The sequence below is a fragment of the Pelagivirga sediminicola genome (assembly GCF_003072125.1).
GTDB classification, from domain to species: Bacteria; Pseudomonadota; Alphaproteobacteria; order Rhodobacterales; family Rhodobacteraceae; genus Roseovarius; species Roseovarius sediminicola.
Map to the genome: position 1 here is coordinate 113,278 of NZ_QCYH01000002.1, position 57,519 is coordinate 170,796.

A 57,519-nucleotide genomic window follows, 5' to 3' on the forward strand; every position below is an offset into this window, starting at 1 on the left:
GGCGAGGTACAGGGCGCGTTCCGCAAGGGGGGCCTGCGCCTGTGGGATGCCTCCATCGCCGGGCGCCGCAAGGGTCTGGCCCAAAGCAACGTGCCCTCCATCGCGGGCGATCCGGTAATCTACGGCGACCGCGTCTATGTCGGCAACCAGTCGGGCCGCATGTCGGCCCTGAAGATCGCCAATGGCGAGCGGATCTGGACGGCGAATGAAGGCCCGATGAACCCGGTCTGGATCACTGATGATTCGGTCTTCCTGATCTCGGACAAGAACGAGCTGGTGCGCCTGCGTGCCGGGGATGGCAGCCGCGTCTGGGGCACGAAACTGCCCCTGTTCGTGAAAGCCAAGCCCAAGCGCCAGGCCGAGGTTTTCGCCCATTACGGTCCCATCATGGCGGGCGGGCAGCTGGTGACGGCGTCCAATGACGGCTATCTGCGGTTCTTCGATCCGGCCAGCGGTGCGCTGCGCCGCAGTGTCGCGGTGCCCGGCGGCGCGACGACCAACCCCGTTGTCGCGGGCGGCGTTCTTTACGTGGTGGGCACCAACGGGCAACTGCACGCTTTCCGCTGACCGCGTAATGCCCTAGAAGGACGGCTTGATCCGTCTCGGAGCGCTTACATGACTTTCAGCCTCGCCATCGTGGGGCGCCCCAATGTGGGCAAATCCACGCTGTTCAATCGCCTTGTGGGCAAGCGCCTTGCGCTGGTCGACGACCAGCCCGGCGTCACGCGCGATCTGCGCGAGGGCGCGGCGCGGCTGGGCGATCTGCGCTTTACCGTGATCGACACCGCGGGGCTGGAGGAAGCGACCGACGAATCGCTGCAGGGGCGCATGCGCAAACTGACCGAACGGGCGGTCGACATGGCCGATATCTGCCTCTTCATGATCGACGCGCGGACGGGCGTCACGCCCACTGACGAGGTCTTCGCCGACATCCTGCGCAAGCGGTCCAGGCATGTCATTCTGGCCGCGAACAAGGCCGAAGGCTCGGCCGCCGATGCCGGAGTGATCGAGGCGTATGGTCTGGGCCTGGGCGAGCCGATCCGCCTGTCGGCGGAACATGGCGAGGGGCTGAACGATCTTTATTCCGTGCTGATGCCGCTATCGGACGGGTTTGCCGAACGCGCCGCCGCCGATGCGCCCGATGTGGATGTCGCCGTTGACGAGGATGATCCCGACGCACCCCGCGTGCCGACCGCGTCAAAGCCGCTTCAGATTGCGGTGGTGGGGCGGCCCAATGCCGGAAAATCGACCCTTATCAACAAGATACTGGGCGAAGATCGCCTTCTGACCGGGCCCGAGGCCGGGATCACGCGCGATGCGATATCGCTGCAGATCGAATGGGACGGGCTGCACACGCGCATCTTTGACACCGCCGGCATGCGCAAGAAGGCCCGCGTTCAGGAAAAGCTGGAAAAGCTCAGCGTCGGCGACGGCCTGCGCGCGGTGAAATTCGCCGAGGTGGTGATCGTGCTTCTGGACGCCGCCATCCCGTTCGAGCAGCAGGACCTGCGCATCGCCGATCTGGCCGAGCGCGAGGGGCGCGCGGTGGTGATCGCGATCAACAAATGGGATCTGGAGCCTGAAAAGCAGCAGAAACTGCGCGACCTGCGCGAGGCGTTCGAGCGGCTTTTGCCGCAGCTGCGCGGCGCGCCGATGGTCACGGTTTCCGCAGTGACGGGCAAGGGGCTGGACCGGCTGCGCGCCGCGGTCGAGCAGGCGCATGACGTCTGGAACCGGCGCATCACGACCGCGCAGCTCAACCGCTGGCTGACCGGCATGCTGGAGCAGCATCCGCCCCCCGCCCCCGGCGGCAAGCGTATCAAGCTGCGCTACATGACGCAGGCGAAAACGCGCCCGCCCGGTTTCGTGGTGATGTGCAGCCATCCCGACAAGCTGCCCGAAAGCTATACGCGTTATCTGGTCAACGGCCTGCGCGTCGATTTCGACATGCCCGGCACGCCGATCCGCCTGCACATGCGCAGCCAGAACGACAAGAACCCCTACAAGGCCAGGAAAAAATCCGGCCCCTCCAGCCTGCGCAAGCATCTGGGCAAGGGATCGAAATAGCCGCTGGCGTCAGGGCATGGGCGGCGTCCGGCGCAGGTTCAGCACGGCCTGGGCGGCCAGCAGCGCGGCGCCCACGGCGGCCAGGATCAGCACCGAGGTTGCGCCGCTTTGCGCGTTCTGCACGCAGACCCCGATCAGCGCCCAGATGACGCCGATCGGATAGGCGATGGCGTCCGGCCGGATCCGCGCGATGGCGGCCGTCAGCGCCAGCGCGATCAGCAGCGCCAGCATCGCCGCCACGACGGGGTCCATCCCGCCATACCCTGCGGCCATCAGGCCCAGCGACACCGATGAGGCCGCCGTCAGCCACCCCGCGTAAAGCGCGACAGGCGCGCGGCCCAGCCACGCGTCGCTGCCGCCGCCGCGAGGCGCGCGGACAAGCGCCCAGATGGCAAAGCCCCACATTATCCAGATCAGCACCGTCGCCCAGACCGCGCTCGATTGCGCGACCGGCAGCCAGACGGCCCCGACCGCCAGCGTCAGGACCTGCGGCAGGCGCATCGCGGCCCAATTGGCATCATCGCGGCGCTTCCACAGCCCGTAGGCGGCTCCGAGGATGAGCCACAGATAGATCAGGCCCCAGATCGAAAAGGCATAGCCGGCCGGCTGAACCGGCGGCTCGATCTGCGGGATGGGGAACTGGTTGGCGTCGAACCCGCCAAATCCGGGCGCGAGCAGCGGCGACAGGGCAAAGGCGATGGCGGCGATCAGCACGAGGATGGGCATGGGGGCGTCTTTCACGTTTGGCAGGCTATGCCAAAGGGAAATAGCGCCCCCGCGCCGCAGTCAAGCGCGCGGCAGTCAGACCAGCTTGCCCTCGGCGCTCAGCAGGGATTTGCCGCCCAGATAGGGCTGCAGCGCCTCGGGCAAGCGCACGGCGCCATCCGCCTGCTGGCCGTTCTCCAGCACCGCGATCAGGCAGCGCCCGACCGCAAGGCCCGAGCCGTTCAGCGTGTGCACGAATTGCGGCTTGCCGCCGTCTGCCGGCTTGAACCGCGCATTCATGCGCCGGGCCTGAAAATCGCCGCAGACCGATACGGAGCTGATCTCGCGATAGGTATCCTGCCCGGGCAGCCACACCTCGATGTCATGGGTGCGCCGCGCGCCGAACCCCATGTCGCCGGTGCACAGCACGACCGTGCGGTAAGGCAGGCCCAGCTTTTCAAGGATGCCTTCGGCGCAGGCGGTCATGCGGTCCAGCTCGTCCCGGCTGGTGTCCGGGTGGGTGATGCTGACCATCTCGACCTTTTCGAACTGGTGCTGGCGCAGCATGCCCGACGTGTCGCGCCCCGCGCTGCCCGCTTCGGAGCGGAAGCACTGGGTATGCGCCACGTGACGGCGGGGCAGGGAGGATTGCTCGACCACCTCGCCGTTGACGAGGTTCGTCACCGGCACCTCGGCGGTCGGCACCAGCCACCAGCCATCGGTGGTCCGGTAGCTGTCCTCGCCGAATTTGGGCAGCTGCCCGGTGCCGATCATCATCTCCTCGCGCACCAGAACGGGCGTCCATGTCTCCAGCAGGCCGTTCTCATCGACGTGGGTGTCCAGCATGAACTGCGCCAGCGCGCGGTGGATGCGCGCGACCGCGCCCGACAGCACGACGAAGCGCGTGCCGCTCAGCTTGGCGCCCGCCTCGAAATCCATGCCGGGGATGACGCCCTCCAGCTGGTAATGTTCCTTGGGGGTGAAATCATGGGTGGCGGGCGTGCCCCAGCGGCGGATTTCCACGTTATCCGCCTCATCGGCGCCGTCCGGCACATCGTCCATCGGCAGGTTCGGCAGCTCCAGCAGCATGGCCGTCAGCTCGGCGTCCAGTGTCTTGGCCTCGGCGCTCATGGCCGCGATCTCGGCCTTCTTTTCGCTGACAAGGACGCGCAGGCGCTCGAATTCGGCGTCGTTCCCGGCGGCCTTGGCGGCGCCCACATCCTTGGAGGCCTTGTTCTGCTCGGCCTGCGCCGTCTCGGCGGCGGAGATGCGGGCGCGGCGCGCCTCGTCGAGGGCCAGGATGGCATCGGCTGCGGGCGCGCCGCCGCGCCGTGTCAGCGCGGCATCGAAGGCGGCAGGATTTTCGCGGATGGCGCGGATGTCATGCATGGGTCGGGTCCTCAGGGCGCAAGTGAATCGGATCTTCCTGCGCGTTATGCACCAGATTGCGCGCCGGGTGTAGAGCGCTCGCGCTCCGCCCAGCCGACCACAAGGCGCGCGGCCAATCCAAGACAGCCGAAACCCAGCACCAGCGGCACCACGGTGCCGTCGAACTGATGCCCGATGACAAAGGCAATCGGCAGCGCAATGAAGTTCGAGAGTGATCCGATCAGTGCCGCGCCCAGCCCGGCGATATGGCCCAAAGGCTCCATCGCGATCGCGTTCAGGTTGCCGAACAGGATGCCGGTGCAGAAGAACGCGGCCATCAGCCACAGCATGAACAGCGCCAGCGGCGGCGTGCCGTCCCAGGCGAAAACCGGGATCAGGAACGCAAAGGACAGCCCCGCCAGCCCCAGCAGCGCCAGCCGCGTCAGGTGCCGCATCCCCAGCCGCATCACCAGCAGCGAGTTGACCACCGACGCGCCGCCGATCGACAGCGCCGCCATGCCGAAATAAAGCGCAAAGAGCGCGCCGGTATCATAGGCGCCCTGAAAGATCTGCTGCGCGGTGCTCAGATAGCTGAGGAACACGCCGAAGATCAGCCCCAGCGCAATGGTGTTGCCCACGGCCACGCGGCTGGCCATGATCTCGCGCAGGCCCGCGCCGATGCTGCGCGCCGAGAAGGGGCGCCGCTCGTGCCGGGCGAGGGTTTCGGGCTGGCGCGCGGCGAACCATGCGCTTGCGCCGACCCCCAGCGCGATAAGCACCACGAAGGTGCCGCGCCAGTCGCTGGCCCAGATCACCAGCTGTCCCAGCGCCGGGGCGATGGTGGGCACAAGGATGAAAACGGCCATGACGATCGACATGATCCGCGCCATGGCCCGCCCCTCATAGCCGTCGCGCACCAGTGCCAGCGTCACGATGCGCGGCGCGGCGGCGCCAAAGCCCTGCAGCACGCGGCCCGCGATCATCACCTCCCAGCTGGACGCGAAAAGCGACATCAGGCAGCCGATGATAAAGACGACATAGCCCGCATAGATCACCGGCTTGCGCCCGAAGCTGTCCGACAGCGGCCCGGCCAGCGCCTGACCCACCGCAAAGCCCAGAAACAGCGACGAGACGATCAGCTGCACCGAGTTGGGATCATCCACGCCCAGATCATGACCCATGACATCGAGCGCGGGCAGCATGATGTCCGTGGCCAGCGCCGTGGTCGAGACCATGAGCGCCAGCAGGATGACGAATTCCGGGATCGGCAGGGTGGCGATGGGTTTGCGCATGATCGGGCCTTTCGCGGCAAGGCGCCGCCGTCCGGGCGCGGGTGCGTAGGGGAATGAAGGCCGCGCCATTGGGGTCTTGATCTGCGGCCTTACGCCTGCGCGCCGCTCAGGTCCAGCGCAATTCGGCGGGGCGGATTTCAAAGGCGACATGGTGATCGCCCCCCTTCAGCCCGCTGCGCGTGTGGTTGTGCAGCCTGCGCCAATAGGGCTGCACCGTCACCGCATCCTGCAGCACCAGCGCCTCCAGCCGGGCCATCAGCGCGCGGCGCGCGTCGATGTCGAGCGTGGCCAGCGCCTCGGCCAGCAGGGCGTCGAACTCGGAGTTGGACCAGCCGAATTCGTTCCAGGGCTCGCCGCTGCGATAGGCCAGCGCGTAGGTCTGCACGCCCAAGGGCCGGTGGCCCCAGTCGGTAGTGCTGAAGGGAAAGCTGTTCCAGCCCTCCCAATACCGCACGCCGGGCAGGATGGTGCGGCGCACACGAAGACCGGCATCCAGCATCAGTGCGGCGGCCGTGTCGGCGGTATTGCGGCGCCAGCTGTCGTCGATCGAGATCAGCTCGTGCTCGAACTCCAGCATGCCCGCCTGAATCATCAGCTGCCGGGCCTGCGCCGGGTCATAAAGCGGCGCGGGCATCGGCGCATATCCGGGGTTGAGCGGCGAGATGTGATGGTTCTGCGCCACCTCGCCGCGCCCGCCATGGCCTAGCTCCAGCAGGATGTCGTTGCTCATGGCCAGTTGCAGGGCGCGGCGAACGCGCGGATCGGCGTAGGGGCGGCGGCCCGCCACCTCGGCCTGCTGATTGGCGCGGATGGTGACCGTCGCGGCGGTGCCGATGCTGTGCGCGCTCCAGCCCTCCAGCGTGTCAAAAATGCCGATATAGCTGCCCTCGACCGAGTGGGTCATGTCGATCTCATCGGCCAGCGCGGCGGCATAGGCGCTGGCGGGATCGGTGCCCGTGTCGATGAACTCGATCCGCTCGATCCAGGCGCCGTTGCCGGCGTTCCACCATTCATGCGCCTCGTTGCGCACCAGCACGGCGCGCGCGCCCGGAATGAACGTCTCGGGCAGGTAGGGGCCGGTGCCGACCGGGTTTTCCAGCATCGTATCGGGATCAAAGCCGGACGGGACGATGGCGGCGGGATAATCGGCCATTCCCGCGATCAGCGAGATGTCCGGGCGCGGCAGGCGCAACGTGACGGTATGCGCGTCGGGCACCTCGATCGCGCCCTGCACGGCGCGCCCCGTCTCGGGGTCGATCAGCACGGCAAAGCGGGCGGCCATCGAATTGCCCGGCGCGGTGCGGTCGCACCACCGCTCGATATTGCGCGCCACATCGGCGGCGGTGAAGGGCGTGCCGTCATTCCACGTCACGCCGCGTCGCACGTTCAGCGTGTAATGCGCCGCATCCTCGCTGATCCGCCAGCCCTCCAGCAGCTGGGGCCGGAACGTGCCGTCATTTTCATAGCTGACCAGATATTCCAGCCAGCCGCGCGTGACATTCGCGGCCTGAAACCAGTCATAGCTGCGCGGATCGCCCAGCGCGCGCACCAGCATCTGGATGCGCACCGTGTCCGAGCGCATGGTGCCGGAGTGGCGGGTCAGTGCCTGATCGACCGGCCCGTCCGGCTCGGCCGCGCGGGCCGGGCGGGGCAGCCCCAGCAGGGCATAGGCCGCGGCGGCACTGACGCCGAACGCGCTGGCCTGCGCCAAAAATTCGCGGCGCGCGGGATCCTCGGCACCGCCCGGCGCCCCGCGCAATCGCGCCGCCTGTGCGCGCAGCCAGCGCGGCAGGGGGGCGCGGTCGGGGATGCGTCGGGTCATGGCGATCTCTCCGGCGGTGACGCTTGGGGCGCGTCGGGATTCGCGCCGTGCCTCATTTGTCCTGCAATGCGGCGCAGAAGGCAAATGGCGCGACGCTCAGGTCGCGCTTCCCTCGGGCGGCTCGGGCAGGCGGGGGGCGGTGAAGGGGGTATCGCCCAGCCCCTCGGCGGTTCGCGCGCGGGCGGTGCAGGCGCGGCCCTCCAGCCCGGCGCAGATCCGGGCGAGCGCGGGGGTCTGCGCCAGATCGAACCACGCGGTTTCGCCCAAAGGATAGAGCGCGCACCACCGCAGAAGCGGGCCGAGATAGAGGTCGATCGCGCCGATGTCGCCGCCCATGAACCAAGGGCCTGCCACTGCGCCGTCAAGCGACGCCAGATGGCGCGTGATCTCGCCGCGCATATGCCTGCGCAGGGCGGCGCCGTGGCCGGGGCAGTATTTCTCGGGGTAGAATGTCATCCGCAGGGCGGGATGCAGGGTGTTCGAGGTGAACATCAGCCATTTCAGGAAGGTGCCGCGGCCCTGCGCATCGGGCATTGGCGCCAGCGTTCCGGGGTGGCGGTCCGCCAGCCACAACAGGATCGCACCGGTCTCGAAAAGCGCGCCATCCGGCGTCTCCAGCGTCGGAATCAGCCCGTGAGGATTGAGCGCGCGGTAGGCCGGGCCCTCTTGCTGGCGCTGCGCGCGGTCGACCAGACGGGTGGTATAGGGCAGGCCCAGCTCCTCCAGCGCGAGGCGCACGATCAGCGAGGCGTTGTCGGGGGCGTAGTGAAAGATGAGCGTCATGGCGGGATCTTAGCGGTGCCGCCGCGCCCGGCTTGGCCGGTTGCGACGCGGCGCAGGCGAATTCCGCCTCTGCGCGCTCGCCCCCGCGCCTGCGGCGGCACCGCGCGACGGATCGCTGCCATTGCCTCTCGCACCTTGGCGCCATCTTGCCTATAAGGGCGCCAAACATCACGGAGTCGCTGCCATGACCGGAGAATTGTCACCCATCGACAAGGCCAAATTCGTCGCCGCCAAGCGTGCGGTCGATTATGTCGAGGACGGCATGCGCGTCGGCCTTGGCACGGGCAGCACCGCCGCCTGGATGGTCCGTTGCCTGGGCGAATTGGTGCGCGAGGACGGGCTGAAGATCCGCGGTGTGCCCACCTCCACCCGCACCGCCGATCTGGCGCGCGAGGTCGGCATCGAGGTCATCAGCCTTGACGAGGCGAAATGGCTGGACCTGACAATCGACGGCGCGGACGAATTCGACAGCGAGCTGAACCTGATCAAGGGGGGCGGCGGCGCTCTGCTGCAGGAGAAAATCGTCGCGACCGCCAGCGACCAGATGATCGTGATCGCGGACGCGGCCAAGGAAGTGGGCACGCTGGGCGCGTTTCCCCTGCCGGTGGAGGTGATCCCGTTCGGCTGGCAGACCACCCGCGCGCTGATCGAGGAAATGCTGATTTCCGTCGACGTGCTGCGCCGCGACGTGACGCTGCGCATGAATGGCGATCACCCTTATGTGACCGACGAGGGCAACCATATCCTTGATCTGCATGTGGACCGGATCGGCAACCCGCGCCAGTTGGCCATGGTGCTGAACCAGATGCCGGGCGTGGTGGAGAACGGGCTGTTCATCGATATCTGCGATGTCGTCATCATCGGACACGGCGACGGGCGTGTCGAAATCCGGGACATCAATGAGGGAACGGTGGAACGCGACAAGCTGGATTTCGTAGAGACCGACAATCTTTTCAATGACATGACGGACTGACCCGGCAAGGGTTGGCACAAAAGGCAGACAAGAGGCAGACATGACCTTCGACTATGATCTTTTCGTGATCGGCGCCGGCTCGGGCGGGGTGCGCGCGGCGCGCGTTGCGGCCGCCACCGGCGCGCGCGTGGCACTGGCCGAGGAGAGCCGCTATGGCGGAACCTGCGTCATCCGCGGCTGCGTGCCCAAGAAGCTGATGGTCTATGCCAGCGAATTTCCCGCCGAGATGCAGAACGCGCAGGCCTACGGCTGGACCGTGCATGCCGGCGGCTTCGACTGGCCCGCCTTTCGCGGCACGCTCAATGCCGAGCTGGACCGGCTGGAGGGCGTCTATCGCACCATGCTGAAGAACAGCGGCGTCGTGACCCATGACGCCCGCGCGCGTCTGGCCGATGCGCATACTGTCGAGCTGTCCACCGGCGAGCGGGTGACGGCCAAGCATATCCTGATCGCCGCCGGCGGCGCGCCGCTGCGCCCGGAATTGCCGGGGGCCGAGCATGCGCTGGTCAGTGACGACATTTTCGGGCTGGAGACACTGCCGCGCAGTATCCTCGTGGTCGGCGGCGGCTATATCGCGTGCGAATTTGCCTGTATCCTCAAGGGTCTGGGCGTTGCCGTGACGCAGTATTACCGCGGCGCGCAGATCCTGCGCGGCTTTGACGAAGAGGCGCGCGGCCTTGTGTCCGAGGAGATGATCGAAGGCGGGATTGACCTGAAGCTGGGCACCAACATCCTGAAGATTGCCGAAGAGAGTGGCGGATTTGTCGTCAAATCGACCCATGGCGATGAAAAGAAATTCGAACAGGTGTTCTTTGCCACCGGCAGGCGCCCGAATACGGGCGGTCTGGGGCTGGAGGATGTGGGCGTGCATCTGGGCCGCAACGGCCAGGTCGAGGTGAACGAGTATTCGCAAACCGCCGTGCCCTCGATCTATGCGATCGGCGACGTGACGGACCGGGTGAACCTCACGCCCGTTGCGATCCGCGAGGCGATGGCCTTTGTCGAGACGGTGTTCAAGGGCAATCCCAAGCCGGTGGATCACGACCTGATCCCGACGGCGATCTTCACTCAGCCCGAAATCGGCACCGTCGGCCTCAGCGAGGAAGCCGCGCGCGAGATCGAGCCGGTCGAGATCTACTGCACCTCGTTCCGCCCGATGAAGGAGGCGTTCGCTGGGCGCACCGCGCGGGTGCTGATGAAGCTTGTGGTCAGCCGCGAGACCCGCAAGGTTCTGGGGTGTCACATCGTCGCGCCGGGCGCGGGCGAGTTGATCCAGATGGTCGGCATCGCGGTCAAGATGGGCGCCACCAAGGAGGATTTCGACAGGGTTTGCGCGGTGCATCCCACCATGTCCGAGGAACTGGTGACAATGAAAACGCCGGTTCGCACGGCCTGAACGGAACAAGATCGGCCGGTGTGGGTTGAATTTCCCCCCCGGCCATACAGTTTATGAGAAGTCGCCGCAGCGTGCTGCGGCGGCAGGGACATTGAGAGGAAGTATATTCATGGCGGGACAGTCGGGCGGCCCATGGGGCGGCGGCGGTAACACCGGGGGCGGCTCGGGTGGCGACAAGGGCAGCGGCCCGAATGGCGGCGACAATGGCGGCGGGCGCAGGCCCGGCCCCGGCGGCCAGATGTCCGACATCGACGAGCTGGTCAAGCGCGGTCAGGATCAGCTGCGCGTGCTCATGGGCGGGCGCGGCGGACGCACCGGCGGCAATGGCGAAGGCCCCGGCGGCAGCGGCCCCGGCCTGACGCGCGGTCCGGTCATCCTCGGCCTTCTGGTGCTGGTGGGTGTGTGGCTTTTCTCAAGCGTCTATACCGTCAAGCCCGAAGAGCGCGCGGTCGAGCTGTTCCTCGGCGAATACCACCGCACCACCGGCTCGGGCCTGCATGTCGCGCCGTGGCCTCTGGTCAGCTATGAGAAGGTCGTCGTGACCTCCGAGCGCAACGAGGATATCGGCGTGGGCGAGCGCGGCAGCGAGGCCGGGCTGATGCTGACCGGGGACGAGAATATCGTCGACATCGATTTCCAGGTGGTCTGGAATATCAACGATCCCGCGATGTACCTGTTCAACCTGCGCGATCCGCGCGCGACCATTCGCGCCGTGTCCGAATCCGCCATGCGCGAGATCATCGCGCAATCCCAGCTGGCGCCGATCCTGAACCGCGACCGTGGCTCGATCGCGCAGCGGCTGGAGGATCTGATCCAGCTGACGCTGGACAGCTATGACAGCGGCGTGAACGTGATCCGCGTCAACTTTGACAAGGCCGATCCGCCGATGCAGGTGATCGACGCCTTCCGCGAGGTCCAGGCCGCCGAGCAGCAGCGCGACCGTCTGGAAAAGGAGGCGGACGCCTATGCCGCCCGCGTTCTGGCCGAGGCGCGCGGACAAGCGGCGCAGACGCTGGAGGAGGCCGAAGGATACCGCGCGCGCGTGGTGAACGAGGCCGAAGGTCAGGCCAGCCGCTTCAGCGCCGTTCTGGGCGAGTATCAAAAGGCGCCGGATGTGACGCGCACGCGTCTGTACATCCAGGCGATCGAGGAGGTTCTGGGGGACATGGACAAGGTCATCCTGGATCAGAACCAATCCGGCGGCGCCCAGGGCGTCGTGCCCTACCTGCCGCTCAATGAGCTGCGCAAGCCTTCGGAAGGTCAGTAATCATGCGTAAAACCGCTTTCATCCTGCCCGCCATCGTTGCCATCGTCGTCGTTGCGCTGCTCTCGATCTTCATCGTGGACGAGCGCGAGAAGGTGCTGGTGCTGCAATTCTCCAAGATCATCGACGTCAAGGAAGAGCCGGGGCTTGGCTTCAAGATCCCGTTCATCCAGCAGGTCGTGCGCTATGACGACCGGATCCTCAGCCGCGACATCGACCCGCTCGAAGTCACGCCGCTGGATGACCGCCGTCTGGTGGTGGACGCCTTTGCGCGCTACCGCATCTCGGATGTGCGCCGCTTCCGCGAGGCGGTGGGCGACGGGGGAATCCCGTTCGCCGAGAACCGTCTGGACTCGATCCTGCGGTCGCGGACCCGCGAAGTGCTGGGTTCGGTCAGCTCGAACGATATCCTCAGCTCGGACCGTGCCACGCTGATGCTGCGCATCCGCAACGCCGCGATTACCGAGGCGCGCGAGCTGGGCATCGAAGTGGTCGACGTGCGGCTCAAGCGCACCGATCTGCCCAGCCAGAACCTCGACGCCACCTTTGCCCGTATGCGTGCCGAGCGCGAGCGCGAGGCCGCGGACGAGATTGCCCGTGGTAACGAGGCCGCGCAGCGCGTGCGTGCGCAGGCCAACCGGACGCAGGTGGAGCTGGAATCCGACGCGTTGCGCCAGGCGGAAATCACCCGAGGCGAGGCCGACGCGCGCAGCAACGCGATCTTCAACGATGCCTTCGGCGCGGACGAGGAATTCTTTGAATTCTATCGCTCGCTGGACGCCTACCGCGCCGCATTGCGCGGCAGCAATTCGTCGATCGTGATGTCACCCGATAGCGATTTCTTCAAGTACTTCAATGCCATGGGCGACAGTTCAGGGGCGACCCCCGCAACCGGCGCCGAGGCGCAGGATGACGCGGCTCCAGCCGATGACGCGGAAGCCGGCGCGGACCAGCCGGGCAGCGATGCGCCTGAGCAGGACGCCCAGAGCGAGGGCGAAGCGCCGGACAGCGGCGACACCGAGGGCGCCGAAACCGAAGGCGCCGAAGATGACGCATCCGAAGATGCCGCGCCCGAAGATGCCGCGCAAAGCGACGCAGGCGCCGCCGCACAGGACGAGACCGCGGCGACGGGCGCCGCGGCGCAGTAATGCTTGCGGTCGGCGCTCTTGCCTTCGGGCTGGTGCTGATCGTCGAGGGGCTGGTCTATGCGCTGGCCCCTCGCATCGTCGAGGACATGCTCGCCGCGCTGCGCGCCCTGCCGGTCGAGACGCGCCGCATGCTGGGTCTGGGGGCGCTTGGTGTGGGCGTCCTGCTGGTCTGGCTGGGCAAGACATTGGGCGCATGACGCGCGTCGTCACCATCGCGTGACAGATGCTGCAATCATTTGCACGCGCCCCGCGTTTGCGTAGATTGCTTTCAGGTGCCCGGACCTGCGCGTCGGTCCGCCACCAGTAGATTTCGTAGCGAGGAGAACCGCCAGTGAGACATGCAACCCGAACGGCAACCATCCAGCGGCCCCGCGCAGTCAAGGCGCTGGCGCTGACGCTGCTGACCGCCGCGCTGATGATCGCGCAGGTGATCGCGGCCCACGCGCGGCCCGAGAGCTTTGCCGATCTGGCGCAGAAAATCAGCCCGGCGGTGGTCAATATCACCACCTCGACCACGGTCGCACAGGGCACCGGCCCGCTGCCGATGGTTCCCGAGGGATCGCCCTTCGAGGATTTCTTTCGCCAGTTCCGGGATCGCGGCGATGGCGGCGATCGCCCGCGCCGATCCTCGGCGCTGGGGTCCGGCTTCGTGATCTCGGAGGACGGTTATATCGTCACCAACAATCACGTCATAGAATCGGCCGATGAGATCATCATCGAGTTCTACGAGGGCGGCGAGCTGGAGGCCAAGGTGATCGGCACCGACCCCAAGACCGATATCGCCCTGCTCAAGGTCGAGGCGGACGTGCCGCTGCCCTTCGTCAGCTTCGGCGACAGCGATCTGGCGCGCGTGGGCGATTGGGTGATGGCGATGGGCAACCCGCTGGGGCAGGGGTTCTCGGTCAGCGCGGGCATCGTATCGGCCCGCAATCGTGCGCTTTCGGGCACCTATGACGACTACATCCAGACCGATGCGGCCATCAACCGCGGCAATTCCGGCGGCCCGCTGTTCGACATGGACGGCCGGGTCGTGGGGGTCAACACGGCGATCCTCAGCCCCAATGGCGGCTCCATCGGGATCGGCTTTTCGATGGCATCCAACGTGGTCAAGCGCGTGGTCGATCAGCTGCAGGAATTCGGCGAGACGCGCCGCGGCTGGCTGGGCGTGCGCATCCAGGACGTGACCGAGGACGTGGCCGAGGCCATGGGGCTGGAGACGGCCACCGGCGCGCTGGTCACGGACGTGCCGACCGGGCCCGCGGCCGCCGCGGGGATGATGGCCGGCGACGTGATCACGTCCTTCGACGGGGTGAAAGTGGCCGACACCCGCGAACTGGTCCGCCAGGTGGGCGGCACCGAAGTGGGCAAATCCGTGCGCGTGATCGTCTTTCGCGATGGCGGGACCAAGACGCTGAAGGTGACGCTTGGCCGCCGCGAGGAGGCCGAGGGGCTGGAGGATGGCGGCGCGCTGCCCGGCGATGGCCCCGGACTTTCGCCCGAACCGCAGACGCTCATGGGCCTGACGCTCAGCCCGCTGGATGACGAGCTGCGCGAGCAGCTGGAGCTGCCCGGCACTTTCGAGGGGCTGGTCGTGCGCGATATCGACCCGATGTCGGAGGCCTATGAAAAGGGCCTGCGCGCGGGCGATGTCATCACCGAGGCGGGCCAGCAGAAACTGACCTCCATGGCGGATCTGGAGGACCGGATCGCCGACGCGCGCGATGCGGGGCGCAAATCCCTGTTGCTGCTGGTGCGCTCGGCGGGGCAGCCGCGCTTTGTCGCGCTGTCGCTGGCCGAGGAGTGACCTCTCTGCACGGGTAAGACCCATGCGCGCGCATCTGCAGGAAGCGGTCCGACGGGCCGCTTCCTTGCGTTTGCGCAGGTGTTTTCGGCGCCGCCATGTCGCTGAATTGGTTTAGTTGCGCGCGATTGGTTGCGAAAAGGCGCCCTGTGTTGCTACATTCCTCCCTTGATGGTGGCGCACCGCAAGGTCGCCTGTCGTCGCGCGAGCCGGATGGCAAGGCATGCCCTGCCTCCGATACAGACCAAGGACAGCGGCGGTGCCGCTTCAGTCCGTGACACGAGGGACAGGACAGATCGGGGCGCGCCGCGCTCTGCCGGTGCGGCCCCTCCAACAAGATAGGACACCTTATGGCCGATACATCAGGCGACCAGGGAATTCCGCCACCAGAGGGCGACGCCGACATCATCCAGACCGATTACGAGATCGGCCAGGACAACGTCACGGCCTCCATCGGGCCATTCGGGCTCGATTTTCACAATCCGGTCTTTGCGATGGCCGGGATTTCGATCATGGCCTTCGTGTTCTTCGCCCTCGCGCTGCCAGATCAGGCAGAGGCGATGTTCGAATGGCTCTTTACCTTCGTCACGACCACCTTCGACTGGTTTTTCCTGAGTGCGGCCAACATCTTTGTGCTGTTCTGCCTCTTTTTGATCGTCAGCCCCTATGGCTCGATCCGGCTGGGCGGGTCCGATGCGACGCCCGATTTCAGCTATACCGGCTGGTTCGCGATGCTGTTCGCGGCGGGCATGGGCATCGGGCTGATGTTCTTCGGCGTGTCAGAGCCGATGACGCATTTCTCCACCGCGCTGGGCGGCACGGCGATGGAGGACGGCGTGCGCACCGACTGGTCGCCCCTTGGCGCGGCGGGCGGCGATCCGGCGGCGGCAACGCGGCTGGGCATGGCGGCGACGATCTTTCACTGGGGGCTTCACCCTTGGGCGATCTACGCGGTCGTGGCGCTGGCGCTGGCGCTGTTCAGCTATAACAAGGGCCTGCCCCTGACGCTGCGCAGCGCGTTCTATCCCATCTTCGGCGAGCGTGTCTGGGGCTGGACCGGCCATATCATCGACACGCTGGCGGTCTTTGCCACGCTTTTCGGGCTTGCCACATCGCTGGGCTTCGGGGCCGAGCAGGCGGCGTCGGGTCTGACCTATCTTTTCGGGTCGGGCAATGCGGACGAGGGCACGCGCGCCCTGCTGGGGATCACCTATGGCAATACCGAGGAAAGCGGTGTCGCCGATTCCAGTCTGCTGCTGGTGCTGCTGATTTCCGGCATCACCGCGATCGCGCTGATTTCGGTGGTGCGCGGCCTCGATGGCGGGGTCAAGGTTCTGTCCGAGATCAACATGGGCCTTGCCGGCCTTCTGCTGGTCTTCACGCTGATCGTTGGCGGGCCGATCTTTTTGCTCACCTTCTTTGCCGACAGCCTCTGGGCCTATCTGCAGAACCTGATTCCGCTGAGCAATCCGTTCGGGCGCGAAGACACCAACTTCGTGCAGGGCTGGACGGCGTTCTACTGGGCCTGGTGGATCAGCTGGTCACCCTTCGTGGGCATGTTCATCGCCCGCGTCAGCCGGGGCCGGTCGGTGCGCGAGTTCCTGATCTGCGTGCTGCTGATCCCCAGCCTCGTCTGCGTGCTGTGGATGAGCGTCTTTGGCGGCACGGCGATCAGCCAGGTGGTCAATGACGGCTATACCGCCGCGCAGGATGCGGCGCTGGAGCTGAAGCTGTTCAACATGCTGGAGGCGCTGCCCTTGGCGACCATCACGTCGATGATCGGTATCATCCTGGTCATCGTGTTCTTCGTCACCTCGTCCGACTCGGGCAGTCTGGTGATCGACACGATCACGGCGGGCGGCAAGGTGGATGCGCCGGTCACCCAGCGCGTGTTCTGGGCCATCTTCGAGGGCGCGGTCGCGATCGTGCTGCTGATCGGCGGCGGCCTTGGGGCGCTGCAATCGGCGGTGATTTCCACGGGGCTGCCGTTCACGCTGGTGCTGCTGGTCATGTGCTGGGCGATCTTCAAGGGATTGCAGTCAGAACGGTCGTAAATCCCGCTGAAAACAGACCCATGAGGCCCCCGGAAGCTTGCGCGACCGGGGGCTTTGCTGTTTCCTGCCTTCAGCGGTCAAGGGAGGGCGGCGATGAGCACCACATTGGATCTGGATTTCGTGCGCGGTCAGTTTCCCGCCTTTGCCGAGCCGGCCCTTCAGGGGCAGGCGTTTTTCGAGAATGCCGGCGGCTCCTATGCCTGCGCGCCGGTCATCGACCGGCTGACGCGGTTCTATCACCAGCGCAAGGTGCAGCCCTATGCCCCGTACGAGGCGTCGCGCCTCGGCGGCGCCGAGATGGACGAGGCGCGCGCGCGTCTTGCCGCTATGATGGGGGTCGAGACGGACGAGCTGAGCTTTGGTCCCTCGACCACGCAGAATACCTATGTTCTGGCCCGCGCCTTTGCCCAGTGGATGCGCGCGGGCGATGCGATCATCGTCACCAACCAGGACCACGAGGCCAATACCGGCCCCTGGCGGCGGCTGGAGGCCGAGGGATTCGAGATCCGCGAGTGGCAGATCGACCCCGACACCGGCCATCTGAAGCTTGAGGACCTGGAGGATCTGCTGGACGAGCGGGTGCGCCTCGTGTGCTTTCCGCACTGCTCGAACGTGGTGGGCGAGGTCAACCCGGTCGTGGATATCACCGCGCTGGCCCATGCCGCGGGCGCGTTCGTCTGCGTCGACGGGGTCAGCTATGCGCCTCACGGGCTGCCCGATATCGGCGCGATGGGGCCTGATATCTATCTATTCTCGGCCTACAAGACCTACGGGCCGCATCAGGGCATCATGACCATCCGGCGCGAGCTGGGCATGCAACTGCCCAATCAGGCGCATTTCTTCAACGAAGGCAGCCTTTACAAGCGGTTCACCCCCGCCGGGCCGGACCATGCGCAGGTGGCGGCCTGCGCGGGCATGGCCGATTATATCGACGCGCTGGCCGCGCATCACGGGCTGGAGGGGGACGCAGCCGCCCGTGCGGGGGGCGTGCATGACATGATGCGCGCGCATGAAGAGACGCTGCTGGCGCCGCTGCTGGACTATGTGCGGTCGCGCAACTCCGTGCGTCTGCTGGGGCCGGAGACGGCGGCGGGCCGCGCGCCCACGGTGGCGCTGCGCGTCGACCGCCCCGGCGAGGAGGTGGCGCGCGATCTGGGCGCGCATGGCATCATGGCGGGCGGCGGCGATTTCTATGCGGTGCGGCCCCTGCGCGCGATGGGCGTCGATCCCGCGCATGGGGTGCTGCGGCTCAGCTTCGTGCACTACACCAGCCGCGCCGAGATCGACCAGTTGCTGAGCGCGCTTGACGATGTTCTTTGATCCGGCCCGCGGCGCGCTATGTCACTTGCGGACATACCCGGCCCAGAGTGAGACATGAGCGACAATAAACCGACCCTTCTTTGGCTCAGGCGCGATCTGCGGCTGTCCGATCACCCGGCGCTTTGTGCCGCGCTGGACCAAGGCGCGCCCGTGATCCCCGTATTCATCCTCGATGACTGCGCCGAGGCGCTGGGCGCTGCGCCGAAATGGCGGCTGGGCCTTGCGCTGGAGCATTTCGCGCAGGTGCTGGAGGCCAGGGGCAGCCGCCTGATCCTGCGCCGGGGCGATGCGCTGGACGTGCTGCGCGATCTGGTGCGCGAGACGGGGGCAGGGGCGGTGCATTGGTCGCGGCTTTATGATCCGGCGGCGATCGCCCGCGACAAGGCGGTGAAATCCGCGCTCAAGGAGGATGGCATCGACGCGCAGAGCCATGCGGGCCACCTTTTGTTCGAGCCTTGGACCGTCGAGACGAAAGAGGGCGGGTATTACAAGGTCTACTCGCCCATGTGGCGCGCGGTGAAAGATCGCGACGTGGCCGCACCGCTGCCCGCGCCAAAGGATCTGAGGGCGCCCGAGGCATGGCCCGCCAGCGACGATCTGGCCGATTGGCGCATGGGCGCCGCGATGAACCGGGGCGCCGAAGTTTGCCTGCCCTACCAGCAGGTTGGCGAGGAGGCGGCGCAGGAGCGGCTGGCATGGTTCACTCGCGAAAGCATCGACCGCTACAAGACGCGCCGCGATCTGCCCGGCATCGACGGCACCTCCAACCTGTCCGAGAACCTCGCCCTTGGCGAGATCAGCCCGGCGCAATGCTGGCACGCAGGGCTGCGCGCGCTGCACGAGGGTGCAGGCGGCGCCGAGACATGGATCAAGGAGCTGGTCTGGCGCGAGTTTGCCTATCACCTGATCTATCACACACCGCAGATCGCCACGCGTAACTGGCGCGAGAAATGGGACGATTTCCCGTGGAACGAGGATGGCAGCACAGCCGAGGTCACCGCATGGAAACAGGGACGCACCGGCGTGCCCTTCGTCGATGCGGCGATGCGCGAGATGTATGTCACCGGCCGGATGCACAACCGCGCGCGGATGATCGTCGCCAGCTACCTGACCAAGCATCTGATGACACATTGGCGTGTCGGGCAGGCATGGTTCGATGATTGCCTGACCGATTGGGACATCGCATCGAACGCGATGGGCTGGCAGTGGGCGGCAGGCTCGGGCCCGGATGCGTCGCCCTATTTTCGCATCTTCAACCCCGAAACGCAGCTGGAAAAATTCGATCCCGACGGAAACTTTGTGCGCGCATGGATCGCCGAAGGCTATGACACCCCCAGCGACACGGCGCTCAGCTATTTCGACGCCATTCCGCGCAGCTGGGGCTTGTCGGCGACTGACAGCTATCCCCGCCCGGCACTGGAGCTGAGCGAGGGGCGCGAGCGTGCGCTGAATGCCTATCAGGAGCGGTCTTTCTGATGAGGGGCGAGATACAATTGCCGGTGCATGTGCCCGGCCAAGAAACGGAACAAACCCGGATGATCCTGACTTCGACGGACGGCCAGAAAAACCTGCCACGATATTTCGCGCGCGTTTTCGAAAAAACCCGCAACATCAACCGGGGGCGGCTGGATTTCGTGCTGCCCGACGGGCGCGTCTTTCGCGCCGAGGGCCCCAATCCCGGCCCGGTGGGCGAGGTGCATCTGCACAACACCGATGTCTTTGCCCGCCTGATCCGCGAGGGGGATCTGGGCTTTTGCGACGCCTATCTCGACGGCTGGTGGAGCAGCCCGGATCTTCAGGCGCTGATGGATTTCATCTGCACCGATAACGAGGACGTCTATGACGGCTTTCCCGGCATGTCCCTCGTGCGCGCGTTCGAGCGTGTGCGCCATTGGCTGCGCAGCAATTCCAAGGGGCAGGCGCGCAAGAACATCAGCTATCACTATGATCTGGGCAACGAATTCTACCGGCTCTGGCTGGATGAGACGATGACCTATTCCAGTGCCCTCTTCGAGACCGGGCAGGAAAGCATGGAAAAGGCGCAGACAGCCAAATACGCCTCGATGGTGGATCGCATGGGCGTGAAGGCGGGGGACCACGTGCTGGAGATCGGCTGCGGCTGGGGCGGCTTTGCGGAATATGCCGCCAGTCAGCGCGGGCTGAAGGTGACGGGCCTAACCATCAGCCGCGAGCAGCTGAGCTTTGCGCAGCAGCGTATTGAAAACGCGGGACTTTCCGGGCTGGTGGACTTCAAGTTGCAGGATTATCGCGACGAGCGCGGCACTTATGACGGCATTGCCAGTATCGAGATGTTCGAGGCTGTCGGCCAGCAATACTGGCCCACTTATTTCAACACCGTGCGTGACCGGCTGCATCCCGGCCGGCGCGCGACGCTGCAGATCATCACCATCAGTGATGCGCGTTGGGACGTCTACCGGCGGGGCGTGGATTTTATCCAGAAATACATCTTTCCGGGCGGCATGCTGCCCAGCCCCGGTGCGCTGCGCGCCGAGGTCGAGCGCGCGGGCCTGACCATTGCCGGGTCCATGGAGTTTGGCGAAAGCTACAGCCAGACCTTGCGCCGCTGGCATGACCGGTTCAACGATCAATGGGACGCGGTGGCCGACATGGGCTTTGACGAGCGGTTCCGGCGGATGTGGAATTTCTATCTCACCTCTTGCGCCGGATCGTTTCACGCAGGAAACTGCGACGTAACGCAGATCACCATCGCCAAGCCCGGATAAGCCATGCCAAAGACACGCACCCTTCCCACCGCCGCGCGTCTTGTGGCGGCAATCGCGCTGGGCGCTCTGGGCTGGCTGGCCTCTGAGATGGTGCGCCCGTTGATGCCGCCGCAGACGGCCTTCGGGTGGTTCAACTATGTCAATCTGGCGCTCGGCGTGCTTTGCGGCTGGTTCGTGATCGGCAGCCGCGCCGGGCGCGGCTATGGCGAGGCATTGGCAAACGGGCTGACGGGCGTTCTGGCGCTGATCATCTGGGGGTTTTTCGTCCAGAGCTTCAACCTGATGCTCAAGCAGTCGATGGAGGGCAAGTTCGACGGCCCGGTCGAGGCGATCGTCGGGATTTTCAACAATGCCATCGACTATGCGCAATACCTGATTGACCCGGCGCTGATCGGAACGCTGCTGGTGGGGGGGATGATCTGCGGGCTTCTGGCTGAAATGGCCGCGCGGCGCTGGACGTGACGCGATGAGCGCGGCGTTTTTCTATGGCGCCCTGCGCGACCCGGGGCTGCGGGACATCGTTCTGGGACCGGGCGCTCGCGGCGCGCGGATGCAGCCCGCCGTTTTGCCCGATCATGCCGTGACATGGGCCGACGGCGATGCTCTCATCACCGCGCAGGCGGGCGCCGAGGCGGAGGGCGTGCTGGCGGAAGGTCTGGACCCGCAGGCGGTGCTGCGGCTTGAGTTCTACGCGGGCGGATGCGGCCATAGTTTCTCGCAAGATGTGCAGGTGAGCGCGGCCGGCGCCCCGCATGGCGCGCGCATCTGGTGCGCGCCAGCAGAGCGCAATGCGCAGGGCACGCCGTTCGATCTGGCCGCGTGGCAGGCGGGGCACGGCGCGCTTGCACGCATCGCCGCGACCGAGGCGATGGAGTATTTCGGCACGTGCAGCGCGCAGGTTCTGGCGGCGCGCATGCCGATGATCCGGGCGCGTGCGGCCTCCCGGCTGGCGGCGACGGCGGTGCCGGCCGCGTTGCGCAGCGATACCGGCGCGGACGCGGTCGAGGCGGTCCGCACCGAGATCCTGCATGCCGGGTTCTACCGCGTGGAGGCACGCGAGCTGCGCCATCCCACCTTCGGCGGCGGGATGAGCGACACGCTGCGCCGCGAGATATTCATCGCCACCGACGCCGCGCTGGTGCTGCCCTATGATCCGGCCCGCGACCGTGTGCTTCTGGTCGAGCAGTTCCGCATCGGCCCCTACGGGCGCGGCGATCCGCGCCCCTGGATGCTGGAGCCCGTGGCGGGCCGCGTCGATCTCGGCGAGACGCCCGAGGAGGCCGCGCACCGCGAATGCGCCGAAGAGGCGGGGCTGACGCTGGCGCGGCTGGAAAAGATCGGCGGATATTACTGCACCCCCGGATATTCGACGGAATACTTTCACAATTTCGTGGGCATTGCGGAGCTGCCGAACGATCTGCCGCGTTATGGCGGGCTGGACAGCGAGGCCGAGGATATCCGCCTGCATGTGCTGGACTTCGCCGCCGCCATGGACCTGATCGACACGGGCGAGGCCGATGACGGCCCGCTGATCCTGTCGCTGCTGTGGCTGGCCCGGCACCGCGAGCGTCTGCGCGCTGCGGCTTGAGTTGGCGCGCCATCGGGCCTAAGTATCAGGCCACGTTTTCAACGCTGGAAAGGACGCGCCATGCGCATTGCTCAGGATCTGGCCGACATGATCGGCAACACCCCCATGATCAAGCTGCGCCGCGCCAGCGAAGAGACGGGATGCACCATTCTGGGCAAGGCGGAATTCCTCAATCCCGGCCAGTCGGTCAAGGACCGCGCGGCGCTTTATATTATCCGCGACGCGGTCAAGCGCGGCGCGCTGAAGCCCGGCGGCACCATCGTGGAGGGCACCGCCGGCAACACGGGCATCGGCCTTGCGCTCGTCGGCGCGTCGATGGGCTTCAAGACCGTGATCGTCATCCCCGAGACGCAGAGCGAAGAGAAAAAGGACATGCTGCGCCTTGCGGGCGCCGAGCTGGTGCAGGTGCCCGCCGCGCCCTACAGCAACCCCAACAACTTCGTGCGCTATTCCGAGCGTCTGGCCAATGAGCTGGCCAAGACAGAGCCGAACGGCGCCATCTGGGCCAACCAGTTCGACAATACCGCCAACCGGCAGGCCCATATCGAGACGACCGGCCCCGAGATGTGGGAGCAGACCGGCGGCAAGCTGGACGGCTTTTGCTGTGCCGTCGGATCGGGCGGCACGCTGGCGGGCGTCGGCATGGCGCTGCAACCCAAGGGCGTGAAGGTGGCGATTGCCGATCCGATGGGCGCCAAGCTCTATTCCTATTACACCACCGGCGAGCTGGAGTCCGAGGGCAGCTCGATCGCCGAGGGCATCGGTCAGGCGCGCATCACCGCCAACCTCGAAGGGTTCACGCCCGATCATGCCTACCAGATCACCGATGAGGAGGCGCTGCCGATCGTGTTCGATCTGCTGCATCACGAGGGGTTGTGCATGGGCGCCTCGACCGGTGTGAACGTGGCGGGCGCGATCCGGCTGGCGCGCGAGATGGGGCCGGGCCACACCATCGCGACGATCCTGTGCGACTATGGCTCGCGCTATCAATCCAAGCTGTTCAACCCCGAATTCCTGCGTGAAAAGGGGCTGCCCGTGCCCGAATGGATGCAGGACGCGCCGCGCTCGATCCCGGGCGTGTTCGAGGAATGATGGCACTTCTTCGCGGTCTTCTTCTGGCGCTGACGCTGGCGATGTTGCCGGTTTCGGCGGCGATGGTGTCCCTTGCCCCCACGCCCGCCGAGGCGCAGCAACCGCCCGCGGCACCCGATTACGACAGGTGGGATACCATCGCCCAGCGGGCCACGAGCGCGATTGAAAACCAGCGCGCGTCGACGTCCGCGTTCGAGGATCTGCGCGATCAGCTGGCCGAATGGCGCAGCGTGTTTGCCAATGCCCAGGGCCTCAACAGCAACGCCATCGCCACGCTTGAGGCGCAGCTCAAGGCGCTGGGGCCTGCGCCCGCCGACGGCGAGGCAACCGAGGCGCCTGAAATTGCAAGTCAACGCAAGGCGCTGCGGGATCAGCTGGCTGAATTGCGCGCCCCGGTCAAGCAGGCCGAGCTGGCCTACAGCAAGGCCGACGAGATGATAAAGTCGGTTGACCGCATCATCCGCGACCGCATGTCCGAAGAGCTGCTGGAGCGCGGTCCGTCTCCGCTCAACCCGGCGCATTGGATGGCGGGCGTCAATGCGGTTGCCAATACCTTCAACAAAGTGCGCAGCGAAATCGCCGACGGCGCGGGCAGCGTGTCGCAGCGCGGGGATCTGATGTCCAAGTTGCCGCTGGCGCTGCTGCTTGCGGCGCTCGGCCTGGTTCTGCTGGTGCGCGGACGCTTCTGGGCCGAGTTGCTGGTGCGCATCGTGCGCCCCAAGTCGGCCACGTCCGGGCGCTGGATCGTGGGTTTCCTGATCTCTCTGGGCGAAGTGATCTTTCCCTTTGTCGGACTGCTGATGATCATCAAGGCGTTCGATGTCGGCGGGCTGGTCTCGTCGCAAAATTCGGATCTGCTGAAGGTTCTGCAAACCACGGTTCTGATTTTCCTCGTCACGCGCTGGACGGCGATGCGCAGTTTCCCGCGCCAGGACGAGGACCGTCTGCCGCTGGCGCTTGAGCCGGAGGACCGCCGCGCAGGGCGGTTCTATGGCGGATCGCTCGGCGTCGTCATGGCGGCGATCCATCTGATCCACAACGTCGCGAACATCAACGGCTGGACCATCGAGGCGCGCGTCGTCGTCGTCTTTCCGGTCATGCTGCTGGCCGCCTTTGTCCTGATCCGGCTGGCGCGCCTTCTGGATCGGCATACACACGCCACCACCGAGCCCGAAGAGGACGAAAGCGATGAGCCCGGCACGAACGGCTATCGCAAACAACTGGTCCGGCTGCTGTCAAAGCTTCTGGTGCTGGTGGCCGTCGTCGCGCCAACGCTGGCGGCAATCGGCTACTACAAGGCCGCGATCAACCTTCTGACGCCATCGATCCTGTCGCTTATCCTGATGGCGGTGCTGATGATCCTGCAGGGCGTGATCCGCGAGCTCTATACCCTTGCCGCGCGCGAGCGCGAGGGCGCGGGAGAAGACCTGGTGCCGATGCTGGCCGGGTTCGTGATGGTGCTGCTGTCGCTGCCGCTGTTTGCGCTGATATGGGGTGCCCGCGTCGCGGATCTGAGCGAGCTTTGGGTGAATTTTCGGCGCGGCATCACCGTTGGCGATCTGACGCTATCCCCGACGATCTTCCTGACGCTGGCGATCGTTTTCGCCATCGGCTTTCTCGTCACGCGGGTGATTCAGGGCACGCTCAAGAACTCGCTCCTGCCGAAAACGCGGATCGACACCGGCGGGCGCGACGCGATCGTATCGGGCGTCGGCTATATCGGGATCTTCCTTGCCGCGCTGATCGCCGTCACCAGCGCCGGGATCGACCTGAGCAGCCTCGCCATCGTCGCCGGTGCGCTGTCCGTCGGTATCGGTTTCGGCCTGCAGAACATCGTGTCGAACTTCGTGTCCGGCATCATCCTGCTGATCGAGCGCCCCATCAGCCAGGGCGACTGGATCGAGGTGAACGGCCAGCATGGCACGGTGCGCGAAATCTCGGTCCGCTCCACCCGGATCGAGACGTTCGACCGCTCGGATCTGATCATTCCCAACGCCGATCTGGTCAGCGGAACCGTGACGAACTACACCAAGGGCAGCACGGTTGGCCGTCTCGTCATCAAGGTCGGCGTGGCCTATGGCACCGACACCCGCTGGGTCGAGGGCATTCTGCGCGAGATCGCCCGCGCCCATCCCATGGTCCTGATGAACCCCGAGCCAAGCATCATCTTCTCTGGGATCGGCACGGAATCCTTTGACTTTCAGGTCCGGCTGATCCTGCGCGACATCAATTTCGTGATGAACGTGACTTCCGACATCAACCACGAGATCGCCGAGCGCTTTGCCAAGGAAGGGATCGAAATGCCCTATCAGCAGCGCGATATCTGGCTGCGCAATCCCGAAACGCTGACCGGTGCGACGCGCGGCGGCCGCAGGGCGGATGAAAAGGACGGCGGGCAGGATGATGCGCCGCCCGTCTATCCGCCGCAGCGCATGGACGATGCCGACGGCGATGGCGGGGCAGGGGACGCGGACCGATGAGCGCGCCGCTTTTCCTTGAGGATCCCTATCTGTCCGACGCGCCCGGCCGGGTGGCGGCCCACACGGCCGAGGGCGGTGTCGTGCTGGGCGCGTCGATCTTCTATCCCACCGGGGGCGGCCAACCGGGCGACAGCGGCCGGATCTCCTGGGCGGGCGGCGCGATGGAGGTTGCCACCACGCTGAAGGGCGAGGACGGCGCGATCGTTCTGCTTCCCGCCGCGCCCCAGGCTCTGCCGCCCGTCGGCACCGCCGTCGAGCAGCATCTGGACTGGCCCCGCCGCCACCGCCTGATGCGGATGCACACGGCGCTGCACCTTCTGTCGGTCGTGATTCCGCTTCCCGTCGCGGGCGGCGCGGTGGGCGAGGCCCGCAGCCGTCTGGATTTCGACATGCCCGAAGCGCCCAGCGACCGCGATACGCTGGAGGCGCTGCTGAACCGGATGGTGGACGACGATATGCCCGTCACTGAAACCTGGATCACCGATGCCGAGCTGGCGGCGAACCCCGGTCTCGTCAAGACGATGTCGGTCGCCCCGCCGCGCGGCGCGGGCAGGATCCGGCTGATCCGGATCGGCAGCGGCGATGACATGGTCGATCTTCAGCCCTGCGGCGGCACGCATGTGGCCCGCACCGGCGAGATCGGCCGCCTCGCGCTGGGCAAGATCGAAAAGAAGGGCAGGCAGAACCGACGCGTCTATCTGCATCTGGACGACTGAAGCGCTGCCGATCCGTTTGGGGGATTGGCTGGCCGAAGTTCGGCGGGGAATGTTTTGGCGCGAGGATGTCGCCAGGAGGGCATTATCCGCTTGAACCCCCCACATCGCCAACGATAAAGAGGCGCAACGGAGCGGTGGCCGAGTGGTCGAAGGCGCACGCCTGGAAAGTGTGTAGGCGGGAGACCGTCTCCAGGGTTCGAATCCCTGTCGCTCCGCCATTATCCCCATTGCGAACCAGTGACAGCGCCCTGACGGGCATGGATTTTTCCGTGTTATCAAAGGGGTTTGCGGTAACCGACCGAACCTCATAGACGCGCCGCCAGGCTGAAGTTAGGCTCAGAATGGCCCTCGGTCTCAGTTTGGGCGAACCTAGCCTGTTCCGGTTCGGTCTCGTTTTCTCGTTACCTTTCAATGCTCTGCCGCCGAACCCCGCCAAAACCCAAGCGCGCGTTCCGAACGATATCGATGGTAACATACCCAATCTGGCTCTCCTCAAATGAACTTGCGGGCTTCTGACAACTGGACGCGATGTCCGAAGAAGACTTCATTTCGACCCCTCCGGAGCGCCAGATGCTCGAATGCCGCTGAAAATCTCGTCGCGATTGATCAGCACGATCTGTTGGTCTTGGGGCGCGCGCGCTTCGGGGGCGGTATCTAGCCCGTCAGCGACTGATCGCAGCTGTGCAAGGTAGCGGCTCGCGTCAGGCTCGAGGAACTGCGGCTTGAACTCGGACCCTCGAACATAGGTTCGCGCACTCTTGTCGTAGAGCATGTTGTCGGGGGAGAAGCCGATTTACCGATTCAGGTCGGTGGACGCCTGGTTCACCGAGACCCCGAACTGGTCCATCAGATCGCTCCGGTTCACATGCCCCTCCCAGAACAGGCGGAACTCTATGAACTCGAGGCGCTGCTCGACACCCCAGCGAAGTTCCGACCTGTCGTTCTCCAAAATCACCTCCGCGCCAGATCGGTGGACCCGCAAACATCCGCCGTGCTTGGAAGTGCTTCTGCTCCTGTGATCACCGTATCGCGCGCACTTGAGCTCTATTGAAGTCCGCCCAAGGATAAGGCCCTCGATAAAAGTGATGATCAGCTTCGGCGCTGGAAAAACCCACGCAAGAAGGCGATCCGGAATTTTCGGGACGTCGTCAGTGATAAGCCTCTCGCGAAGATCACGGGCTACGACACGCTCCCGACGCCTGACGCTTGGCGCGCACAAGGGATACGACAGCGCCGACTTCGTCGCCGCGCTCAGGGGGATGGTCATGACACCGCATGTGGCACAGAAGCTGCAACCTCGTCCGAAACCAGTGCGGTGGTGCGTGCATTCTGATCAGACAGCACCAACATTTCGATGCGACGCGCTCTGGGTCTGGCTGATGGCACAGAATCCCGTCGAGCGGCAGAACCGGGCGACCGAATTGATCTGTCCGTTCAACCTGCGCCCGCTGCTGGCGTCCTGGAACCTGGGCCATTGCAGCGAATCTCACACGCCGCGCAACCTGGCCTATGCCCGCAAAGTTGACGCACACCTTCAGGGCAATGTAATCGAGGACGCGCTGGCGCACGACATCACACCCGCCGGACTGGCGCAGCGGGTCTGGAACGCCGATGGTCTGGAGCAATTCCTTGGCCGGGGTCTGTCGCCGCAGGGGGTGATGACCTTTATGACGTTCCGGGTTCTCAGCCACTCGACGAAATACATGACGCCCGAGGATATCGCGGCGGTCTCCGCCGATCTGACGCAAGGCGCGCCCGCACCGACGCCGCCGGAACCGCGCACCGGGGCGATCGCGCAGAATGCCGATGGCCACAACCTCTACCTTTGCCTTTGCGCCGGGTGTCATGTTGCCGACGGCGAAGGGCAGCTCTATGGTTCGGTGTCCATGCGCAGCAATACCAGTGCGATGTTCGACAACCCGCTCGACCTCGTGGGCGAACTAATGGCTCTGGTCAACTATCTGCGTCAGCGATGGGGCGACCACAAGCAGGCGCTGCCGGTCGAGGCAGTCACACACCGGGCTAAGGAAGCGCAGATCGGCACCGACGATGAAAATGACAACGAGGGTCAATGAAACGCACTGCTAACGGACACCACACCGCCCGTTCCTCGGGTCGCGCAGGCAGGGTTGGGCCGGGCATGGTACTCATCGTGCCGACGCTTCTTGCGGGCTGCGACGGGCGGCAGTCGGTCCTGTCGCCGGGCGGCGCCGATGCGCGGGTGCTGGGCGATCTGTTCTGGGTGATGCTGGTCGGAGCCGTCATCCTGTGGCTGCTGGTCAATGGGCTGTTCTTTTATGTCACACGCATCAACCGCGCGGCGCTGTCGCGCCGGTTTGCCAATGGCTTGATCGTCGTCGGCGGGGTGGTCTTCCCCACGGTGGTGCTGGGCGCGCTGCTGACCTACGGCCTGTCGATCATGCCCGATCAGCGCGCGCCGGGCGAAGGGCTGACCCTGCGCGTCACCGGTGAGCAATGGTGGTGGCGGGTGGAATACTGGCCCGACGGGGCTGATGCGCCCATCGTCGCCGCCAATGAAATTCGCCTCCCCGCAGGCCAGCGCAGCGAGGTCGTGCTGAACGCCGGGCGGGTGATCCATTCCTTCTGGATTCCGGCCTTGGGCGGCAAGATGGACATGTTTCCGGGCCGCGAAACCCGCATGTCGCTCAAGCCGGAGGCGCCGGGCACGTGGCGCGGCCAATGCGCCGAGTTCTGCGGGGCCAGCCATGCGCTGATGGCGTTCGAGGTGGTGGCAATGCCGCCCGACGATTTTACCGCCTGGCTGGACGCGCAGGCCGCTTCTGCCGCGCCCCCGGCAACCGAGGCGGGCGCACGCGGCGCACGGATCTTTGCACGCGAGGGCTGCGGCGCCTGCCATGCGGTGCGCGGCACAGATGCGCGCGGCGCGGTCGGGCCCGACCTGACCCATGTGGGCGGTCGGCTCAGCCTTGGCGCGGGAACGCTGGGCACGACGTTGGAGGACTTTCAAACCTGGATCGCCCACACCGGCGAAATCAAACCGGAGGTCGAGATGCCGTCATATGACTATCTGGCGGACGCGGACTTGGCCGATCTGGCAGCTTATCTGAAGGGGCTGGAATGAACGACACCGAACAGACCGGCCCCAGTGGCCCCTATCCGCCAACCGAGGCGATGCTCGCCAAGCCTGTCCCGCAGGACGAACAGGACCGCACGGCGGCGGAGTTGCGCGCCGCCTGGGAGCCGCCGAAAGGCTGGCGCTATCCCACCGCCGTCAACAATTCCGAGGTCGGGCTTTGGTATGCGCTGACCGCCTTTGGCTTCATGCTGCTGGCGGGGGTGCTGGCGCTGGTGATGCGGCTGCAACTCATGGTGCCGGACAACGATCTGATCTCGGCCGACCGGTTCAACCAGTTCTTCACCATGCACGGCTCTGCGATGATGTTCCTCTTCGCGGTGCCGATGTTCGAGGCGATTGCCATCCTGATCCTGCCCGCCTTCCTCGGCGGGCGCGACATGCCGTTTCCGCGCCTCTCGGCCTTCGGCTTCTGGTGTTTCGTCATCGGCGGCGTGTTCGTCATGGGATCACTGCTGTTCGATGCGGCCCCCACGGCCGGGTGGTTCATGTATCCGCCGCTGGCCACGCAGGACGAGGGACCGGGCAGCGACATCTGGCTTCTGGGTCTGTCGTTCATCGAGATTGCCTCGATCGCCGCCGCGGTTGAGTTGATCGTCGGCGCGCTGAAATGCCGTCCGCCCGGAATGCGCGTCAATATCATGCCGCTTTATGCGTGGTATGTGCTGGTCGTCGGGGGCATGATCCTGTTCGCCTTCCCGCCGCTGATTGCCGGCGATTTCCTGTTCGAGCTTGAGCGCAGTTTCGATTGGCCATTCTTCGATCCGACGCGCGGCGGCGATCCGATGCTTTGGCAACACCTCTTCTGGATCTTCGGCCATCCGGAAGTCTATATCGTCTTCCTGCCTTCCATTGCCATCGCCGCCATGGTGATCCCAACCGTCGCGCGCCGCCCCATCGTCGGTTATTCCTGGATCGTGCTGTCCGCCGTCGGCACCGGGTTCCTGTCGTTTGGCCTCTGGGTGCATCACATGTTCACCACCGGCTTTCCGAACATCTCGCTGGGGTTCTTTTCAGCGGCAAGCGAGGCAGTGGTGATCCCCACCGGCATCCAGCTGTTCGCCTTTGCCGCCACGCTGATCGCGGGGCGGGTAAAGATGAGCCTGCCGATGCTCTGGATCGCCGGCGCGCTGGCGATCTTTACCGCCGGGGGGCTGACCGGCGTGATGCTGGCCATCGCGCCGTTCAACTGGCAGGTGCATGACACCTATTTCATCGTGGCGCACCTGCATTACACGCTGTTTGGCGGCATGGTCTTTCCGGTGATCGCGGGGGTCTATTATTTCTATCCCTTCATCCGCAAGAAGATGCTGAGCGAGCGTCTGGGCCGCTGGGCGTTCTGGCTGATCTTCACCGGCTTTAACGTGACCTTCCTGCCGATGCACCTGACCGGCCTCTTGGGGATGCCCCGGCGCGTCTTCACCTACCCCGAGGCAGCGGGCTGGGGTTGGCTCAACATGATCTCCACCCTTGGCGCTTTTGTCATTGCCGCCGGATTTGCCGTCTTCGTCTGGGATCTGCTGCGCCCCAAGGGTGACCAGAAAGAGGTGCCGCGCAATCCGTGGGATGCCGGCACGCTGGAATGGAGCCATGATGTTCCGGCAGAATACTGGGGCGCGCGCTCGATCCCGCATGTCACCTCGCGCTATCCACTATGGGACGATCCCAAGCTGGTGGAACGGATGGATGCCGGGCGCTATTACCTGCCGGGCAGCCCGCATGGCCATCGCGAAACGCTGGTGACCAGCGTGATCGACGCCAGCCCCGAACTGGCACAGCGCGTCACCGGCCCGACATGGATCACGCTCTGGGCGGCGGGCTTTACGGGCGGTGCGTTCATCTTCCCGACCTTTCACATGTATCCGTCGGCCATCGTATCGGGCGCCTTTGCGGTGGTCTGCATCCTTTACTGGCTCTGGACCTCCACCGCGCGTCCGCCGGAACATGGCATGCGCGACGCCGGGCTGGGACTGTCTCTGCCGACCTATGCGTCGGGGCCAAAGGCCGTTGGCTGGTGGGCGGTCTGGATCACCATGCTGGGCGATGCCACCGCCTTTGCCAGCGTGGTCTTCGGCTTCTTTTTCTACTGGACTGCGAAACCGGATTTCCCGCCCGAGGGTGCCATGCATGCCGCGCCCGCGCCGGTGGGCCTGGCCGTTCTGGCGCTGGCCTTGTCATGGGCGCTGACGCTGGGCGCGCGGCACTGGAACCGGGCCGGCCGGGTGGGTGCGGCGCGCGCGGCGCTGATTGCCGCCCCGCTTCTGGCGGCAGGCGGGGTTGCGGCGCTCATCAGGTCGGTGCAGCATCTGGAGCCGACCGCGCATGTCTATCCGGCGATCATCTGGGCGCTGATGGTCTGGGTCGTGGCCCATGCGGCGGTGGGCATCATCATGCAGCTTTACTGCCTTGCCGGCAGCCTCACCGGCAAACTCACGCCGCGCTTTGACGCCGACCTGTGGAACATCACGCTAGTCTGGCACTTCCTGTGTCTGACCGTGCTGGTTGCCTGTGCGGTGATCGGCCTTGCGCCGGAGGTTCTGTGATGACCGGTGAACACCAGCCCCGCGCCGACGAAGAGCGTCGCGAGTTTCGCGAGGAGGCAGAGAGCCTGTGGCGGATCACGCTCGCTCCGGTCACATGGGTTGCGCATTTCGTGGCCAGCTACGGCGTTGCCGCTGTGACCTGCGCCAAGGCGCCTGGCCTGCTGGGGGCTGCCCGGATCGGCCTGATGCTGGCCACGCTGCTGGCGCTGGCGGTGATCGCCTGGCTGGGCTGGCGCGCCTGGCGGCAATGGGATTACCGCAACACTGGCGATTACACCAATGCGCTGGGTCAGGCCGAGGACCGGCACCAGTTCCTGGGGCATGCGGCGGTGTTGCTGGCACTGATCTCGGCCATCGGCGTGGTCTATGGCACCCTGCCGGTTCTGCTGCTGGACACCTGCCGATGAGGGGCGCGGCGCTCATATCCGCCCTGGCGCTGGCCGCCTTCATCTGGGTGATGCCCTTGGAGGCGTGGTTCGGTGCAGCGTTTCCCGCGCATATGCTGCGACACATGATGCTGGTCGCGGTGATTCCGCCGCTGCTGGTGCTGGGCGCGCCCCGGCTGGCAGACCGGATCGCGCCAGCTCCGATGATCGCGGCGGCGATCGAATTCGTGCTGGTCTGGGCCTGGCATCTTCCTGCCGTGCATGGCTTTGCCTTTCTCAGCCGAATGGGATTTGCGTTCGAGCAGGGAAGTTTCCTGCTTGCGGGCATCCTCGTCTGGGCCGGGTGCCTGCGCGCCGGTCAGCCGCTGATGGGCGCAGGTGGATTGCTGCTGACCTCGATGCACATGACGCTTCTGGGCGCGCTGATCGTGTTGGCGCCGCGCGATCTTTACGCCGAGATCTGCGGCCTGGCGCCCGACCTCTCAGCGCAGCAATCGGGCGGGCTGCTGATGCTGGGGATCGGCACGCCGGTCTATCTGGTGGCGGGGCTGATCCTGACCGCGCGCGCCCTTGGCAGGACGGAGGCGCACCCATGAGGCATGTCTGGCAGACCCTAGCAGCTATTGCCGTGCTGGGCGCTTTGGCCGGGGGCACGGTCGTGGCGTTCGGGCTTTACAACGTGTCGGCGCGAGTGGGGCATCTGCCGGGCGTGTCCTGGTTGCTGCACACGACGTTCCGCAACTCGGTGCGCCTGCGGGCAGAAAAGCCGGACGACATGCCCGACCTTCGCGACCCCGCGCTGATCGAATTGGGTGCGCGGCATTACGACACCGCCTGCCGCACCTGCCACGCCGCCCCGGGAGAGGCACAAAGCGCGACCGCGGCGGCGATGGTGCCGGCACCGCCCCATCTCGACGCCGCCGTTCAGGACTGGCAGCCGCATCACCTCCACTGGATCGTCGCCAACGGCGTCAAGATGACGGGCATGCCGCCCTGGCCAGCCCAACGGGATGACGATGTTTGGCCGGTCGTGGCTTTCCTGACCTCGGTCCAGCGCGGGATGACCGATCCGGAATATACCGCCCTGACCCGTCTCCCAGAGGGCAAGGCGCCTCAGACCTATTGCCTTGGCTGTCACGGGCAAGGCGGATCGGCGCATGTGCCGCCGCTGGGCCATCAAAGCGCGGCCTATCTAGAGATGTCGCTGCGTGCCTATCTGGACGGCACCCGCGCCAGCGGAATCATGGCGCAGGCGGTGGGCGAGGTATCTCCCGAGGCCCTGGACGATCTGGCGCTTTGGTTCGCGCAGCAGACACCCGAACCCGGTCCATTCCCCGACATGCCCGCAGAGCTTGTCGAACGGGGCCGCGCGCTGGCCCATGCCGCGACCGCCGATGCGGATGTTCCCGCCTGCGCCGCCTGCCACGGCCCGAATGCAAGCGAGGCCTCCGAGCTGTTCCCGGTACTCACCGGCCTGCCAGCCCCCTATCTGCGTGCCCAGCTTTTCCTGTGGCGCGAAACCGGGCGCGGCGGCAGCCGCCAAGCCGAGTTGATGCGAAAGGCGGCGCAGAATCTCGATGACAGCGACATCAGCGCACTGGTTGCCTATTACGCCACGTTGCAAGCCGACGAAAGCGACATGGAACATGAGTGAAAGCCGCGCGCTCAGCGATGTTCTCGATCGGCTTGAGGCCGCCGTCGATGGAGATGAGATCACAGTGCAGGAAATCATTGAGAGGCTGGGTCGAAAATCCTTCGCCTCCGTCATGCTGATCTTCTCGCTGATCTCCACCTCGCCCGCGAGCGCGATACCGGGCGTCACGGCGGTGGTTGCGGCCATCACATTCCTGCTGGCGGCCCAGATTATCCTGGGGCGCGACCATCTGTGGTTGCCCGGTTTAATCACCCGCCGGCGCCTGTCGACGGACAAGCTCTGCAAGGGGATCGGATGGCTGCGCAGGCCGGTGCATTTCGTGGAGCGGTTCTTGAAAACCCGGCTCGCGTTCCTGTTTCACCGGCCATGGTTCTACCTGCCGCTGGTGCTGATCATGGCTCTCACGCTGTTAATGCCCTTCATGGAACTGGTCCCGACATCAGGCTCCATCGCATCGGCTGTCATCGCGCTCTTCGCTGCCGGTTTGCTGACCCGCGACGGTGCATTGGTCGTTGCGTCCATGCTCTTGCTCCTCGGCGTTCCTCTGGCGATCTGGAAATTCGGCTTTAGCTAGTTCCCACAGCGCGGACGCATCGTGGGAAGGCAAGCGGGGCGAGCCCGCTATCGTCAGGTTGCCCTCGGCATCCAGCACGATTGTCCGCGAAACAGGATCACGAAGCGCCCGACGACTGCCAGAAGCGGATGATGGGTCGGTTTCCATCAGGCGTCGGCGACCCCCTTGAACAGAGCCTCATCCACATGATCGCCGTGCAGCACCGAGATGCTCCCGGTCGTCTCCAGCACCACGGCGCGCACCGGTGACAGATCCAGCGCGTTAGCCTCGCGCAACTTGGCGATCAGATCTTACTCGGCCATCCGGGTGACGCGCAGGTTATCATGCAGGGTCACGCCGTCCTTCATCAGCAGGGACGGCATGTTCAGAACCAGCGCGTCCGGTCGGGGTGACCACCGCCGCAGCCGGGAGACGACAAACTGAACGGCTGTCACGTCGTTGTAGCGCTTCGGTCGATGGCCCGTTTCAATGCAGATTGAACCGAAACCCTCCCCGTAACGCTAAAGAAGCCCCTGCGGTTCAAAAAGCTGCAAAAGGAGGTTTATCGCCAATGGTGGATTTCAGCGAATTCATGCTTCGCGTCCTGTTTTCGGGGGCCTGCGGACTGGTTGTCGGGCTTGACCGCGAGATCAAGGGCAAGCCGCTGGGTGCCGGAGCCTATGTGCTCGTGGCCATCGGCTCGGCGGCGCTCATGGTGGTCACGCTGAACTTCGCGCTCAGCGGGGTTGCCGAGGACGAAGCCATGACCATCGACGCGACCCGGCTGATTCAGGGAATCGTCGGCGGCATCGGCTTCCTCGGGGCGGGGGCGATCATGTCGCCGCGTGACAACGGGCGCCTGAAAGGGGTGCGCAGCGGGGCGGCCATCTGGGCGGTGGGCTCGATCGGCATTGCCTGCGGGCTAGGTTACCTGAAGGAGGCGGCGTTCATCTCGATCTTGATCTTCGTGGTTCTCAACTTTTTTGATTGGCTGCACATTCGCGGCAACAAGTAGGAGGCTGTCGTGAGCGACAAAACCAGTTGCCTTGTCACCAAGCTGTCGCATTACGTGACCCTGTCCGACGCAGACAGGGCGCGGCTTGCCAGACTGGAAAGGACGGAGCGGAATTTCGACGCGGGCCAGGAGGTTTATCAGGGCGGCGATGAAAATCGGGATCTCTACGTCGTGAAGCACGGCTGGGCCTTCAGCTATACCGATCTGCCCGATGGTCGCCGCCAGATCGTCAAGATCCATCATCCCGGCGACGTCGTCGGTTTCCCGGATGTCGCCCTGAAACATGCGACGACCACGTTGCGCACTGTCGAGGACGTGTGCCTCTGCCCTTTCCCGAAATCATCGCTGGACGAGATCCTGCGGGAGTCGCCCCGGCTGTCGGCGCTCTTGCTGTCTATCGCGTTGCGGGATCAAGTCGTTCTGATCGACGTGCTCCGGGCGATGGGCCGGATGAGTGCGCAAGAACGGGTCAGCTACATGCTGCTGGACCTTATATCGCGGCTCAGAATCACCAACCGGGATATGACCGACACGATCCGCCTGCCGATGACCCAAAGCCAGATCGCCGATTACCTCGGGCTGACCAACGTCTATATCAGCAAGACATTCATCCGCATGGAACAGGATGGTTACATCCAGCGGGACCAGGAGCGCCTGCGCATCCTGCGAGAGGATGCGATGATAGACCTCACGGATTTTCATGATCGCTACGGCGACATGGATACCTCCTGGTTTCCGCAGGACTGACCTCTGCGGAAAGATTCAATCCAGTTGCAAGCGGAGGGGGGCGGTGTCGCGCATCCTTGGCGAACCCGCGCGGATAACGAATCACCCGGCGCGGGAACCAACGAGCAACGAAGTTTGTTGCACTATCGGTAGCGTCGAATTCTGACAAGCTACTGATTGTAAGACATTATTGCGGCTGATCTAACGCCTGGGGGCGAACGTGGAACTGCGGACTGTCATCATCTGGGGAATACTCTGTCTGTCTGCTGTCGTTCCGGCGGTCGGTCTGTTCGTTTGCGCGTTCATTCTCGCGATCCAAGTCGGTTTGATGGGTCTTCGGCCACTTGTTGCCTGTCTGCCCGCCCGGTTGCCGACAGGTCGGCAGGAATTCGCCACCCCGCACTTTTCAATCCATGTCGCGACCCACGCGGAACCGCCCCAAATGGTCATCCGCACGTTGAGGGCATTGCTGGATCAGGATTGGCCTCCCGAGCGCTACGAGATCATCGTGATGGACAATAACACCGCCGATCCGGCGCTATGGAAGCCGGTGGAAAGTTACTGCGCTGCGCATCCGGGGCGCATCACGTTTCTGCACCGCATGTGCGTGCGAGGCGCCAAGGCCGGCGCGCTCAACATCGCGCTGGAGCATACGCGCGCCGATGCGACCCATGTGGTGACCGTCGATGCGGATTATGTGGTCAACCGCGATTTTTTGAGACGCGCTTCAGAAGCGCTGCACCGGACCGGCGCCGATTATGTCCAGTTTCCGCAATCCTATGTTGCCACGGCAACGACTGCACCCGGCGTGGATGCCGAGCTCGAAGAGTATTTCCGCACCAATGCTGCTGTTGCCGATGACGCCGAGGCGGTGCTGCTGACCGGCACGCTTTGCGTGATCTCGAAACAGGCGCTGATCGCCGTTGGCGGTTGGTCGGGCGCCACCACGACCGAGGATGCGGAACTGGGCGTTCGGCTGCGCCAGGCGGGGTTTGCAGGCCGGTTCATCAACCAGATCGTCGGCAAGGGCCTTCTGCCGTTGTCTCTGCGCGATCTTGAAAAACAGCGGTATCGCTGGTGCAGCGGCAACGTCCAGACCCTGTTAAGGCATAGTTGGACGATTCTCACCCCCGCAGGCAATTTCAACCTGCACAAGCGGCTGGTCATTCTGTCGCAACTGACCGCCTGGTTCAGCCTCGCGTTCGTGCCCTGCGCGCTCCTGACAGTCTGGCTGCTGGCCGGTCAGGAGCACACACCCGCCGCAACATTGGCAGCCGGGGCCATCGTGCTCAGCCTGTGCGATCTCACAATACGCGTTGCCCTGCGCGGGCTGCACGATAGGCTGACATTTTCGGTGGTTCTGCGCGCGCTCGCCTGTCGCATCGCGCTGGCACCGCAATCGGCCAAGGCGACCTTCGATGCACTGACAGGCTGCCGCCTGAAATTCGTGGTGACTGACAAATCCGGTGACAAAGCGCAGGCCACCGGCTCGCTGCCTGCCTGTCACCTGATGATCTTCGTCACGGCTGTGATTCTGCTGATCGGCGTGCAGCCCACCCAGCCGCTGATCCTTGCCGCGCTGCTGGCGCTTTTGCTGCCACTTCCCGCCGCATTGCTGACCGATCAAAGCCTGCGCGCCTATCGCGCCGCGGTTGCCCCACCCCTGACGGAGGTTTCCGCATGACATCCGATCCGCTTGCTCCCTTGGTCGATATCATCATCCCGACCTTCAATCGCGCGCATCTGATCGCCGGGGCCATTCGTGCGGCGCTTGATCAAAGCTGGTGGAACATCCGCGTCACGGTGATCGACGACGCAGGCACTGACGCCACCCATGATGCAGTCCAGCCGTTCCTGTCCGATAGGCGCGTCAACTATATCCGGCTGGCGGGCAACCTCGGCACGGCAAATGCAAAGAATGCGGGCCTTTTGCTGACCGGGGGCGACGCGGTCACCTTTCACGATTCAGACGACATACCGCATCGCGACAAGGTCTTGCACCAGGTCCGTGTCCTGACCGCGCAGGATATCGGCGCCGACGAGTGTCTGAACTGGAAGCTGGCGCATAAGGAAGCGGGCCAGAGGCTGGAGGTCAGCGCCGCACTCACCCATCATGAGTTGATCCTGCCGGACGGGCGCCGCGTTGAAATCCGCCGCGACATTTCCCTGCTGGATGACGTGTTCCCGAACCTTCAGATGGGCGCGTGGGTGCCCGGCGAATGGACGCATATCAACTCCGGCCTGTTTCGCGCGGATGTGTTCCGCCGCCTCGGCGGGTTCGAGGACTGCATCGAGGAGGACCGCGAGTTCCGCAACCGGCTGATCCTGAATGGCGAGATTATCTGGATCGTGCCGGAACTGCTGCTGACCAAGATCGAGACCCCGGACAGCCTGACGCAATCGGCGGTGTCGAACTACGACAGCACAAGACGCAAGGCGGACCGCCAACTGGTCTGGCAGAAGGTCGAGGAGTGGCGCCAGAGCGGCACGGTCGCGACGGTGCCGGTGGATATCCCGAACCTTGAGGTGAGCTTTGTCAGCCGCCCCGATCTGCTGCGGCGCCGCGAGATTCCGGCGACGTTGGGCACATCGGCTCAGGTTGACAGGATCCTGCCCTCGGCCTCGGCCTTGCAGGTAGCCGCGCAATGAAGGCGCTGCGGCATCAGCCCGGGCGCGCCGCCATCGCGATCGTCGATCCGTGCAGCAGTGCGGGTTATGATCTGCCCGACATCGGGACTGGCGGGCTCGGCGGCACCGAAGCGACGGTGCTGCGGGTGGCCACCGCGCTCGGGCCTCAGTTCGAAATCACGCATTATCAGAATGGGCGCAGCAACCGGCATATGTCCGGGGCCGGGCAAATGCGGCCCCTGCACGAAGTCTGGGACGGGCCGAGTCCCGCTGTCCTGATCGTCATCAACCGCTGGAAGGTGGCGATCAAGCTGCGAAGGCAGCATCCGGAGAGGCCGATCTTCCTTTGGCTCCATATCTATCCCGGTCGTCACAACCGCAAGATGGGCGCAGCGCTGAAGGCCGCCGACATCACCGTCATCTGCGTTTCCAACACGCATGCGCATGAGCTTGCGGGGTTCCTCGGGGCGCAGGAGCTACCGCGCATCCGGGTGATCTACAATCCGCTCGACGACGCTCTGCACCCCGACGACATGCCCCGCGATCCGGACAGGCTGCTCTTCGCCAGCTCGCCGCACAAGGGGCTGGCCGAGGTGTTCGGACAGTTCGCCGTCCTGCGCCGCGATCTTCCGGACCTGAGCCTCGCCGTCGCCGATCCCGGCTATCTGCGGTGGGAAACGGGGCCGGTGCCCGAGGGCGTGCTCTTCCTCGGCTCGCTGTCGCATACCGCCCTGATCCGGCAAATGCGCCGGGCGCTGTGCCTCTTCTATCCGCAGACGACATTTGCCGAGACGTTCGGTCTGGTCTTGGCCGAGGCCAACGCGGTCGGCACGCCCGTTCTGGTCCACGGGGATCTTGGCGCGAACGCGGAAATCGTCGCGGATGCGGATCAGCGGGTAGACGGGCACGACCCGGCGCAAATCCTCGCGCGCATTCGGGCGTGGCGCCAGGCGCCGCCGCAGGTCACGGCCAATCCTGCCTTCTGGACGGGCCGGGTCGCCAACGAGTGGGCGCAGTTACTGGACCGCGCGACTGAGACGCGCCCGCAGATGAGAATGGTGTAGAGGATGACAGTCTCCAAACCGCTTGCTGCGTTGACGCCATTGACCTCCGACGGGCCGGTGCCGTCTCATGTCTTGGAGACCTTGCGGGCCGCCGCCGCGGGCGAGGAACGGGGCGCGCGCCCTATCAGCCACTCCATCGACCTGTTGAGGCAGGCAGGCTTACTGACGGATGACGGCACGAGCGATCTGGCCCGCACCGCACGCGCGCTGATGCAGGTCGGCGCGGCAAATCTCGGTGTCGGGCGGCTGTGGGAGGGGCATGTCAACGCGCTGCATCTTATCAGCCTTTATGGGACCGCCTCAGTCAAAAAGTCCCTGATCCGCAGGATCGCAGAACGCGCGCTGTTGGGCGTCTGGGGCGCTGACGGTGCGGTGCCGGTCGCGCTGGACGCCTCGGGAAACTGTTTGACTGGCAGCAAGAGCTTTGCCTCGGGTCTGGGCACGGTGACCGATGCGCTGGTCACCGTCAATTCCGGTCCCGATGTACGTCTGGCACTGATCGATGTGACGGATGCCGTCCGCGCGGACCCGTCCACATGGGACATGCAGGGGATGCGTGCCACCGCCTCGGGCAGCTACGATTTCGCGGGCTTGCCTGCGGGCCGGGTTGAGTGGATCGGCGCGCCGGGTGATTACCTGAGAGAGCCACACTTCGTTGGCGGTGTCTGGCGCATCGCGGCCTTGCAGGCGGGCGCCGCCGCGGGCTTGCTGGACAGGGCCGCAGCAGAGCTTCGCGCTGCAGGACGCATGGACGCGGAGGCTCAGAAAACCCGTCTGATGGGTGTATTGATGCGAATCTGGGCCGGTATGGCACTGACCGAGCGCGCCGCCGAAGCCGCCGACGACCGGCATATCGCACGAGAATCCATCGTCGCCACGTCGATAGCGGCCCGGCTTTTTACTGAAGAGGTCGGGCTCGACGCGATCCGGGCGGTTGAACAGAGCATCGGCCTGCGGCATTTCGATGCCGGCTCCGAGACCGGGCGGGTTGCGCGCGATCTGTCGGTCTATCTGCGGCAGGCCGCGCGGGATGCGTTTCTGCAACGCGCGGCGCAGACGGCCCTTGGAGAGGACGGTCGGATCTGGGGGGTGTTTGAATGAACATTGCGCCCAGCGCCCTGCTGCCGGACGTCTTCCAAGGCCAAGAAAGGCTCGTCGTGCTGGCCCCGCATCCCGACGATGAATCCCTCGGCTGCGGCGCGCTTTTGGCGCGGGCCTTCGCGGGGGCAGGTGCGCATGTCATCTGCCTGACCGATGGCAGCGCAAGTCATCCGGGCTCGGCCTTCTGGACCCCGACGCGGCTGGCGGCAAAGAGACAGGCGGAGATGGTCGAAGCGATCGAATGCCTGGGCGGATCCGCGCGCGACCTGACCTGGCTTGGCCTGACCGACAGCCGACTTTATCAGGCCGATGCCGCCGCTGTTGTCGCAAGGCTCGAGCAGGTCATCCAAGGCTGGGGCGCGCGCCATATTTTCGTGCCTGCCGCCGAGGACCACCACGAGGATCATCAGGCGACCGCGCGATTTGCAGGCCAGCTCCGCACCCGCCGACCGGACTGGATGTTTTACAGCTATCCCGTCTGGTGCCGCTGGGACGATCCGGATTTCCGGCAGACGATTGTCCGTCACAGCCCCGTGTCTGTGCCTCCGGGCGGCCTGCGCGACAGGAAACGCGCGGCGATTGATGCGCATCGAAGCCAGACTGGACAAATTGTCACCGACGATCCATCCGGTTTCACCCTGCCGCCGGGGTTCATCGAGAAATTCGTGACCGAAGACGAGATCTTCTGGAGGATGCCGTGATGGGTGTGGGTCGCGATCACCTGAACGCGCTTTATGCAGGCACCTCGGATCCGTGGGATTTTGCGCACAGCGATTACGAACAGGCCAAGTTCGCCGCGACGCGCGCTGCGCTGTCGCGGCCCCGTTACACCTCGGCCTTCGAGCTGGGCTGCGGCAACGGGCAGCTCGCCCGGCATCTGGTTAAGATCTGCGACCGCTATACCGGCATGGATGCCGTGGCCATCGCGATCGAGGCCGCACGCAAGGCAGTGCCGGAAGCCCATTTCATCTGCGATTTTTACCCTTGTCCACTGCCTACGGGCGATTTCGACCTGCTGATCCTGTCCGAGATCCTCTACTTTCTCGATCACGATACCCTCACGAAACTGGCCTCTGAAATCTCTACCGCTTGGCCTCATGCAGACGTGCTATGCGTGAGCTGGCTGGGCGAAACAGATCACGATTTGCAGGGAGAGGAGGCGCTGGAGACGTTTGCGAGGGCGCTTGCGACCCATTATTTCGACTGTATAGCGCAAACCGACGGGTATCGCATCGACCGCGGATTGCCGAGGGGGCAGGCATGAGCTTTACCGTCACAAAAGACACCGCCATCGTTATCCCCGCCCGCAACGAGGAGGCCCGGATTGGTGTCTGCCTGTCCGCTTTGGCTGCACAATGCGCGGCGCGCGTCACGGTGATCCTGGTGGTCAACAACACCACCGACTGCACAAGCGCTGCGGCCCGCGGCATCGCCGCTCGGCTTGGCCTCGACCTGACGGTGCTCGAGCGCAGCCTCGCTCCGGATCAGGGTGTCGGGGCCGCCCGACGGATCGGGTGCGATCACGCCCTGCAAACCCTGCCTGCGCTTCGCTATCTGCTCACCACGGATGCGGATTGCATCGCGTCCCCGGATTGGATTGCTCGAAACATCGCCCATCTGGAAACGGTGGACGCTGTCTGCGGCAAGATCGGTCTGATCGCGGGCGAAGCGGATATCCTCGACGGTATAGACCGGCACTTTGCGGAAATTGAAGGGACCTACAGACGCTTGGTGCAGGATATCTATGCGCGTCACGCGCCGGGATGTGCGGATATCGGTGGCACCCATGGCGATGCGGCAGGGGCGAGCCTCGCGTTCACCCGCGCGGCCTATCTGGCTGCCGGAGGGTTCGCGCCCGTCAGCTGCGGCGAAGACCGCCGCATCGTCCGGGCGCTTCGCGAGGCGGGCGGCAGAGTGCGTCACGCCGACGATGTGACGGTGCAGGCGTCCTGCCGCCTGACCGGTCGCGCGGTCGGTGGCATGTCCGACGCGCTGAAGGCGCGCATCAGTGGCATGGATTACCCGGTCGATGACTGCCTGCCGCCGGCGGACTGGGTGGTCAGACATGCGGTCCACAACGTACTTGGCCCATGGCCCCCGCTTGTGCCTAAACGCTTCCGCCTCAACGTGCGGGACCTGCCGCGGCACATCGAACTACTGGAGAATTTCAGGAATTCGGAGCGGCTCACATCCGTTTCGATAGCTTCGGCAGCGATGTCTCCCCTTGACATGCTTCTGCCGGGCAAGGGGTCAGCGCATGTCGCAGCTGGCGCCGACATGCGGGCCGGTCCGGTCTTTGCGGATCGACCGCCTGCACCTACTCAAACCGATGCGTCGGCAGTGCCGACCACGAAAGGAGCGTAAAATGACAACGTTGAAAGACCTATATGTCGAAGAGCTGCAGGATCTTTGGTCCGCGAATGATCAGATGTCGGACGTGGTGTCGGCCATGGCTGACAAGGCATCCGACAGCAAGCTGGCGGACCGGCTGAGCTCGGCCAAGGACGGGATCGATCAGCACATCCGCTTGCTGAAATCCCTTCTCGAAGACACGGAGGCAGACGTGAAGAAGGAGCATTGCAAGGGCATGGAAGGGCTGGTGAAGGAGGCCAAAAAGCACGCGCTTGACAGTGATCTAAGCGGTGCCGCGCTCGACGTGGCGATCATCGCGCAATATCAGCGCATGTGTCATTACGGCATCGCCGGATTCGGCACGACCAAGGCATTCGCCGAGGCGCTCGGCAATGACGAGGCGGCGCGCAAGCTCGACGGGGCGCTGGACAACATCTACGAGTCCGACGATTTCATGACCGAACTGGCCGAGCGCTCAAGGAATGTGGATGCCGCGTCCTAGTGACCGAGCATCCTGTGAGGCAGCCTATCTGGCTGCCTCACAGGCTGTCATCGTATGCGACAAAAAGAGCATGCGGATGACCTGAAATGACCTGATCGCCAAAACAATGCTGCTACTCGCAGCCGAGCGGGGCCTCGACACTAAGTTTCGTTCCCTTCTTAGACGCATTGCGGATTGCGGAATGGACGGCAGCGACTGGCCTGATTTGATGGTAAGTCCGACCTTATGTCCGACTTTATCAACCGCCCTCAAATCGAAGTTCCTTCCGCCGCTCATCGTGAACGCCGCCAGGTACTGGTCGGATGATGACAAACTGCGCATTGTGGAGGAAAGATTCATTGGCCAACCCGCGTGAAACGGGGCTGAGCGTCAACGCAAGAAGAACCCCAAGGAGGATGGCTGAGAACAGTTATGGATCATATTTATTGACATTTGACACTCTGCGATGCCCCTGCTTGTCAGCAATGTGATGCGAGGATAGATCGTGAACAACACCTGTGGATGCTGACCATGCAGATTGATCTGGACGCGCTTTTCGGCAAGGCGCCATCACCCTACGTTCTTCTGGATCCTGATCTGCGAATGGTCTGGGCCAATGATGCCTATCTCGAAGTGACAGGGCGCCGTCGGGAGTCCGTGATCGGGCGGCTGCTGACCGAAGAATTCCCGGCACCCGCCGATTCCGTTTCGGACGAGATGCTGCGCGGATCTTTTCGCCGGGTGCTGACATCGGGAAAAGTCGATCACCTGCCGCTGATTTCCTATCCGATTGCGGCAGCGGACGGGACAATTGAAGAGCGGTATTGGAGTGCGACCCACACCCCGATCCTGGACGCAAAGGGCCTGGTCAAGTTCATCTTGCAGAATACGGTGGACGTCACCGATCTGTATCGCAGCGCAGAGGTCGCAGACTCCGAAAGCATCTCGCGCAGCGCGGCGCTGTTACAGCGGGCGGAAGCCGTCGCAACCGAGAACCTGGCACTGGGAGAGATCACGGAGTTTTTTCAGTCTACCTTCGATCAGGCTCCCAGCTTCATGGCGATACTGCACGGGCCGCAGCATGTGTTTAGGATCGTAAACCAATCCTACACCGACCTCATTGGCGGAAGGGACGTGATAGGCTCGCCGGTTCGCGAGGCCTTGCCGGACATCGAAGGGCAAGGATTCATCGAGTTGCTCGATCAGGTGTTTCATTCGGGCGAGCCGGTGTCGGTCAGGGCAATGCCCGCGCAGATCCAGGCGGCACCCGACCAGCAGCCGGAACAGCATTTCGTGGACTTCATGTTCCACCCTTTGAAAGACAATTCCGGCGCGCCGAGTGGCATCTTTGTTCAAGGGCACGATGTAACGGGCCAGAAGATCGCCGAAGCCAAGCTGACGGCAACCCGGGAAAAGTTCCGGACGATGGCGCAGACCATGCCGGTTCATGTCTGGACCGCCGACCGGGACGGCGGGCTGAACTGGCTGAACGTGCAAATTTATGAATATACCGGGCATGCCGAGGGCGAACTCTATGGCACGGACTGGGTTCGTGTCGTCCACCCCGAGGATATCAAGACAGCGGCAGCGAAGTGGACGCGTGCCATTCGACGGGGCCGGAGCTATGAAAGCGAATTCCGCATTCGCAGGGTCGACGGCACCTACCGCTGGCATATCGTGCGGGCGTCTGCATTGCGTGCCGATGATGGGTCGTTGACCGGTTGGGTTGGAACCAACACTGATATCGAAGAGCGAAAGAATACCGAAGCGGACATTGCCAAACTCAATGAAACACTCGAAGCACGGGTGGCCGAGCGAAACCGCGAGCTGGAGGAACTCAACGCGGCATTGCGCCAAAGTCAAAAACTCGAAGCGATCGGAAGCCTTGCAGGGGGGGTCGCACATGATTTCAACAACCTGCTTCAGGTGATAATGGGCAATCTTCAGCTTGTGACGCGCGGCATGCCAGAGGAGTCTCCGGGCCGAAATCACCTTGATCAGGCCATGAGAAGCGTCAAGCGTGGCGCGACTCTCGCCTCTCAGCTTCTGTCCTTTGCGCGCAAGCAGCCTCTTGCACCTGTGGTCATAAACCTGAACCGGCTTCTGGGAGAGACCAACGATATCCTGCGCAGCGCCATTGGCGATGGTATTGACCTTGAAATGCGCTTGGAAGACGGGCTTTGGAATACCAACGTCGATCCCAACAGTATGGAAAACGCCCTGCTCAACCTCGCGATCAACGCGCGCGACGCGATGGACGGGCAGGGAAAACTGACAATCGTCGCAAGCAATGCAGAGCTGGATGAAACCTATGCCCACACCCATCCGGACGCGGACGTCGGGCAATATGTCAGGCTCGCGGTAACGGACACCGGCTGTGGCATGTCGCCGGAAACCGCCGATCGGATATTCGAGCCGTTTTTCACAACCAAGGCAGATGGCCACGGTACTGGTCTCGGCATGTCGATGGTCTACGGGTTTGCGAAGCAGTCAGGCGGTCACGTCACGCTTGACAGCAAGGTCGGTTGCGGCACCACGATGAACATCTATCTACCTCGCTCCCTTGAGGCTGAGCAGTCAATTCATCCCGTCGCAGACGCCGGACTATCGGGGGGATCCGAAACGATACTGCTGGTCGAGGACGACGATGACGTTCGCGAAACCGCATTCAACGCGCTGACAGACCTTGGATATTCGGTTTTACAGGCCTCTGGCGCAGGGCAGGCTCTGAGCATATTGCGAGGTGACCAGCATATCGATCTCTTGTTCACCGATGTGGTGATGCCAGGAGAGATGACGGGCCATATGCTAGCTGAAAGGATGCGCACAGTGCGCCCCAACGTGCCTGTGCTGTTCACATCCGGGTTCGTTCAGGATTCGATTGTGCATGATGGTCGGCTGGATGAGGGGGTTCAATTGATCGGAAAACCCTACACGCAATTGGAATTGGCTCATAAGGTTCGTGAAGTCCTCGGGTGCAAGGGAACCGCAGTCAACGCAAACCCGTCGACCACCGCGGATATTCCCGACGGACCTGTTCCGACAGGTAAGCCGGGCTTCGACGGTCTGCGCATCCTGATTTGCGAAGACGATCCAGTGATCCGGCTGGACATGGCAGAAGTGCTGCGCGAAGCCGGATGCATAGCACTGGAAGCGGCAAGCGCGGGCAAGGCTTTTGATATACTGAAGGCCGAAGTGGTGGACCTGTTGATCACCGATGTCGGATTGCCCGATCGGACGGGTGAAGAATTGGCGCAGGACGCGCGGGAGCTAGACCCGAAACTGCCGGTGATCTTCGCAACGGGCGGCGTGGAGGTTCCTTCCGCCGCCGCACTGGGCAACTGCAAGGTGCTGGTCAAACCTTTCGAGGCCACCGCCATGCGAGAGGCCATCGAAGCAATGAGGATCGCCCGATGATCAATCACTTGGAATGCAAAGTGCAGCCCCGAAAATCAAAGCAGCTATCTGCGCAACGGGAATGCGAGGACGACAATCAACGCCTGATCGAAGGATGTTAGGCGGTCTCAACTGAACGGTGAAGACCTACGGTCTGTGGCACGGTTTGACGCCACGTCCACAGCAGGTACCGGCGCCGACCTGCCGATCTTTCCGCGCATGGCCGGAAGGTGGAACCGTTCTTGCTGGTGCGCCGCTTCCGCTGCCGTGCTGTGTGCTGCCCAGCCAGGATATTCGCGGAGCGGTTTCCGCCGGATGTGACCCGGTCGTATGGGCGGCGCACTTCCCGTCTGCAGGGATTGGTCCGCCACCTTGGCCTGGCACTCTGCGGGCGGCCAGCACAGGCGCTTGCCGCTCGGCTTCTGCTGCCGGTCAGCAAGGAGACCTTCCTGCGCAGCATTCGAAACATGGCGGCGGCCGTGAGCGGTGAACTCCGCGTCATTGGCATCGACGACTGGGCATGGCGGAGAGGGACAAAGATACGGCACGTTGATCTGCGATCTGGAACGGCGCCGGGTGATCGACCTGCTGCCGGACCGGGAACCTGCCACGGTCGAGGCTTGGCTTCGCGCCCGCCCCGAGATCGAGGTCGTCGCCTGTGACCGCAACGGCGGTTATGGCGGCGGCGTCTCGCGCGCCTTGCCTCGGGCGGTTCAGGCGGCCGATCGCCGGCGCTTATTGGAGAACGCGAGCGCGGCCTTCCTGGCTGCCGTGCAGCGGAGGCCAATGACGGCAGCCCGATCAGATTCATCGTGCGCCTGATCGGGCTAAGTCGCGGTCTGGTCCGCCAAATAGTTCGCGGCGAACGTGAAGACGTTTTCCGCATTCGCGAGAGCAGCTTGACCCCTTGGCTGCCGCGGCTGGAAAGAGAATGGGCGGGCGGCTGCCGGAACGGCGCCGAACTCTGGCGCCGGCTGCGGGCCGGAGGTTTTCAGGGTAGTTTTCATGTTGTCGGAGAATGGGCCACACACGCCAACGCCGCGCCGAGCAGGAAATGCCGTCGGGAACGGAAAAGTCGTCTTCCGCGCGCAAGATACCCCGCCTCCTGACCACAGATCGAGATCATCTGAGCAAGGCCGATGCTATCCGGGTCGCAAGGATCGAGGCCGCGCTCTCAGCTCTCGCCAGTGCCCGGAAATTGACCGACCCCTTCGCGGAGATGGTGCGTAATGCTCGCGAAGATGCGCTGGAAGGATGGATCGGCCAAGTCGGTCGCGATGAACCGCGCGTCCCGCCGCCGCCAGACCATCCATGAAACCGACGCCGTCGAAATTGTCGGCGTGCCACTGGCCATCCGCCCGGCGCACTACGGTATTGGCCGCGCCGGCCCGTGCGGCGCGGGAGTGTGCCGTCGCGCATTTCTCGGACACGCGCTGCTTGAACGGAACCGAGATGATCATGCCCTTCAGGTTCTCCATCGCGCTCAGGCCTGCCCAGAAGATATCAAAGTTCTCGGGGCGGCAGGTGACGGGGACCATCAGGCTGTCAAGGCCTGCGTCCTCGATCAGCGCATTGAACATGCCGGGTGATTTCGCGTGGGCCACGGGATGCCAGCATCACGGACACGTCTGCCGCGCATGCTCTTACCCAATCTCATGGTTGGCCAACCGCTCCAGCGCGCGGACGAGGCCGGAATGATCGGTATCCTCCTCGCCCTGCGCGGCGCAGGCGTTCATCAGCTCCTGCGCTGTCGCCGTGTTTGGCAGCGCGACTTGCAGGATGCGCGCGCTTTGCAGGGCGAGGTTCAGATCCTTCTGGTGCAGTTTCAGGCGGAAACCAGGGTCGAAGGTGCGGTTGATCATCCGCTCGCCATGCACCTCAAGAATTTTACTCGACGCAAATCCGCCCATCAGCGCTTCACGCACCTTCGCCGGATCACAGCCCGCCTTGCTGGCGAATACCAACGCCTCGCTGACCGCCTCGATGTTCAGCGCGACGATGATCTGGTTGGCGATCTTGCAGGTCTGCCCGGCGCCGGGTTTGTCCCCAACAAGGGTGATGTTCTTGCCCATCACTTCGAGGAGGGGCTTCGCGCGCTCGAACGCTGCATTGCTGCCGCCGCACATGATGGTCAGCGCGGCGTTTTTTGCGCCGACCTCGCCGCCGGAAACGGGGGCGTCGACGTAATCGACACCCTTCTCGGCAAAGGCGCGTGCCATTTCAGCCGTTTCTATCGGGCCGATCGAGCTCATGTCGATCATCAGCTTGCCGCTTTCCATGCCCTCCAGAACGCCACCCTCGGTCATCAACACACGCTCGACATCGGGCGTGTCCGGCAGGATGGTGATGACCACGTCGCAAGCGCGGGCCACATCGGCGGGGCTGTCCAGAACCTCGGCCTTGATGCCGTCGGGCAGGGGCGAGCGGTTGAGCGTCGTGATTATCTCATGCTTGGCTTCTTGCAGGTTGCGAGCCATCGGCGCCCCCATGACGCCCAATCCAATGAATCCGATACGCATGTCGTTGTCCTTTCTCTTCGATCCGCACGCGCCGGTGCGCGCATCTGCCAAAATCGTTCAAATCGACTCTGGACAAAAAAACATCATACATCATACAAATGCAAGCAGCCGTTGCGAACGGGGCGAATTTTCGGAGGACAGGATGCAGGAACGGGCGAACAGCGTGAAGCAGGGACTGGCAGAGGGTAGGTTGCAGTTAGGTCTTTGGTGCTCGCTTGGGTCGGCGCTGGCGACCGAGGTCATGGCCGGGTCGAATTGTGACTGGTTGCTGATCGACGGCGAGCATAGTCCGAATGATTTGCTTAGCATCATGGCGCAATTGCAAGCGGTTGGTGGGCATCCCGTCGAGGCCTGTGTGCGTCTGCCCGAGGAGAATGCGACCCTGATAAAGCAATTCATGGACGCCGGCGCGCGGAGTTTGATGATTCCGAATGTGCGAAATGCCGAGCAGGCCAAGCGGATCGTCGCCGCTGCGCGCTATGCGCCCGAAGGCTTTCGCGGCTTTTCGGTCGGACACCGGGCGAACCAGTTTGGCCGGATCAAGGAGTATCACCAGAACGCACATCTGAATCAGATGCTGATTCTGCAAATTGAATGCGAGGAAGGCGTGAGGAACGCGTCCGAGATCGCCGCAGTGGACGGCGTCGATGTACTGTTCGTCGGCCCCGGTGATCTGTCGACCAACATGGGCGCGATGCACAATGCAGGCGCCGACCACGTCCAGCAAGCGATTGCCAGCGTATTGGAGGCCGCGAAGACCGCAGGCAAGGCAGCGGGCATCCTCGCCCCTCTCCAGGCCGACGCCGAGCGATACATCGCAAACGGTTTCACCTATGTCGCGGTGGGCGCCGATCTGGGGCTGGTCGCACGCGGCTCGGACGCGCTGATCGCGCATTTCAAGAAGGACTGAAACATGGCTCATCACGGACAGCCCGTTCGCGTGGGCGTGGATATCGGCGGGACATTCACCGACGTCGCCATGGAGGTCGGCGAGCACCTGCATTCAACCAAGGTGCTGACAAATTACACCGCGCCTGAACAGGCGATTCTGGACGGCGTGGCGCGTGTGGCGGAGAATGCAGGCATTGGTCTCGACGATATTGACCTTATCATCCACGGTACGACCCTGGCCACCAACGCGCTGATCGCGCGCAAGGGGGCAAAAACGGCGTTCCTGACAACCAAGGGCTTTCGCGACGTCATCGAGATGCGCACCGAAAACCGGTTCGAGCAATATGATCTGAACATCGTTTTGCCGCCCCCGCTGATCGACCGCGACAGCCGCTATGTCGTCGCCGGGCGCATCGCCGCGTCGGGCCGCGAATTGGCGCCGTTGGACGAAGACGGCGTTGCCGAATTTGCACGGAACGCCGTTGACAAGGGCTATGAAAGCGTCGCGGTTGGCCTCATCCATTCCTATGTGAACCCCGCCCATGAGGAACGCGCACGCGATATTATCGCCAAGCATGCTCCTGATCTGAGCGTCTCGATCTCCTCCGAAGTCTCGCCGCAGATGCGCGAATTCGAGCGGTTTAATACCGTCTGCTCCAACGCGTTCGTCAAGCCGCTGATGGAAAGCTATTTGAGCCGCCTGGTCGAGCGGTTAAAAACCCTTGGCACCGATTGCCTGGTATTCATGATTCATTCGGGCGGCGGGCTGATCTCGGTGGAAACCGCCGCGGCCTTCCCGGTCCGCCTGCTCGAATCCGGTCCCGCAGGCGGCGCGATCTATGCCGCCGACGTGGCGGCGCGCCATGGGCTGAAACGCATTCTATCCTACGACATGGGCGGCACCACGGCCAAGATTTGTCTGGTCGAGGGATATACACCCAAGACCGCCCGCACCTTTGAGGTGGCCCGCACCTACCGCTTCAAGAAGGGGTCGGGCATGCCGATTTCGTTCCCGGTTATCGAGATGGTCGAGATCGGGGCAGGGGGCGGCTCGCTCGCCCATGTGGACGGCATGCGCCAGATCCGCGTCGGCCCCGAAAGCGCGGGGTCCGAGCCGGGGCCGGCCTGTTACGGGCAGGGCGGGACGCGCCCCGCCGTGACCGACGCCGATCTGGTTCTGGGCAAGCTCGACCCCGACAATTTCGCCGGGGGCCAGATCGCGCTGTCGGTGGAGGCGTCTCAGGCCGCACTAAGCGAACATGTCGGCCAGAGCCTTGACATGGATGCGGTGAAAACTGCCGTTGGCGTTGTCGAGGTGGTCGATGAAAGCATGGCGGCCGCCGCGCGCGCCCATGCGGTTGAAAACGGCAAGGAACTGGCCGAATTCACCATGATCGCCTATGGCGGCGCCGCGCCGCTGCATGCCAACCGCCTCTGCGAGAAACTGGGCATCGACAGCCTGATGATCCCGCCTGGGGCCGGTGTCGGCTCGGCCATCGGGTTTTTGCGCGCGCCCTTCGGGTATGAGGCCGTGCGCGGCGCTTACACGCGCCTCGGGCAGTTTGATGCGGGGTATGTCAACGATGTGCTGGACGGGTTGCAATCCGAAGCCGTTGCCGTCACCCGCGAGGGCGGCAGCGACATCGCGCCGCTGGTCGAGCGCAAGGCCTACATGCGCTATGTCGGGCAGGGCTGGGAGATTCCTGTCGTTCTGCCGAACGATCCGGTCGGCGAGGAGGGGGCGGGGGCGATGCGCGCGCTTTTCGAGGCGGAATACAAACGCCTCTTTGGCACGCCGCTCGATGGTCTTGATATCGAAGTGATGAACTGGTCGGTCAAGGCGACGTCCGAAGTCACCCCGCCCGCGCCGGTCGCCGATGCAGCCGACAGCGGCGCGGCGCGTTCGCACGCCTCGCGCACCATTTTTGACGCCAGGGAGTCGGCCTTCCTTGACGCGCAGATCGTGAACCGCACTGATATGGCCCCCGGCGCCCATGTCGATGGCCCCGCCGCCATCGTCGAGAACGAAACGACAACCATCGTGACCAACGCCTACCGCGCGACGATGTGCGCCGACGGCTGCCTGCTGGTCCGCAAGAAGGAGACGCACACATGAGCACCGATGATTTCCGCGACGTGCATTTTCAGATCATGTGGAACCGCCTGATTTCGGTCGTCGAAGAGCAGGCGCTGACGCTGATCCGCACAGCCTTTTCCACCTCGGTCCGCGAGGCGGGTGATCTGTCGGCCGGCGTGTTCGATGCGACGGGCAAGATGCTGGCGCAGGCCGTCACCGGCACGCCGGGGCATGTGAACGCGATGGCCGCCGCCGTGGTCAATTTCATCGAGGCGATCGGCGAGGACAACATCCACGAGGGCGACGTCTATATCACCAACGATCCCTGGAAGGGGACGGGGCATCTGTTGGATTTCACCTTTGTCACGCCGTCGTTCCGGGGCGGCAGACTGGTCGGCTATTTCGCGTGCACCGCGCATGTGGTGGACGTGGGCGGACGCGGCTTTGGCCCCGATGCCAACGAGGTCTACGAGGAAGGGATCTTCATCCCCATCATGAAATTCGCGGAAAAGGGCGAAGTGGATCAGAAGCTGATCCACCTGATGCGCCACAACATCCGCGAGGCCGACCAGGTGATCGGCGATCTCTATTCGCTGGCCGCGTGCAACCATATCGGCCACCAGCGTCTGATGGCGATGATGGACGAATTCGAGCTGGACCGCCTGGAGGAGCTGCGCGATTTCATATTTCAAAACAGTCGCCGCGCGACGCTGGAGAAGCTCGCCGATCTACCCGCCGGGTCCTACGACAACGAAATGACCGTGGATGGCTATGACAAGCCGGTGCATATGAAAGTGCGGCTCGATGTCTCGAAAGACGGTGTTCACGCCGATTTCGACGGCACCTCGGGGCAGAGCGATCTGGGCATCAACGTGCCGCTGATCTACACCACCGCCTATTGTGGCTATGGCCTCAAATGCGCGTTGGCGCCCGAGATTCCGAACAATCACGCCTCGCTGGAGCCATTCACCGTCTCTGCGCCCGAGGGGTGTATCCTCAACGCGCAGCATCCCGCACCGGTGCAGGTGCGTCACGTTCTGGGCCACTTTATTCCCGATACGGTGCTGGGCGCCGTGTCGAAATTCCTGCCCGATCTGGCCCCCGCCGAAGGGGCGAGCGCGCTTTGGAACATCCAGATTTCCGCCCGCCCGATCCCCGGCGCGCAGGCCGCGCCGGGCGAGCAGCAGCGAAGCGCCGAGATCCTGATGTTCAACTCGGGCGGCTCAGGCGCGCGGCCCACGCTGGACGGGCTGAACGCCACCGCGTTTCCGTCGGGTGTGCATGCGATGTCTGTCGAGGCAACCGAGCATACTGGCCCGATCACTGTCTGGCGCAAGGAGTTTCGCGAGGGATCGGGAGGCGCGGGCAAACAGCGCGGCGGGCTGGGGCAGATTGTCGAGATCAAGGCCGACGAGGGTCACGAATTCCACATCAAGGCGATGTTTGACCGGGTCGAGAACCCGGCGCGCGGTCGCTTCGGCGGCCAGCCCGGAGCGGCGGGCGCCGTGCATCTGGATGACGGCACCAAAATGCGCGCCAAGGGGCGGCAGAAGGTGCCGGCCGAGCGGCGGCTGGTGCTGGAAATGCCCGGCGGCGGCGGTTTTGGCGAGCCAGCCGAGCGCAATGCGGATGATGTGAAGCGAGACGTTAGGCTCGGCTATCTCTCAGCCGAGCAGGCAGAAAAGGAGTATGGTAAATGAGCTTTGAATCCCGCCGCGCCAAGCTGATCAAACCGTCGCCCGCGATCACCATTTCCACAGCCGCCAGGGCGATGAAGGCCGACGGGCAGCCCGTCATCGACCTGTCGATTGGCGAGCCGGATTTCAGCACGCCTAACAACGTGATCGAGGCCGCCTATGCCGCGATGAAACGCGGCGAGACGCGCTATACTGCGCCTGACGGCACGCCTGCGCTGAAGGATGCGGTGATCGAGAAATTCCGCCGCGAAAACGGGCTGAGCTATGAGCGTGCCAACATCACCTGTGGCAACGGCGCGAAACAGATCCTGTTCAACGCGTTGATGGCCACGATAGAGCCGGGCGACGAGGTGATCTGCCCCGCGCCCTACTGGATTTCCTACACCGACATGACGCTGCTGGTCGGCGGCAGGCCTAAGATTGTTGAATGTGCGCAGAAGGATGGGTTCAAGCTGACCCCGGCGGCGCTGGAAGCGGCAATCACGGCTAAAACGCGCTGGCTGTTCTTGAACTCGCCTTCGAACCCGTCGGGCGTGACATACACGCGCGAAGAACTGGCCGCATTGGGCGAAGTGCTGGCGCGCCATCCCCGCGTGTTGATCATGTCGGACGAGATTTACGAACAGATCTATTACGCCGACACGCCGTTCTGTTCTTTCGCCAGTGCCTGCCCCGACCTCACGGATCGCACGGTGATCGCCAACGGCGTGGCCAAGGCCTATGCGATGACCGGCTGGCGCATCGGATACGCCGCGGCGCCCGAGGCGCTGGCGAAAGTGATGTCCAAGATCCAGAGCCAGACCACGTCGAACCCCTCGTCGATCAGTCAGGCCGCCGCGATCGAGGCGCTGACCGGCCCGCAGGATTTCGTTGAGACCGCCCGCGCGACATACCGGAACCGGCGCGATCTGATCGTCTCGGGCCTGCGCGCGATAGACGGCGTGGACGTGGTCGAGCCATCGGGTGCCTTCTACGCCTATCCCGGTCTTGCCAGCTTCATCGGACGGCGCAGCCCGGACGGTACGGTGATGGAGGATGATACGGCCCTGACCCGCTATATCCTGGACGCGGCCATGGTGGCGGGTGTGCAGGGCGCGGCCTTTGGTCTGTCGACGCATATCCGGCTGTCTTATGCCGCTTCGACCGATGATTTGAAAACGGCGCTGGAGCGTCTGACTGGCGCGCTCGGCGCGCTGAAATAAAGGAGATATCCCTTGGATAAACTGAACCGAATTCTGCTGACCGGCGCCTCTGGTGGCCTTGGCACTCTGCTGCGCAAGGAAATCGCGCCGCATTGCAACACTCTGCGCCTGACCAACCGTCACGACATGGGTGAAGCCGCGGATAACGAGGAAATCGTGCTGTGCGACCTGGCCGACGCGGACGCCGTGATGGATCTGACCCGCGACGTCGATATGGTGATCCACATGGGCGGGGTCGGGCGTGAAAACACGTTCGAGGCGATTTTGCAGTCCAACTATGTCGGCTTTTACAACCTTTACGAGGGCTGCCGCAAGAACGGTGTCAAGCGGGTGGTCTGGGGCAGTTCGAATCACGCGATCGGGTTTTACCCGCGCACACAGCGCATCGATGCATCCGTGACCCCGCGCCCGGACAGCAATTACGGCATCTCCAAGGTCTATGGCGAGGCAATGGCGCAGTATTACTGGGACAAGTTCGGCGTCGAGAGCGTGTCGATCCGCATCGGCTCGTGCTTTCCCAAGCCCGCGGATCGCCGCATGCTGACCACCTGGCTCAGCTACCCCGATTTCGTGCATCTGACCGAGTGCTGTCTTGCCGCGCCGCGCGTCGAGCATACCATCGTTTATGGCGTCTCGGACAATGACAGCCAGCTTTGGGACAACCACATGGCGGCGCATCTGGGATATCGCCCCAAGGACAATGCTGAGATCTATCGCGAAGAGGTCGAGGCCAAGACGGAACCCTACGACCGCGACGATCTGACCATTGCCGCGCATGGTGGCGGATTCGCCGCTGCGGGCCATTTCGAGGACTGAGCCGATGGCAATTCCGGCGTATAAATCCCCCCGCGCGGCCAGCTATGACATTGTCATCGTCGGCGGTGCGGTCATCGGATCTTCCATCGCCTATTGGCTGACCGAAAATGAGGGCTTTGACGGCTCGATCCTTGTGGTCGAGCGCGACAGCAGCTACGAGTTTTCCTCGACGGCGCTCAGCACCAGCGCGATCCGGCAACAATACTCGAACCCGATCAACGTGCATATCAGTCAGTTCGGGGTGGAGTTCATCGAGAGTTTTCGCGACCGGATGCAGAAATTCTACCCCGATGAGCCTGCGCCGGATCTGGGGTTCAGGGAAAACGGTTATCTCTACTGCATTCCGCCCGAGGGCGTCGAAGCGGCGCGCGCGCGGGTCGCGCTGCAACGCGAGCATGGCGCGCACACGGTGTTTCTGGAACCCGGTCCGCTGAAAGAGCAGTTCCCGTGGCTGAATGTCGATGATCTGGGTGGCGGCTCATGGGGCGCAAAGGCCGAAGGCTGGTTCGATTCCGTCGGGCTGATGACGGGGTTCAAGCGTGGGGCGCGTCATAACGGGGCCGAGTATATCGATAACGAGGTGATGGCGCTGGGGCGCGACGGCGACCGGGTCACATCGGTCACGCTGAAAACCGGCGAGACGGTCGATTGCGGGATCGTGGTCAACGCCGCCGGGCCCCGCGCCTCGCT

General features: G+C 64.4%; 51 protein-coding genes, 1 tRNA gene and 2 pseudogenes (2 of these 54 cut by a window edge). 44 read left to right on the forward strand and 10 right to left on the reverse strand.

Annotated features, from left to right (window positions below; translation table 11 throughout):
* A protein-coding gene (locus DC366_RS04170) for a PQQ-like beta-propeller repeat protein (protein ID WP_108690961.1) crosses the window boundary here: on the forward strand, positions 1–567 show its final stretch. Its footprint begins 786 nt before the window's first position; only the last 567 of its 1,353 coding nucleotides appear in the window; its start codon lies beyond the left edge, outside the window; the stop codon is at positions 565–567.
* 48 nt (positions 568–615) lie between these two features.
* Entirely contained in the window at positions 616–2,067 is a 1,452-nt protein-coding gene (gene der / locus DC366_RS04175) for a ribosome biogenesis GTPase Der (protein WP_108690962.1), read from the forward strand.
* A 9-nt stretch (positions 2,068–2,076) separates the two neighbouring features.
* On the opposite strand, the gene DC366_RS04180 is transcribed toward der, so the two are convergent.
* From DC366_RS04180 to DC366_RS04200, 5 genes are all read right to left on the reverse strand, one after another.
* Complete coding sequence (locus DC366_RS04180; protein WP_108690963.1) at positions 2,077–2,793, reverse strand: TspO-related membrane protein; 717 nt, start codon at positions 2,791–2,793, stop codon at positions 2,077–2,079.
* 75 nt (positions 2,794–2,868) lie between these two features.
* Positions 2,869–4,161 (reverse strand): serine--tRNA ligase, encoded by a 1,293-nt coding sequence (gene serS, locus DC366_RS04185; RefSeq protein ID WP_108690964.1) that lies wholly within the window; start codon positions 4,159–4,161, stop codon positions 2,869–2,871.
* A 44-nt stretch (positions 4,162–4,205) separates the two neighbouring features.
* Positions 4,206–5,432: a multidrug effflux MFS transporter gene (locus DC366_RS04190; protein ID WP_108690965.1), complete on the reverse strand. Its 1,227-nt coding sequence runs from the start codon at positions 5,430–5,432 to the stop codon at positions 4,206–4,208.
* 106 nt (positions 5,433–5,538) lie between these two features.
* Positions 5,539–7,254: an ABC transporter substrate-binding protein gene (locus DC366_RS04195; protein WP_108690966.1), complete on the reverse strand. Its 1,716-nt coding sequence runs from the start codon at positions 7,252–7,254 to the stop codon at positions 5,539–5,541.
* Between the two features lie 96 nt (positions 7,255–7,350).
* Positions 7,351–8,037: a glutathione S-transferase family protein gene (locus DC366_RS04200; RefSeq protein WP_108690967.1), complete on the reverse strand. Its 687-nt coding sequence runs from the start codon at positions 8,035–8,037 to the stop codon at positions 7,351–7,353.
* A 184-nt stretch (positions 8,038–8,221) separates the two neighbouring features.
* Between DC366_RS04200 and rpiA the strand changes: the two genes are divergently transcribed.
* The 16 genes from rpiA to DC366_RS04280 all read left to right on the forward strand — a co-directional run bounded on the left by rpiA (position 8,222) and on the right by DC366_RS04280 (position 26,831).
* The gene (rpiA, locus tag DC366_RS04205) at positions 8,222–9,010 is read left to right on the forward strand and encodes a ribose-5-phosphate isomerase RpiA (protein WP_108690968.1); all 789 of its coding nucleotides are present in this window, start codon (positions 8,222–8,224) and stop codon (positions 9,008–9,010) included.
* Between the two features lie 40 nt (positions 9,011–9,050).
* Positions 9,051–10,406, forward strand: a complete 1,356-nt coding sequence (gene gor / locus DC366_RS04210) for a glutathione-disulfide reductase (protein ID WP_108690969.1) — start codon at positions 9,051–9,053, stop codon at positions 10,404–10,406.
* 109 nt (positions 10,407–10,515) lie between these two features.
* Positions 10,516–11,673, forward strand: coding sequence for an FtsH protease activity modulator HflK (hflK, locus tag DC366_RS04215; RefSeq protein ID WP_108690970.1), 1,158 nt, complete (start codon positions 10,516–10,518; stop codon positions 11,671–11,673).
* Positions 11,674–11,675: 2 nt separating this feature from the next.
* Entirely contained in the window at positions 11,676–12,818 is a 1,143-nt protein-coding gene (hflC, locus tag DC366_RS04220) for a protease modulator HflC (RefSeq protein WP_108690971.1), read from the forward strand.
* Entirely contained in the window at positions 12,818–13,015 is a 198-nt protein-coding gene (locus DC366_RS04225; protein ID WP_108690972.1) for a DUF2065 domain-containing protein, read from the forward strand. Before hflC ends, DC366_RS04225 begins: the two co-directional genes overlap by 1 nt.
* A 218-nt stretch (positions 13,016–13,233) precedes the next feature.
* A complete protein-coding gene (locus tag DC366_RS04230) occupies positions 13,234–14,622 on the forward strand; it encodes a Do family serine endopeptidase (RefSeq protein WP_108691333.1) in 1,389 nt (462 codons plus the stop codon).
* A gap of 347 nt (positions 14,623–14,969) precedes the next feature.
* The gene (locus DC366_RS04235; RefSeq protein WP_108690973.1) at positions 14,970–16,673 is read left to right on the forward strand and encodes a BCCT family transporter; all 1,704 of its coding nucleotides are present in this window, start codon (positions 14,970–14,972) and stop codon (positions 16,671–16,673) included.
* 93 nt (positions 16,674–16,766) lie between these two features.
* Positions 16,767–17,993 carry an aminotransferase class V-fold PLP-dependent enzyme gene (locus tag DC366_RS04240; protein WP_108690974.1) on the forward strand — a complete coding sequence of 409 codons (1,227 nt, stop codon included), beginning with the start codon at positions 16,767–16,769 and terminating at the stop codon, positions 17,991–17,993.
* Between the two features lie 54 nt (positions 17,994–18,047).
* On the forward strand, positions 18,048–19,469 hold the full coding sequence (locus tag DC366_RS04245) for a cryptochrome/photolyase family protein (RefSeq protein ID WP_108690975.1): 1,422 nt from the start codon (positions 18,048–18,050) through the stop codon (positions 19,467–19,469).
* Positions 19,470–19,528: 59 nt separating this feature from the next.
* The gene (locus tag DC366_RS04250; RefSeq protein ID WP_108691334.1) at positions 19,529–20,737 is read left to right on the forward strand and encodes an SAM-dependent methyltransferase; all 1,209 of its coding nucleotides are present in this window, start codon (positions 19,529–19,531) and stop codon (positions 20,735–20,737) included.
* 3 nt (positions 20,738–20,740) lie between these two features.
* Positions 20,741–21,199: a TrgA family protein gene (locus DC366_RS04255; protein ID WP_108690976.1), complete on the forward strand. Its 459-nt coding sequence runs from the start codon at positions 20,741–20,743 to the stop codon at positions 21,197–21,199.
* Positions 21,200–21,203: 4 nt separating this feature from the next.
* Positions 21,204–22,325 carry an NUDIX domain-containing protein gene (locus DC366_RS04260; RefSeq protein WP_108690977.1) on the forward strand — a complete coding sequence of 374 codons (1,122 nt, stop codon included), beginning with the start codon at positions 21,204–21,206 and terminating at the stop codon, positions 22,323–22,325.
* A 60-nt stretch (positions 22,326–22,385) separates the two neighbouring features.
* Complete coding sequence (locus DC366_RS04265) at positions 22,386–23,417, forward strand: cysteine synthase A (protein WP_108690978.1); 1,032 nt, start codon at positions 22,386–22,388, stop codon at positions 23,415–23,417.
* The gene (locus tag DC366_RS04270; RefSeq protein WP_165802841.1) at positions 23,414–25,897 is read left to right on the forward strand and encodes a DUF3772 domain-containing protein; all 2,484 of its coding nucleotides are present in this window, start codon (positions 23,414–23,416) and stop codon (positions 25,895–25,897) included. The genes DC366_RS04265 and DC366_RS04270 overlap by 4 nt, the downstream gene beginning before the upstream one ends.
* A complete protein-coding gene (locus DC366_RS04275; protein ID WP_108690980.1) occupies positions 25,894–26,613 on the forward strand; it encodes an alanyl-tRNA editing protein in 720 nt (239 codons plus the stop codon). Before DC366_RS04270 ends, DC366_RS04275 begins: the two co-directional genes overlap by 4 nt.
* Before the next feature lie 128 nt (positions 26,614–26,741).
* Positions 26,742–26,831: transfer RNA gene (locus tag DC366_RS04280), tRNA-Ser, on the forward strand.
* 437 nt (positions 26,832–27,268) lie between these two features.
* Here the strand turns inward: DC366_RS04280 and DC366_RS04285 are convergent.
* Positions 27,269–27,562 (reverse strand): annotated as a pseudogene (locus DC366_RS04285) (BrxR family helix-turn-helix transcriptional regulator); the annotation flags it as partial.
* Between the two features lie 316 nt (positions 27,563–27,878).
* Between DC366_RS04285 and DC366_RS04290 the strand changes: the two are divergent.
* The 7 genes from DC366_RS04290 (at position 27,879) to DC366_RS04320 (ending at position 34,885) form a co-directional block, all read left to right on the forward strand.
* Positions 27,879–28,688: a c-type cytochrome gene (locus DC366_RS04290; protein ID WP_133176167.1), complete on the forward strand. Its 810-nt coding sequence runs from the start codon at positions 27,879–27,881 to the stop codon at positions 28,686–28,688.
* Positions 28,689–28,753: 65 nt separating this feature from the next.
* Entirely contained in the window at positions 28,754–29,716 is a 963-nt protein-coding gene (locus DC366_RS04295; RefSeq protein ID WP_108690982.1) for a cytochrome c oxidase subunit II, read from the forward strand.
* Positions 29,713–32,271 carry a cytochrome c oxidase subunit I gene (gene ctaD / locus DC366_RS04300; protein WP_108690983.1) on the forward strand — a complete coding sequence of 853 codons (2,559 nt, stop codon included), beginning with the start codon at positions 29,713–29,715 and terminating at the stop codon, positions 32,269–32,271. The genes DC366_RS04295 and ctaD overlap by 4 nt, the downstream gene beginning before the upstream one ends.
* Positions 32,271–32,678, forward strand: coding sequence for a hypothetical protein (locus DC366_RS04305; RefSeq protein WP_108690984.1), 408 nt, complete (start codon positions 32,271–32,273; stop codon positions 32,676–32,678). Before ctaD ends, DC366_RS04305 begins: the two co-directional genes overlap by 1 nt.
* Positions 32,675–33,253, forward strand: coding sequence for a cytochrome c oxidase assembly protein (locus DC366_RS04310; protein ID WP_108690985.1), 579 nt, complete (start codon positions 32,675–32,677; stop codon positions 33,251–33,253). The genes DC366_RS04305 and DC366_RS04310 overlap by 4 nt, the downstream gene beginning before the upstream one ends.
* Positions 33,250–34,311, forward strand: a complete 1,062-nt coding sequence (locus DC366_RS04315) for a c-type cytochrome (protein WP_108690986.1) — start codon at positions 33,250–33,252, stop codon at positions 34,309–34,311. Before DC366_RS04310 ends, DC366_RS04315 begins: the two co-directional genes overlap by 4 nt.
* Complete coding sequence (locus DC366_RS04320; protein WP_108690987.1) at positions 34,304–34,885, forward strand: exopolysaccharide biosynthesis protein; 582 nt, start codon at positions 34,304–34,306, stop codon at positions 34,883–34,885. Before DC366_RS04315 ends, DC366_RS04320 begins: the two co-directional genes overlap by 8 nt.
* A gap of 146 nt (positions 34,886–35,031) precedes the next feature.
* Here DC366_RS04320 and DC366_RS20190 read toward each other — a convergent pair whose 3' ends face one another.
* Together DC366_RS20190 and DC366_RS19815 are read right to left on the reverse strand one after the other, a co-directional pair.
* Positions 35,032–35,160, reverse strand: coding sequence for a DUF421 domain-containing protein (locus DC366_RS20190; protein WP_243405031.1), 129 nt, complete (start codon positions 35,158–35,160; stop codon positions 35,032–35,034).
* Between the two features lie 15 nt (positions 35,161–35,175).
* Positions 35,176–35,319 carry a DUF421 domain-containing protein gene (locus DC366_RS19815; protein WP_165802843.1) on the reverse strand — a complete coding sequence of 48 codons (144 nt, stop codon included), beginning with the start codon at positions 35,317–35,319 and terminating at the stop codon, positions 35,176–35,178.
* A gap of 116 nt (positions 35,320–35,435) precedes the next feature.
* Between DC366_RS19815 and DC366_RS04325 the strand changes: the two genes are divergently transcribed.
* The 13 genes and pseudogenes from DC366_RS04325 to DC366_RS20605 form a co-directional block, all read left to right on the forward strand.
* Positions 35,436–35,879, forward strand: coding sequence for an MgtC/SapB family protein (locus DC366_RS04325; protein WP_108690988.1), 444 nt, complete (start codon positions 35,436–35,438; stop codon positions 35,877–35,879).
* 9 nt (positions 35,880–35,888) lie between these two features.
* Positions 35,889–36,626, forward strand: coding sequence for a Crp/Fnr family transcriptional regulator (locus DC366_RS04330; protein WP_108690989.1), 738 nt, complete (start codon positions 35,889–35,891; stop codon positions 36,624–36,626).
* 307 nt (positions 36,627–36,933) lie between these two features.
* Positions 36,934–38,289, forward strand: a complete 1,356-nt coding sequence (locus DC366_RS04335; RefSeq protein WP_108690990.1) for a glycosyltransferase — start codon at positions 36,934–36,936, stop codon at positions 38,287–38,289.
* Positions 38,286–39,254: a glycosyltransferase family 2 protein gene (locus DC366_RS04340; RefSeq protein WP_108690991.1), complete on the forward strand. Its 969-nt coding sequence runs from the start codon at positions 38,286–38,288 to the stop codon at positions 39,252–39,254. The genes DC366_RS04335 and DC366_RS04340 overlap by 4 nt, the downstream gene beginning before the upstream one ends.
* Positions 39,251–40,297: a glycosyltransferase gene (locus DC366_RS04345; RefSeq protein WP_108690992.1), complete on the forward strand. Its 1,047-nt coding sequence runs from the start codon at positions 39,251–39,253 to the stop codon at positions 40,295–40,297. Before DC366_RS04340 ends, DC366_RS04345 begins: the two co-directional genes overlap by 4 nt.
* A gap of 3 nt (positions 40,298–40,300) precedes the next feature.
* Complete coding sequence (locus DC366_RS04350; protein WP_133176168.1) at positions 40,301–41,398, forward strand: acyl-CoA dehydrogenase family protein; 1,098 nt, start codon at positions 40,301–40,303, stop codon at positions 41,396–41,398.
* Positions 41,395–42,099, forward strand: coding sequence for a PIG-L deacetylase family protein (locus tag DC366_RS04355; protein ID WP_108690994.1), 705 nt, complete (start codon positions 41,395–41,397; stop codon positions 42,097–42,099). The genes DC366_RS04350 and DC366_RS04355 overlap by 4 nt, the downstream gene beginning before the upstream one ends.
* Positions 42,099–42,662 (forward strand): class I SAM-dependent methyltransferase, encoded by a 564-nt coding sequence (locus tag DC366_RS04360; protein WP_108691335.1) that lies wholly within the window; start codon positions 42,099–42,101, stop codon positions 42,660–42,662. Before DC366_RS04355 ends, DC366_RS04360 begins: the two co-directional genes overlap by 1 nt.
* The gene (locus tag DC366_RS04365; RefSeq protein ID WP_108690995.1) at positions 42,659–43,762 is read left to right on the forward strand and encodes a glycosyltransferase family 2 protein; all 1,104 of its coding nucleotides are present in this window, start codon (positions 42,659–42,661) and stop codon (positions 43,760–43,762) included. The genes DC366_RS04360 and DC366_RS04365 overlap by 4 nt, the downstream gene beginning before the upstream one ends.
* Position 43,763: 1 nt before the next feature.
* The gene (locus tag DC366_RS04370) at positions 43,764–44,252 is read left to right on the forward strand and encodes a YciE/YciF ferroxidase family protein (protein WP_108690996.1); all 489 of its coding nucleotides are present in this window, start codon (positions 43,764–43,766) and stop codon (positions 44,250–44,252) included.
* Positions 44,253–44,433: 181 nt separating this feature from the next.
* Positions 44,434–44,607, forward strand: a complete 174-nt coding sequence (locus DC366_RS19820; RefSeq protein WP_165802844.1) for a hypothetical protein — start codon at positions 44,434–44,436, stop codon at positions 44,605–44,607.
* A 155-nt stretch (positions 44,608–44,762) separates the two neighbouring features.
* Entirely contained in the window at positions 44,763–47,648 is a 2,886-nt protein-coding gene (locus tag DC366_RS04380) for a hybrid sensor histidine kinase/response regulator (protein WP_108691336.1), read from the forward strand.
* A gap of 155 nt (positions 47,649–47,803) precedes the next feature.
* A pseudogene (locus tag DC366_RS20605) lies at positions 47,804–48,640 on the forward strand (ISL3 family transposase); the annotation flags it as partial.
* A 129-nt stretch (positions 48,641–48,769) separates the two neighbouring features.
* Here the strand turns inward: DC366_RS20605 and DC366_RS20545 are convergent.
* Positions 48,770–49,207, reverse strand: coding sequence for a hypothetical protein (locus DC366_RS20545; protein ID WP_369333107.1), 438 nt, complete (start codon positions 49,205–49,207; stop codon positions 48,770–48,772).
* Between the two features lie 63 nt (positions 49,208–49,270).
* Positions 49,271–50,146 (reverse strand): 2-hydroxy-3-oxopropionate reductase, encoded by an 876-nt coding sequence (locus DC366_RS04395; protein ID WP_108691337.1) that lies wholly within the window; start codon positions 50,144–50,146, stop codon positions 49,271–49,273.
* On the opposite strand from DC366_RS04395, the gene DC366_RS04400 reads away from it, so the two are divergent.
* The 6 genes in view from DC366_RS04400 to DC366_RS04425 are tightly spaced (at most 12 nt apart) and all read left to right on the forward strand, a layout consistent with a single transcriptional unit that may run on beyond the window.
* Positions 50,145–51,056 (forward strand): HpcH/HpaI aldolase family protein, encoded by a 912-nt coding sequence (locus DC366_RS04400; protein WP_207768654.1) that lies wholly within the window; start codon positions 50,145–50,147, stop codon positions 51,054–51,056. The two genes, DC366_RS04395 and DC366_RS04400, sit on opposite strands and share 2 nt — an antisense overlap.
* Positions 51,057–51,059: 3 nt before the next feature.
* Positions 51,060–53,153 (forward strand): hydantoinase/oxoprolinase family protein, encoded by a 2,094-nt coding sequence (locus tag DC366_RS04405; protein WP_108690999.1) that lies wholly within the window; start codon positions 51,060–51,062, stop codon positions 53,151–53,153.
* Positions 53,150–54,814, forward strand: a complete 1,665-nt coding sequence (locus tag DC366_RS04410; RefSeq protein WP_108691000.1) for a hydantoinase B/oxoprolinase family protein — start codon at positions 53,150–53,152, stop codon at positions 54,812–54,814. The genes DC366_RS04405 and DC366_RS04410 overlap by 4 nt, the downstream gene beginning before the upstream one ends.
* On the forward strand, positions 54,811–56,013 hold the full coding sequence (locus tag DC366_RS04415; RefSeq protein WP_108691001.1) for a pyridoxal phosphate-dependent aminotransferase: 1,203 nt from the start codon (positions 54,811–54,813) through the stop codon (positions 56,011–56,013). The genes DC366_RS04410 and DC366_RS04415 overlap by 4 nt, the downstream gene beginning before the upstream one ends.
* 12 nt (positions 56,014–56,025) lie before the next feature.
* The gene (locus DC366_RS04420; RefSeq protein ID WP_207768655.1) at positions 56,026–56,829 is read left to right on the forward strand and encodes an NAD-dependent epimerase/dehydratase family protein; all 804 of its coding nucleotides are present in this window, start codon (positions 56,026–56,028) and stop codon (positions 56,827–56,829) included.
* Positions 56,830–56,833: 4 nt separating this feature from the next.
* Positions 56,834–57,519, forward strand: the 5' portion of a protein-coding gene (locus DC366_RS04425; RefSeq protein ID WP_108691002.1) for an NAD(P)/FAD-dependent oxidoreductase. The gene runs 532 nt beyond the window's last position; only the first 686 of its 1,218 coding nucleotides appear in the window; the start codon lies at positions 56,834–56,836; the stop codon falls past the right edge of the window.

What these genes read in the sequence shown, in the direction of transcription:
- der (WP_108690962.1), top strand. Translation starts at nt 616, where the DNA reads ATGACTTTCAGCCTCGCCATCGTGGGGCGCCCCAATGTGGGCAAATCC.
- DC366_RS04180 (WP_108690963.1), bottom strand. Translation starts at nt 2,793, where the DNA reads ATGCCCATCCTCGTGCTGATCGCCGCCATCGCCTTTGCCCTGTCGCCG.
- serS (WP_108690964.1), bottom strand. Translation starts at nt 4,161, where the DNA reads ATGCATGACATCCGCGCCATCCGCGAAAATCCTGCCGCCTTCGATGCC.
- DC366_RS04190 (WP_108690965.1), bottom strand. Translation starts at nt 5,432, where the DNA reads ATGCGCAAACCCATCGCCACCCTGCCGATCCCGGAATTCGTCATCCTG.
- DC366_RS04195 (WP_108690966.1), bottom strand. Translation starts at nt 7,254, where the DNA reads ATGACCCGACGCATCCCCGACCGCGCCCCCCTGCCGCGCTGGCTGCGC.
- DC366_RS04200 (WP_108690967.1), bottom strand. Translation starts at nt 8,037, where the DNA reads ATGACGCTCATCTTTCACTACGCCCCCGACAACGCCTCGCTGATCGTG.
- rpiA (WP_108690968.1), top strand. Translation starts at nt 8,222, where the DNA reads ATGACCGGAGAATTGTCACCCATCGACAAGGCCAAATTCGTCGCCGCC.
- gor (WP_108690969.1), top strand. Translation starts at nt 9,051, where the DNA reads ATGACCTTCGACTATGATCTTTTCGTGATCGGCGCCGGCTCGGGCGGG.
- hflK (WP_108690970.1), top strand. Translation starts at nt 10,516, where the DNA reads ATGGCGGGACAGTCGGGCGGCCCATGGGGCGGCGGCGGTAACACCGGG.
- hflC (WP_108690971.1), top strand. Translation starts at nt 11,676, where the DNA reads ATGCGTAAAACCGCTTTCATCCTGCCCGCCATCGTTGCCATCGTCGTC.
- DC366_RS04225 (WP_108690972.1), top strand. Translation starts at nt 12,818, where the DNA reads ATGCTTGCGGTCGGCGCTCTTGCCTTCGGGCTGGTGCTGATCGTCGAG.
- DC366_RS04230 (WP_108691333.1), top strand. Translation starts at nt 13,234, where the DNA reads ATGATCGCGCAGGTGATCGCGGCCCACGCGCGGCCCGAGAGCTTTGCC.
- DC366_RS04235 (WP_108690973.1), top strand. Translation starts at nt 14,970, where the DNA reads ATGGCCGATACATCAGGCGACCAGGGAATTCCGCCACCAGAGGGCGAC.
- DC366_RS04240 (WP_108690974.1), top strand. Translation starts at nt 16,767, where the DNA reads ATGAGCACCACATTGGATCTGGATTTCGTGCGCGGTCAGTTTCCCGCC.
- DC366_RS04245 (WP_108690975.1), top strand. Translation starts at nt 18,048, where the DNA reads ATGAGCGACAATAAACCGACCCTTCTTTGGCTCAGGCGCGATCTGCGG.
- DC366_RS04250 (WP_108691334.1), top strand. Translation starts at nt 19,529, where the DNA reads ATGATCCTGACTTCGACGGACGGCCAGAAAAACCTGCCACGATATTTC.
- DC366_RS04255 (WP_108690976.1), top strand. Translation starts at nt 20,741, where the DNA reads ATGCCAAAGACACGCACCCTTCCCACCGCCGCGCGTCTTGTGGCGGCA.
- DC366_RS04260 (WP_108690977.1), top strand. Translation starts at nt 21,204, where the DNA reads ATGAGCGCGGCGTTTTTCTATGGCGCCCTGCGCGACCCGGGGCTGCGG.
- DC366_RS04265 (WP_108690978.1), top strand. Translation starts at nt 22,386, where the DNA reads ATGCGCATTGCTCAGGATCTGGCCGACATGATCGGCAACACCCCCATG.
- DC366_RS04270 (WP_165802841.1), top strand. Translation starts at nt 23,414, where the DNA reads ATGATGGCACTTCTTCGCGGTCTTCTTCTGGCGCTGACGCTGGCGATG.
- DC366_RS04275 (WP_108690980.1), top strand. Translation starts at nt 25,894, where the DNA reads ATGAGCGCGCCGCTTTTCCTTGAGGATCCCTATCTGTCCGACGCGCCC.
- DC366_RS04290 (WP_133176167.1), top strand. Translation starts at nt 27,879, where the DNA reads ATGACACCGCATGTGGCACAGAAGCTGCAACCTCGTCCGAAACCAGTG.
- DC366_RS04295 (WP_108690982.1), top strand. Translation starts at nt 28,754, where the DNA reads ATGGTACTCATCGTGCCGACGCTTCTTGCGGGCTGCGACGGGCGGCAG.
- ctaD (WP_108690983.1), top strand. Translation starts at nt 29,713, where the DNA reads ATGAACGACACCGAACAGACCGGCCCCAGTGGCCCCTATCCGCCAACC.
- DC366_RS04305 (WP_108690984.1), top strand. Translation starts at nt 32,271, where the DNA reads ATGACCGGTGAACACCAGCCCCGCGCCGACGAAGAGCGTCGCGAGTTT.
- DC366_RS04310 (WP_108690985.1), top strand. Translation starts at nt 32,675, where the DNA reads ATGAGGGGCGCGGCGCTCATATCCGCCCTGGCGCTGGCCGCCTTCATC.
- DC366_RS04315 (WP_108690986.1), top strand. Translation starts at nt 33,250, where the DNA reads ATGAGGCATGTCTGGCAGACCCTAGCAGCTATTGCCGTGCTGGGCGCT.
- DC366_RS04320 (WP_108690987.1), top strand. Translation starts at nt 34,304, where the DNA reads ATGAGTGAAAGCCGCGCGCTCAGCGATGTTCTCGATCGGCTTGAGGCC.
- DC366_RS04325 (WP_108690988.1), top strand. Translation starts at nt 35,436, where the DNA reads ATGGTGGATTTCAGCGAATTCATGCTTCGCGTCCTGTTTTCGGGGGCC.
- DC366_RS04335 (WP_108690990.1), top strand. Translation starts at nt 36,934, where the DNA reads ATGGGTCTTCGGCCACTTGTTGCCTGTCTGCCCGCCCGGTTGCCGACA.
- DC366_RS04340 (WP_108690991.1), top strand. Translation starts at nt 38,286, where the DNA reads ATGACATCCGATCCGCTTGCTCCCTTGGTCGATATCATCATCCCGACC.
- DC366_RS04345 (WP_108690992.1), top strand. Translation starts at nt 39,251, where the DNA reads ATGAAGGCGCTGCGGCATCAGCCCGGGCGCGCCGCCATCGCGATCGTC.
- DC366_RS04350 (WP_133176168.1), top strand. Translation starts at nt 40,301, where the DNA reads ATGACAGTCTCCAAACCGCTTGCTGCGTTGACGCCATTGACCTCCGAC.
- DC366_RS04355 (WP_108690994.1), top strand. Translation starts at nt 41,395, where the DNA reads ATGAACATTGCGCCCAGCGCCCTGCTGCCGGACGTCTTCCAAGGCCAA.
- DC366_RS04360 (WP_108691335.1), top strand. Translation starts at nt 42,099, where the DNA reads ATGGGTGTGGGTCGCGATCACCTGAACGCGCTTTATGCAGGCACCTCG.
- DC366_RS04365 (WP_108690995.1), top strand. Translation starts at nt 42,659, where the DNA reads ATGAGCTTTACCGTCACAAAAGACACCGCCATCGTTATCCCCGCCCGC.
- DC366_RS04370 (WP_108690996.1), top strand. Translation starts at nt 43,764, where the DNA reads ATGACAACGTTGAAAGACCTATATGTCGAAGAGCTGCAGGATCTTTGG.
- DC366_RS19820 (WP_165802844.1), top strand. Translation starts at nt 44,434, where the DNA reads ATGGACGGCAGCGACTGGCCTGATTTGATGGTAAGTCCGACCTTATGT.
- DC366_RS04380 (WP_108691336.1), top strand. Translation starts at nt 44,763, where the DNA reads ATGCAGATTGATCTGGACGCGCTTTTCGGCAAGGCGCCATCACCCTAC.
- DC366_RS20545 (WP_369333107.1), bottom strand. Translation starts at nt 49,207, where the DNA reads ATGTTCAATGCGCTGATCGAGGACGCAGGCCTTGACAGCCTGATGGTC.
- DC366_RS04400 (WP_207768654.1), top strand. Translation starts at nt 50,145, where the DNA reads ATGTCGTTGTCCTTTCTCTTCGATCCGCACGCGCCGGTGCGCGCATCT.
- DC366_RS04395 (WP_108691337.1), bottom strand. Translation starts at nt 50,146, where the DNA reads ATGCGTATCGGATTCATTGGATTGGGCGTCATGGGGGCGCCGATGGCT.
- DC366_RS04405 (WP_108690999.1), top strand. Translation starts at nt 51,060, where the DNA reads ATGGCTCATCACGGACAGCCCGTTCGCGTGGGCGTGGATATCGGCGGG.
- DC366_RS04410 (WP_108691000.1), top strand. Translation starts at nt 53,150, where the DNA reads ATGAGCACCGATGATTTCCGCGACGTGCATTTTCAGATCATGTGGAAC.
- DC366_RS04415 (WP_108691001.1), top strand. Translation starts at nt 54,811, where the DNA reads ATGAGCTTTGAATCCCGCCGCGCCAAGCTGATCAAACCGTCGCCCGCG.